Source organism: Bacteriovorax sp. BAL6_X, from assembly GCF_000443995.1.
In the GTDB taxonomy this organism is placed as follows: domain Bacteria; phylum Bdellovibrionota; class Bacteriovoracia; order Bacteriovoracales; family Bacteriovoracaceae; genus Halobacteriovorax_A.
The window spans coordinates 863,883-921,553 of sequence record NZ_AUMC01000010.1 but is presented as its reverse complement, the minus strand read 5'-3'; the positions used below and the strand labels follow the sequence as shown (position 1 = coordinate 921,553).

Sequence of the window (57,671 nt, the reverse complement as noted above, 5' to 3'; positions counted from 1 at the left end):
TACAAATGCGTTCAACTTTTATTTTTAAGTCGATAGAACTCCCCCATTGGAAACGATCTGGGAGGATTCGATGAGAAAGTTATTAGTTTTTATTTGTACATTTTTAGCACTTTCGGCAAACGCTGAAGTTAGCAAGTGGTGTAAAGACACGAGTTTTATTTTAGAGAACGCAATTGTATCAGGTTTTGAAAGCGTGACATACGAAGAGGAATTAGAAATCCTTTTAGATGCTTCACACTTTGTTCTAGATAGCACTCCAAAAAAGAACTTCTTCTACTTCTACACAACTCTTGCAAGTGCAATTGAGGGGACAGAAATTTACGATTCACCAGAGCGCAAAGTTCTCTTTCTAAGAAGACATTTAAGAGACGCGATTGGTGACCTGAACAAGTTTCACGATAGACTCTCACGAAAACTATGTCTTTGGTGCTATGGAAACCATAGAGAATATGTTCAAGACATCCTTTCAAGAGGTTTAACAGAAGGTGAAAGATCAAAGAATGATGAAACAGAAATTGCAGTTTTAAATCGTGTTGCAAGTCTGGCCATCGAATTGATCGAAGAAAGTACATTTTCTAGAAGCTATGAGTGTGCAAAAAAGAGCTTAACTTTTGTTCTTATCATAAACGATGTCGTGACTAAGAGAAAGAATGTTTTAAGCGCATATAGAATTATGAGAAACGGAAGTTGTGGATATTAATATTTAAATCGAAGAAGAAGTTGGAGCAATTTATGAAAAAGCTAATTTCAATGTTGTCACTAGTGGCACTACTTAGTTCAAATACATACGCACTATTTGGAAAAAAAGATAATGGCATTGCTGGAGTGTATAAAGGGAAAGAAAGCATTTCTTTAAACTACGATGGAGTAAAAATACTTAACAAGTGTTCTTTTGACGGAAAGCTTGGTTTCAACGCTCTATCTGTTGGTGCCGCTGCTGCAGCTTGGTCACTTGGACCACTGGGAATTATTGGAACATTCTTTCTCGTTCAAGGATGGAAACAAGGTGTATGTTTTGACAACAGCTACACTCGCGAAAATATTTTCAAAGTAAAACTAGAAGCAAAAGTTGTTCAGACAAGTTCAGAAAGAATCACTCTCATGATTACATCTAAAGACAAGAAGAAATGTGCTGGATTTTCAGTAAAGCTAATTGGTGAACCAGATGGATTTGGAGGTTATGATCTTTTCAAAAATAAAGAGTCATACCTGAATAATGAAATATTTGGAACAGCTACTTACGCAGCAAATGAATTGGATATCGCAGTATCAGAAAGTTTAACACTACTAACGAAAGGTCGCCATGGACATAAATGTGTATGGGACCTCAAGCACGGTCTTAACGTAAACCTAAAGAAATAATATTATAAGGATAAAGAATGAAAAAATTAATTGCAGCAATAATCCTACTAACACTCTCTTTAAGTAGTCAGGCACTTGGAAAGAAATCTATTGAAGGCGAATATAGTGGAAAGAAAAAGATCTCTTTAACTTACACTGGTTATTTTGAGGTTGATTGTAGCAAGTTTCTTTGTTTTGATTACGAAGACTACTATGCAAAAAGTAAGACTCTAAATATTAAATTAGACGTTCAGATTACAAAATCAAGTACAGGCAGAATCACTGTTTTAATAAAGTCACAAGACAGAAAGAAATGTGCAGGTTTTGCAATGAGTTTCATCGGTGAAGAAGACGGTTTCGGAGGATACGATTTATATCGTAACAAGAAAGACTATTTACAAAACCTAAACATCGGAACTCTTACATATCAAAAAGGCAAAGTGAATATTTCAATCCCTGAGAATATGACGCAAAAAACAAAAGGGACAAATAATTACACTTGTTCTTGGAATTTAGATTACGGACTTGATTTAAAAGTAAAATAGATTGGATATTCAAACAACTTCCCCATATTTATCAGAAAGGCATTCCGTAGATATTTACAACTACGTGAATGCTTCTCTTTATCTAAGAGATACGTGGCTTAAGAAGAAAGAACTAAATCCCAATTTCTCAATTAGATCATGGGCCCAAAAGCTAGGAATAACTTCTCATTCTCAGCTTCACCAAGTTCTAAATGGAAAGCGTAACCTTCCAAGTAAGTATATTATGACTCTTGCGAAGGACTTAAAACTTACACAAGAAGAAGCTGACTACTTTGAAAAACTTGTTAAACTTCAAGCCGCGAAGTCTGAAGAAGAAAAGATTTTCTATTTAAAATCGATTCAAAGAAATAATGAAACTCTTGAAGTTTATGAAGTTGATAGTTACGAGTTAATTCGTAACCCTCTTAACTTCTTTATCCTTGAATTATTTTGCTTGATAGATACTAAGCTTACACCAATTAAAATTCAAAAATTATTAATTCATAACTACCCTCTTACAGAGATAAGAAAGAGTGTCGAGTTATTAACAAAGCTTGAAATGCTCACTCTTATTGATGGGAGCTACCGCAAGGCCCATGGGACAGTCTTTACAGCAAATGATATCCCAAATCTTGCTAAGCAAGAGTACCACAAGAATATCGCTGATCTTGCAAAAGAAGCCGTTGAAAAACAAGATGTACAAGACAGAGAATTCGCTGGCTTTACATTTGGAATTCGCGCTGAAAACCTTCCAAAGGCCAAGGAAGAGTTAAGAAAATTCAGAGAAGAGTTTTCTCAAAAATTTATCGAAAAGGACTTTGAAGGAAATCAATTATATCACTTAGCAATTAACTTTTTTGCTATTTCAAATAAGGTTGACCAATGAAAGTACTTTTAATTTTAGCACTATCTTTTTTAACTCTTTCTACACATGCAGGAGAACGTCCACTTCTACGAGAAGGTGGATCAGGAGTCGGTAATGGTGGCGATACTGTTAGACTTCGTTTTATCAGTACAGGTAATGGCATTTTGGAATATTATAAAGAAGGTTTTAAGTCGATAAGTAACGTACTCATATCACCTCTGTTTCTGAAGCCCCATTTAAATATCAAAACAATTAGCACATCGAAGGAAATCTTAATTGATAACCTTGGAAACCCAGTTAGTGCTATTGGAGAGCCTGGAAAAATCATACTCTATGTTGGAGAGGACATTCCAGAGCTTCACTGGAATAATATTTTTAAGAACTCACGTCTCGCTAATATCATGGTTCTTCATGAGCTTCTTAGGGCCCAGGGTATCAATGATGATAATTATGTCTACTCAACAAAGGTATTGGTAAAACAAGATATTTTAAGTTTTGGAGACTTCAAAATGAAATGGGCCAAGCAGTCATTTGACATCGTGGAAAACACTCAGCTGCGCTCATTTAATTCACGCTCAATTAAAGAAGAACTTTCATACTTTATACGAGCAAATACTGCTCTTGATAGCTATAACACTATCGATCTTGCGCCACTCATTACTTTAAATCTGAAGTTATCAAAAGAGCTATATGCAAAATCTAATGATCTAAATCGATTAAAGAACCTAAGAGCAGATTATAAACTTCTTAGAGAGATAATCCCAATGGTGGACCAATTATCTTTTGCTCAAATTAAGAACAATCCGAACTACGCTTTATTAAATCGCCTAACACTTATCCTTTTACGCGACTTCTTCTTTAAAATTAGAATGACTAATTTTAAACTAACTAAAGAAAATAGTTATATTATTTCAAACTATACGAATGATCTTTTAAGTGCAATTAGCTTTGCCTCTGAAGATTGGATGATATGTACGGGAATTGAGCAAAGTCTCTCGGCGCTATCAAATAGCTCACTGGTATTTGATAGCAGCGATCTTAAAATGATGACCTCCGCGACGATTACTTTACTAAACGATAGTAAATGCTATTAAGTTTCAATAACTTAGTATCTGTAAATATTGCAGATACTAAGTTCTTTTCTTGAACGCGACCATGACTTCTGCGAATATACGGCATAAAAGTTTATAGAGAGACAACATGGTTTTTACTCGTAAGAAAAAAACGCCAAAGAATAAGGAGCAGCTTGAGTTTAACTTTGAGCTTCCTCGCGAAAATGATCGCAACTTCCACCTAGGTGGAAAGTCTTTCTATTTCTTCGACTTTGACGACAATGTCGTTTTCCTTTCAACTCCAATTATCATCTTTCACAATGAGACAGGTGAAGAAAAACTTCTTTCTTCTCACGAATTTGCTGCTCATAACAAGATCATTGGAAAAGAAGGGCCATACGCAAATTATCACATGGATTTCGATGATGAGACGGGAACTTTCAGAAATTTCCGCGATTCAGATCTTTCGCTTACTCAACGACTAACCGGAAGAAAGCAATCACTTATCACAGATATCCAGGATGCACTTGAAAGAAGTGATTCGACTTGGAAAGCTCCAAGCTGGAATCACTTCTTCCATGCAACTTATAATCAAAGACCTGTATCAATCATTACAGCTCGTGGTCACAGAGAAGACACTATTAAGCAAGGAATTGAAGTTATTTATAACGAAGGTCACCTGCCTAATATGCCAAACTTCCACACTGTTTATGCCGTTTCAAACCCTGAGACACGTGTACGCCTTGGCGGACGCGATGAAGACTATAATGTCCCAGAGCTTAAGTATAAGGCAATAATCGAGTCTGTTGAGCTTGCCATCCAAAAATATGGCTACTCTGATTATCACCGTTTTGGTATGAGCGATGATGATGCAGGAAATATTGATCTGATTACAGATGCGATGAAAGAGCTTAAAGCGAAGTTTCCTCGTATGTCTTTCTTTGTTATTCAAACTTATGACAATGGTTTTGAGAAACGCGAAGTTCATGAGCATTCAGTTGAAACAATCTTCTCTAAGCATGAGTCACGTCTTGATCAGCTTAACCTTTTTGCACAATAGTCCAGTAAAGAACTGAACACTGCCTAGGCAATTTTCAAAAAAGTATTTTCAATTATTAAAATCCAGTAAGATTTCTCCATGGAAAAGAAATTTATCAAACAAGTCATGGCAACATTCTTCATCTTCTTATTCTCGGCACTGATGTCTAATGCTTTTAGCAAAGATATTTTAAAGTTAATTCAGTAACAATATTTAATACTTACAAAGTGTTAGCATTACTTCCTAAAGATGCTAATTTTAGTCAGTTATTTTATTTATAAATATTTATTATGATAATCCGATAATGCAAATATGTTCAAAATAAAACAGTTTGTAATATTAATAACTTCCGTCGCTTTCCTCTTAGTAACATTAACGTCATGTTCTGCTGGAGCAGACGAAGAGGCCCTAAAAAAAGTAAATATTGGCAATGAACAACTTCCTCAGGGAGAACTCTTTATTGACCAGATTACGATCTTATCCCCTGGTAACTATACTTTGGGAGAGACTATATCGATCTCGGTTAACTTTAATAAGGCCGCAACACTAATAACAGGTGCCCCTAGACTCGAATTAGAAATTGGATCAAGTTCTGTATTTGCAGACTATATCTCAGGTAGTGGTACAGATGAATTTATTTTTGAATATGTCGTAAGTGCATCAGATAACGACAGCGATGGAATTTCCACGCTTTCACCTCTAGATATTTCAAGTGCGACAATTCAAGACGATCAAGCTAATGATTTAACAAGTATTTTCAATACTAGTAACTTTCCTTCTGTCTTGGTCGACACTCAAGCACCAAGCTTCTCTTCTATTACACTTCCTAATAATAACAACTATATCACTGATGACACTCTAAGCTTTGCGGTTACCTTTGACGAAAATATAGTGATTACTGGGACACCAAGAATAGAGCTACAACTTGATAGTGGTAACGTCTTTCTCGATTACAAGAGTGGATCTGGAACAAACACACTTATCTTTGAATATACAATCACAAGTTCAGACAACGACCCAACAGACGGAGTTCTTCTCTCGTCTACAATTGCACTTAATGGTGGAACAATTAAGGACGGAGCTGGCCATGATGCAAATCTGGCGATCACTTCTGGAGATACTAGTGGAATTAAGATTACAAATGATATTCCACACACAATAACTTTCTCAATCAATAGTGGCGCAAGCGCAACCAATCAAACAAGTACAACCTTAAGTATAACAGCATCAAATGCGAACGAAATGTATATTACAACAGATGCGAGCTGCTCTTCGGGAGGAAGTTGGCAAGCCTATGCAACATCTCACCCTTGGACTCTTTCTTCATTAAATAGTGTCAACAATGTCTATATTAAGTTTAGAACTGTAACGCTTTATGAATCAGAATGCCTTAGTGACGACATCATTCACGATGATATCGCTCCAACGGCCCCTACAATAAGCTTAAATTCGGATGCAACAACAAGCGCCTCAGATTCATTTACATTAGCAAGTGCTGACGGAACTGGAAGCTCTATTGCAGGTTATGAAGTGGCAATTTCAACATCTCCGGCAGAAGCAGATATATTACCTGGAGCAAATTATACTCCCTTTATGTCAGCTTCATACCAGTACACTGGTGTCACATTAACAGAGGGCGAACAGTACTACCTCATCCTAAAAACAATTGATGCTGCAGGAAATGAAACAATTACTTCATCTAATTCATGGTACGTTCTAGCACCGCCAAATAAGATTAATAACCTCTCTCTAGTAGAGAGAACAACAGACTCAATTAAGATTGCTTGGACAACTCCAGATCCTAATGGCCCAGCAATTACAGGGTATCAAATTGATTACAAAGAAGGAGTTGGGAATTGGCAAACAATCACGGCTTCACATACCCTGACTGATTTTACACACACAGGACTAACACCAGATACTGAGTATAGCTACCGCGTCTATGCAACAAATGGCGCCTACAATTCTGAATCTTCGAATATTCTAATTTCACAAACGCTTCCGGATATTCCAATTTTTCAATCCAACTATTTGGCCGTTAACGTAGGAGGGGCCACTTCTTGTCGACTAGTTTCACTTGAAGATGGAAATTCATTTGAACACAATGGAGTACCAATAGCTGGAACTTTCAATAAGACAGATACTCATAGTTTTACATGTGCTCAATTCGACACTATTGAGGCAACAGGAAAATTCTTTGTTGCAGGAAGAAGAAGTGACAGTAATAGCACTTCAGCAAGTAAGAATGCTAATATCGTTTGGAGCCCTACAAGCTGGGTAGGAAAAAGCTTTCTCTTTAATCACACAAGACAAAGTGTCAGCAATATTTCAGTATACGCCTACACTGACTCTGATATTGAAATCACAAGAAATGGAACAGTTGTTACTTCTGCTAGTTTAGTTGCAGGGACTTCTACAACCCTAACTGTTTCAACATATGCTTCTTACGAGCTTAACTCAACAGGATATATTCTGGCCTACATGATGGCAGGAACAGGTAGTGATCATGTGGATCCCAAACCGCTCCTACCAACTGCAACAGACATAATTGGCTTCCCTTCCACAACAGGAAATATCACAACTGCGGCCAGCAGCAATAGTGTAACGATATACAATTCAGAGTCCACAACTCAAGCTACAACTCTTACGGCAGGTACAACATATGCACACAAAGTAAGTGGAAATAAAAATCTTTATGACACACAAGCAACACGTATTATTTCAGACGTATCTATTCCAATGATTGGAAACTCAACAGCTGACTCAAACGGATACTGTGCAGCACCATTTGTACCAACAGCGCTAATGAAGAACTCATTTGGAATTAATACTAATGCAGACTATGTTGCCTTTACTTCCCTCTCTCCAGCTATTATCACAGTAATAGATGGAAGCGATGGTTCAACATCAACAATAACATTGACGCGCACCACCAACGAGGACAACGTCCCTTATCGAGCCTATCTAAGCTCTAATATTGCCTCAGGTACAGTATTCGAGTCCCCTGATAAGTTTCAGGCTTGGTATCAGCCTAATAATAACAGCGCAAGTGGTGACGAGGATGAAACCGTGTTATTTGGCTGGTAGCGTAATCAAATCTAACACTTTCTAACTATTATGCTTCATCTTTTGCTTTGATGTTTCTTTTTCACTAGAATTTCATATCTCATAAATCAGGATAAGGAGTTCAAATGACAAAGATCGCAAAAATTACATTAACACTACTTCTAGCGTCTTCGGCCTTATCTATGGACTGTACTGCTTCTAAGAGATATTTAGATGACAGAGGCCAATCTCAACTTAAAGAAATCAAACTTGAACGAGCATTTGATTATACAGATGCAAAAATTCACGCAGATATCGATGAAGCATACTTCGTTTTCACAAAGTACGACGAAGAGCAATTTGTCGCTAAAATCACATTTGGTCCGGACTATACTCAAGGGATCGTTTCAACTGCAACATTTGATCAAAACGGGCGATTTGAACTAGTAAGCGTCGATGGCGCAACTGTTTATAAACTGGTTTGTACTAAGTAAGGCTACCGCTTAATTAATCACTTCGTGATTAATTTTCGCTAGTTGGGTGGTACTATAATTCGTTAGTTTTCCCATTGCGCCTGAGGCACATCCTGTGGCAAAAGTACCCTAAAGGGTAGTTTTGATGCAGAGATGGATGTGATTCAAGAAAGCAAACCGTAGGTGCGGCTTTCGGTCAAATGCGACAACTTTCCCATTGCTCCTGAGGCAACAAGGCCGACATAAACGTCGGCCTGTTGAATAAGTATTGAAATTCAAGCATGGGGCGCTGTAGATGCGTCCAATAGTTTGCCGTCAGGCAAACAATGACGCATCTACTCCCATTCAATAGTACCAGGAGGTTTCGACGTAATGTCATAAACCACACGAGTGATGCCCTTAACTTCGTTAGTGATGCGATTTGAAACACGAGATAAGAAAGCGTGTGGCATATCAGTCCACGTCGCAGTCATCCCATCACTTGAGTTAACCATACGAAGACAAATAACTTCTTCATATGCACGGCCATCACCTTTTACTCCAACTGTTTTTACTGGAAGTAAAACAGTTAGTGCCTGCCAAGTTGATTCGTAGAGACTATTCTTATGTAATTCTTCAAAAAGGATTTGATCACTTTGCTGAACCTGAGCGATGCGAGTTTCTGTAAGTTCACCTAGAACGCGAATACCAATTCCCGGTCCAGGGAATGGATGACGATGAACCCAGCCATGCTCAAGTCCTAGCTCCTCACCCATCTTTCTAACTTCATCTTTAAAGAGGTAGCGAAGTGGTTCAAGAAGTTTTAAATTCATTCTCTCAGGAAGACCACCAACATTGTGGTGAGACTTAATCGTTACAGATTTCCCATCTTCTTCATGGGGAGAGATTGATTCAATAACGTCTGGATACAAAGTTCCCTGAAGTAAGTACTCAAAGTTAATTCCATGGTTTTCTTGATATTCTTTCACCTTCATTTCAAAAATATCAATAAAGGTTTTACCTATGGCCTTACGCTTATCCTCAGGATCAGACTTCCCTTTGAGGTTTGCCATGAACTCTGCTTTTACATCAATTACTTCGATATTTAATTGAGTCTTCTCTTTTAATGTTTCAATATGCTGATAATCTTGTGGACGAAGAAGTCCATGATCAACAAAGAAGCAATATAGATTATCACCGATTACTTCATGTGAGAGCTGAGCAGCTACGAGAGAATCTACTCCACCAGAAAATGCACAAAGAACTTTTGATTTCTCAATTCCACGAACAAGCTCTTTTGCTTCTTCAAGCATTTCTGTTGCATCCCAATCTTTTTCAAGCTTGGCGATATCTTTAAAGAAGTGATTAAGAATATCTTTTCCATGTTCACTATGTTCAACTTCTGGGTGAAATTGCAGTCCCATCATTGGACGCGTATTGTGTTCAATTGCAGAGACAAGTCCATTTGCAGATTCCATGACGAGTGAAAAGTCATTTGGAAGTTTTGAAATATGATCTGAGTGAGACATCCAGACATTAACTTCTTCTGGGACGCCGTCCATCTTAAAGCCATTTAAAAGGTGAATCTTAGCGTGTCCATATTCTCCAATAGTTCCCTTCTCAACAACACCACCGAAGTACTTGCCCATAAGTTGCATTCCGTAGCATACACCGAGAATTGGCAGGTCTTCATTCTCAAAGACAAAGTCATAATTTGTTTCATCTTCAAAAACTGATTGTGGGCCACCAGAAAGAACAAGAGCATTCGGCTTCTTTCCCTCTTTAAATAATTCACGGGCCTTTTTTACAGTGATAATCTCACTTGAATAACCTAGCTCACGTGATTTTCTTGTAATTAATTGTGTGTACTGTGAACCAAAGTCCACGATCCAAATTTGTCTTGCACTCATATATTTAATTCCTATTTTTCGATTTGATAATTTGGTGCTTCTTTCGTAATCATAATGTCATGAGGGTGACTTTCTTTAAGAGATGCTGCCGTAATTTTTACAAACTGTGCCTTCTCTTGCATTTCAACAATTGTTGAAGCTCCGACATACCCCATACCACTTCTAATCCCACCATTTAGTTGATAGATATTTGAAGCAAGACTTCCTCTATAAGGCACTTGCCCTTCAATTCCTTCTGGAACAAGTTTTTGATCATCGACATCACCTTGGCCATAACGATCTTTTGAACCAAGCTTCATTGCCCCAAGAGAGCCCATTCCACGGTAAACCTTATAAGTACGCCCCTGATAAAGAACCATTTCACCTGGTGTTTCATCACAACCAGCAAACATTGAACCTAGCATGACACAACTTGCACCGGCCGCTAGCGCCTTAACAATATCTCCAGAGTACTTTATTCCGCCATCTGCAATGAATGGAATTCCCGCTTTGGAGCAAACATCTGCACAATCCATAACGGCAGAAAGTTGAGGAACCCCAATCCCTGCAACAACACGAGTTGTACAAATTGAGCCAGGCCCAATACCAACTTTTACACCATCAACTCCAGCATCAATAAGTGCTAAGCAAGCTTCAGGAGTTGCAATATTTCCAGCGATTATATCAACGCTTTGATCTTTAGGAATTAGGCCACGAACAGTTTTCACCATTCCGATGACTCCTTTAGAATGGCCGTGAGCTGTATCAATAATAATACAATCGACACCTGCTGCAATAAGGTGTTTAGCTCGCGTAACTTCCTTGTCCCCAACTCCTATAGCAGCAGCAACTCTAAGGCGTCCAAGAGCATCTTTATTTGAATTTGGAAAGTTAATACGCTTTAGAATATCTTTGATGGTAATTAGACCCTTAAGCTTTCCGTTCTTACAAACAATTGGAAGCTTCTCAATTCTGTTCTTATGAAGAATTTTTTGGGCCTCATCTAATTCAATTCCCTCAAGAGCAGAAACTAACTTCTCTTTTGGCGTCATGATATCTTTTACTTTCTGATTTAAGTTTTGTTCAAAACGAATATCACGACTTGTAAGAATACCGACAAGATAATTATCTGAATCAACAACTAAAACGCCAGTGATCTTATTCTTACTAGTAAGCCTAATTACCTCTTCTAATTGCATTTCTGGCCTTACTGTAATTGGGTTGAGTACGACTCCTGATTCAAACTTCTTTACCTTCTCAACTTCCCAGGCCTGATCCTCTGGTGTCATATTCTTATGAATAACACCAATGCCACCTTGTTGGGCCATAACTATTGCTGTCTTGGATTCAGTTACTGTATCCATAGCAGCTGAAACGATTGGAATATTTAAAGAAATATTACGTGAAAACTTTGTTTTTAGTGAAACATCTCCTGGCAAAACTTCTGAGTAGCCTGGCTTTATTAAGACATCATCATAAGTAAGGGCCTGAGGAATTTGTGAAATAGACATGCAATTGATCCCATCTAAATAGTTAAAATATAAGCAAAATAATTGCTTATATTTTAACTGAGATCATTTTATTATCATACCGGGATTTTTTTCTTAGTAGGCTTCTTTATAATCCTGACTGTAACTCTCAAGATCATTTATGAGGCTGTTTACAGCATCACTATGCTTTTGTTGACTTAAATACTCTCTTCTTAGTGAAGACTCGAATACATCATTCTTAATCTCATCATCAACTGGTGATGGTACCGATGCAGGATTACGTAATGATTGAGGTTTCTCAGGTCTAAACTTACGTTCAGGACGAACTCCTTCTTGTGGAGCTTCCCTCTCATATTCATGCTCTTTATGCATTTGAGTCGGTGCCTTCTCTTGTGATGCTGGAACTCTTGTATTCGGTCCATAAACATTAACTTCAACATCAGATTTTGTTTTATAATTTGGCTTAAATTTCTTAACAACTTTCTTTTTAGGAGCTTCTTTGGCCATTTCCTTAAGCTTCTCTTCATAGAATTGCTCAAGACGAGTCGCTCTCGCTCCTCCTTCAACTCCAACAGAAGCAATATCACGACGAGTTTTTACCGTATGTGATTGCCTAACAACAATTTCACCAGGTTTATTTGAGACTCTCATATCTTCTCTAAGAGTAACTGAAGCTGTTGATCTTTTTGGATTTTTCTTATAAAGCTCTTGCGAGATTTTATTATCCTTATGTCTTGGTGCTCTAGCAACTAGAGTGCGTTCATTCATCGGCTTAACAGCAGGAAATAAAGAAGTTACTGCCTCATAAGCACTTGAAGAAATAGGGGTTGGAACTCTTGGCGCTCCATTCTCATAATCTTCTTTGATAAATGAAAAACGGCCAGGCCCAACTTGCTCTTTCATAAACTCGTAAACATTATTATTGATCGTATGAGTTCCAGTAATACTTAGGATTTGTGTCTTTCCATTTTCTGGATCATAAGAAGCAATATACTCTCCACTATCGTAAGAGATTGTGGCATTTACTGTTTGAAGCTGAAATTTATCATCTGTTTCTTCAATTGACTTAACCCAGACATATCCTGATTTAAGCTCAACAATTTTATTAAGCATTGAAATATAACTTGAACCTGAAACATGATATTCGTGATCGAAATAGTCTCTAAAAACAAGTTCAGCTCCTACCTCAGTAAAGATATCATCAAAGTCATAAATGAAGCTGCCAGCATCCAATTTCTTAGTTTGTTGATTACTAGTAACAAAAACATTTCCCTGCACTCTCGCAACGACGGCCCTTGGTGTTTTTGCCGCTTCGGCACCAAGAGCGAGACTTGAGATAAATGCTAAGATTAGAAAACTAGTTCTTTTTATATTTCTGTACGATTTTCTCATAGTGCCCACTTAGGATATTCCATTCAGGAGTGTTTCTATATTTCTTTCTAAACTCTTCCACTACTGCGAAGAATTCGTCTTTACGATTTTGTTTTAAATAGCTCATCCCTAGCCATAGTTTTGCACCAAGGTAGTACTTTGAAGTAGGATACTTCTTTGTTAAATATGTAAAGTACTTCTCACTCCAGTCATAATGCTTACCTGATTCATAGCTTGCAACACCGGCCTGAAATAAGAAATCAGCATCCACCTCTTTTGAATTAGGGAAGTTCTTTGTATATGCATTGAAGAATTGCGCACTCTTTTCAAAATTCTTTGAATCAAATTCTTTTTGAGCAATAGAGACCATCTCCTTTGCGTCCCACTTGTATACGTCATATTTAACGAGATCATTACTGTCGACACGAGCAACGCTTGCAATTGTTCTCTTTGTATAACTCTCCTTCATAGGAGCTTTATCTTTCAATTGCGTTTCGAGATAGTAATTCTTACTTTCAAGAGTTTTGATTTTATAATTAGCTTGCATAAGCTTATTATTCATCTCTTGATTCTCTTTTGATAAAACTAGAATCTTATCCTCTAACTCGTTAATGGCCTGGGCGCGTTTTTCAAAATGCTCCACATAGCTACATGATGTTAGCGACATCAATGCAAGTCCAAAGAATAAAGAATTAACGGTTTTCACTTTTTTTTCCTCGTTATTAGTACCTCTTCGCTCTTCTTTTCGGATAATGGACTAAAATATTTAGCAAAATCTGCAACTACGTATTTTCAAGGATTTACCAACGGGAATGTCAAGATCTATTCACAATGTTAAGGAAACAGCTTTTATCGTCAAATCTTTGTCAATTCCTAGATTTAGCGTCATGCTTTAGCGTATAATACCGCTAAGGTATGAAATTAATTAAGAAATTTTAAGGAAAAAATAATGTATAGAATCCTACTGGCCCTTGCCATCACTCTCTTTGCCTACGCCGATAAAAAAGATTACTCAGACCTGCTCAAGGCCCAGGTAACAACAATTGAAAGGGACAGTAATAAGTACTTAACCATCAATTTAAGAAATAAAGACGGTTGGCATACATATTGGCAAAACCCTGGGGACTCAGGACTTGCAACAGAAGTTGAGTTTAAACAAGGTGGCGATAAAATCGTTCTTGATTTAGTTGAATGGCCAACTCCTCATAAATTTATTGAAAAAGGTGATATTCAAACTTTCGGTCATAAAGGAGACTATACTTACTTTTATTATTTAGGTAATTCATTCGATAACGCAAAGAATTTTGAAGTTCATTTAAAGTATTTAATTTGCCACGATATTTGTATTCCTCAGGAAAAGATTATTAAGGGTGACTTTGACGGCGGAGTCTTTAACTCGAAAGACAATCAGATTCAGGTTGCAAATTCAGAAATGGAAAAAAGATTTAATAATCTTCCAACACTAAGAGAAACTCCGACATACCTAAACCTTCAATTAACAAAGTATGAAGGTGGACTAGCTCTCGTTTACAATATTACAGGGGACAATCAAAAGCTTACTGTCGGACAAAATGTATTAACACCTTACACGACAAGTCCAATTAGTTTTAAAAGAGAAGCTCTCTACAAGGACACAAAGGGAAATCACTATGGCCTCTATCAACTAGATTGGGATGGTGAATACCTAGAACCAGAATATCCGCTACCAACAGATGGACGCTTTAACGAACCTCTATCTTTTAAATTTGTTTTTAATGACCCTGTTAATGGTGAGACATATCGAGTAGATTTCGATATCAGTTCATTTGGAACTAATGAAGAATCTTTTAAAACATTCTATTCAAGACTTACAAAAGTTAATAATGATCGAACTCTTCAGGAGACAAATATTGTAAGCAATGAAGAAGGCTCTTCTTCCCTACCTTACTTTTTACTAATGGCATTTATTGGTGGTTTAATCTTAAATATTATGCCTTGTGTTCTACCTGTTATTTCTTTAAAACTATTTGGTCTTATTAAGCATTCAAATGAAAGTCGTTCGAAAGTTCTAAAACATAACCTATTCTACTCTCTAGGTGTTCTCGCAACTTTTGCAGCACTTGCTTTTACTGTTGTAGGACTAAAGGCATCAGGAGAACAAATTGGTTGGGGTTTTCAGCTTCAATCGCCGATGTTTGTTGCCATCATGGTATTTGTTATCTTTACAATGGCACTTAACCTCTTTGGACTATTTGAGTTTAAAACACCAGGAGGAACTAAGCTTGGAAATGTAGAAGTTAGAAATACTTTCTACGGAGACTTTATAAGTGGTGTTCTGGCCACAATTCTTTCTACTCCATGCTCAGCTCCATTTCTTGGAACAGCTCTGACATTTGCATTTTCTGAATCAAGTACAAATATCGTGATGATCTTTCTTGCTATTGGACTAGGTTTAAGTGCGCCTTTCATATTAACTGGAATCTTTCCGGCCCTTATTCGCTTTCTTCCAAGGCCAGGCATGTGGATGGATCACGTTAAAAAGCTTTTAGGGCTTACTCTTATCCTTACAGCTGTGTGGTTACTAGATGTTTACTCAGCACTTGTAGGCTCTCCTGTTGCAATGATGTATATAAACTCGGCCCTCGTTTTTACTTTCTTCCTTTTCTATATGAGAAAACATATGACGAAGAAAGTAATTGCGACATTGCTTATGATTGTGCCTGTTTTTTACTTAGGATACTCGGCCATTACAACACCTCTAAATACAGGTGGAAATGGAAACTCTCTTATTGAAGACAAAAAGCGAGAGGGACTTAACTGGACGAAGTGGACAGAAGCCGAAATGAATACGCGTATTGACCAAAGAAAACTTACATTCATCGACTTTACTGCACGCTGGTGTATCACTTGTAAAGTGAATGAAAAACTTGTGATTAACACTGATTCATTTAAAGACATGGTTGCTGAGAATCAAGTCGACCTTCTGCTTGGAGACTGGACACGTAAAGATGAGGCCATTGGAAAATGGCTAGAATCTCAAGGAATGGTTGGAGTTCCAGCTTATTTTGTGATCAATGAAAGTGGTGAATTAATTAAGCTTGGTGAAACTATTACTCTTGGAAAGGTAAAGAAAGCGCTTGGAGTAAACTAGCCAATAAGTTTTGCAATTGCTCCTGGCGCGGTATTAGCTTGCGCTAGGAATGCTGTTGCAGACTCCATTTTAATCGAATCGAGTGCTTTTGCCGCTGTTGCCTTTGCGATATCTGTATCTTCAATTTTTGATCTTGCCGCTTCTGAGTTCTCATAATTATGCTGAAGATTTGTTGTTGTACTTTCAACTCTCTTCATTGTTGAGCCTACTTTAGAGCGTGAGTGTGAAATTTTATCGATTAAGGCATCGGCCGCCCCCATTGCGGACCTGGCCCCTTCCTTAGTAAGTACATTTTGATTGAGTAACTTGCGATTAGAACTCATGACATCATTAATATTATATTTTATACGATCATTTTGTTCAGAGTTACGAATCCCAATTTGCATCTCTAAATCACGGCCACCATTTAAAAGCTTGGTTCCGTTATATTCAGCATTCTCTTGAATACGAATAATTTCACGCGCAAGTTGCTTAAACTCACGATTTGTATTGATTCGATCATTATCATTATAGGTATCAGTGGCCATTTGAATCGAAAGTTCTTTTAAGCGAATGGCTATGTCTTGCATGCTCCCCATCGTTGAGTCTGCAACTTCAAGCATTGAAAAGCTATCATTAGAGTTTCGCTGTGCCTGTAGATTGGAACGATTCTGGGCCGTCATCTTTAGAGATATAGCTGCACCGGCCGGATCAATTGCGGCCTTGTAAATACGCTTAGAACCTGCTAGCTTGCGAACCTCACTCGTTTGGTGATCGTTCACTTCACCTAGCATTCTTTGCGCCAGCTGTGATGTGACATTAGTCCCTACTCTCATCCCTGAAGACTATCCTTTAAATATTAAGATCCCTTTCCACCATGAAAGAGTCTGTTACTTAAAGTTTATCGGAAAAAAATGCCCAAAGTTTATACGTTTCAGTAAAAAAACTTTGGGCACATACTTAGTTAGAATTGAGAGTTTAAATAATAAATTACTGTAGTATCGTACTTAACTAGCTAGCAATCTTTTGATCGCGATACCAATTTTTAAAAGCAACTAAGACATCTGAAGCTGCCTGGTATACATTATCTCCTTTGGCTTTTTTGTGGAACTGATGTTTGTGACCATTCACATTGGCCGAGAATACATATTCTGGACCTTTTTTATCGGCCACGAACTGAATATGCCCCACATTCCTAAAATCGTTTGAAATCCCCTTTAACTTTTTGGCAACATAGTTCTCAAAAGCAGATGAGTGATCAACGTTATGAAAGCTTAATTCGTAGTTCATAGGACCTCCAATATTTTCCTGTGTTCCTCTATGAATATATAATATCAGGCACGCACAATTAATTATCTGAGGTATGTTAGATTTCTGTAAAATTCTCTAAAAGTAATAAATTGTTTGATATGAGCATATCTGATCAAAATATTTTAGTGTTCTCATGGCCCCATTTTTATAATAAAATTAAAATGTTTTATAATAAAGGAGACGCAATGCGCTTATATGAATACATCCAACAGGGTGGAATAATTATGTATATTCTACTATTTATCAACGTAGTAGGATGGGCAATCATGTTATCAAAAGCTTATTTTCTTTCTGTAGAAATGAAAATGACGGCACAAACATCAAATGATATTAAAAAGAAAATTAAAGATAATGGTGAACATATGGATACTTCATCAACGATCGAAATAGCAAAGCAATATCTGGCCGGACATATTATGAATGTTGAGAAAGGTCTAAACACAGTAAAAATTATTGCTACGATCTCACCACTTCTAGGCCTTCTTGGTACAGTTGTTGGTGTACTCACAGCATTCCATGTTATGTCAGAAACAGGACTCTCTAATCCTGCATCATTTGCTCAAGGTATTTCAATGGCACTAATTACAACTGTTGGTGGAATGATCGTTGCTATTCCTCACTTTGTTGGTCACAACTACCTACTAGGTTCAGTAGATAAACTAGAGACAAAGCTTGAGAAAGAAATTATGGAAAAAGTTCTATGAGTTCTCGTACAAAAAGAACAAGACAAGAAGCAAATGCTGATATCACTCCGTTAATTGACGTTGTCTTTTTACTTTTAATTTTCTTTATGACTTCAACTGTATTTAAGAAGTCTGAGCTTGCTCTGCTCTTAAGTCTGCCAAAAACAGAATCTGGAGAACAGGCATCTACAGACTCCAAAGTATTAACAATTGAATTGTCTAAAGAGGAAGTTGCTATCGCTGGAAAGAAGTATACAGTCGAACAACTAGATGCACAGCTTGCCGCAATAAAAGATAAGAATAAGGCGATTGACCTAAGGGTTGATCAAGAAGTTCAGTATTCGAGGCTAGTACGTATTTTAGATGTATTAAAAAAATACAGCTTAACTAACCTCTCACTAATTACTGAAAAGTAAATTTTTAAAAATTTACATAGAAGAATACAAATCAATTAAATTCTGGGCCGTCTTACGACGATGAAATTTTTCAACGAAGTTACGGCCCTCTTCAACCATCTCAAAAGCAAGATCCTCATTCGTTAAAACATTGACTATTTGCTCACTCATTTCATGTTTATCTTTAGGGTCAATATAAATTGTATTTGGACCGCCTGCCTCTGGAAATACAGAGCCCTTAGAAGTGATAACAGGTGTCTTTGAAAATAGAGCTTCAATAATTGGAATACCAAAACCTTCAAAAAAGGAAGGAAAAACAAATAAGTCGCTTCTTTGATAGAAAGCAGGAAGATCATCGTTTGTCACATTTGAAAGGATTATGATGCGATCTTCAAGACCCTTTGAGTGAATATAGCTTTCAATTTCTTTCTTGTAACTACCACCATTTCCAATAATAACGAGTTTATGATTTATTGATTTCTTGATATCGGCATAGGCTTTAACAAGCGTTAAAACATTCTTATTTGGCTCTATCGCGCCAACATAGAGAATGAACTTATCATTAACACCATAACGCTCAATAGTTGCAACTTGTTTTTCTACAGGAATAGGTGAATAAAAACGAGGGTTACATGTTTGATATACCACCTTAATTTTACTAGGGTCACAACCAAGATAATTTATTAAATCACTCTTGGTTTGCTCACAAATAGCTAAAACAACATCTGCAACTTCAGTCGCATATTTTATTTTTCTAAGATAAACCTGACGATCAAGCCATTTGAAGTTCTCTGGAAAACGCAGAAAGAGAAGATCATGAATTGTCACAACGCTCTTAATTCCTGTTTTCTCAATTCCATGTGGAAGTTCATGAGATAGGCCATGAAAAATATCAATTTCTAAACTCTTAGCTTCGTCTGCAACCTTGAATGATCGCCATGCAGCTGGAAACTTCTTTGACCAAAAGTCACTAGGTTTAACAATATTTAGGTTATCATATTGATCTAACCAGTGAGTGGCCCTTGGGTCATCAAATGTTGGAGTAAAAAGATAATATGAGTTCTGTGTGTGATAGCGACTTAAACTTGCGATGAGGTCTCTAGAATAATTTCCAAGACCTCTGAAGTTATGAAATGCTCTCTTTGCGTCAAATCCAATTTTCATTTGGCTAGTATAAGGGAAAGGCCTCTATTTGCCTATCCCTCACTTGGAACTTTTATTACTTGTCCTGCATATAAGGCAGATCCTGAGATATCATTCACTTTTTTAATCGTACCGATTGAAGTCTTAAACCTTCTAGCAATGGCCGTTAAGTTATCACCACGACGAACACGGTATCTCTTATAGGCCACACTTGACGGTACTCTTGTTGTAGAAATCTTTAATCTTTGACCAATGAAGATACGACTAGATCGTAAATTATTTAAAGATTTAATCATTGAAACGCTTACACCGTACTTACGTGCAATATCAGAAAGGTTATCTCCTCTTCTTACTTTATGAGTAACGATATCCCCTTTAGTGCTATACTTTAGTCTTTGTCCCACAAGAATCTTTGATCCTCTAATACCATTAATTCTCTTTAGATCAGTAACTCTGACACCAAGACGATTAGCAATAATAGATAAATTATCACCGCGTCTTACTTTATAAACACCATTCGAGTTTTTTCCATTTGAAGTATTTGCAACTTTAATATATTTGCGAGTTTCATACTCTGCTAAAGAAGCATAGTCCGTAAAATCTTTAGAAGGTAGGAAGATACTCTGAGTATGTCTTCTATTTACCTTAACCCACTTTCTTTTTAAATCTGGGTTTAAAACTTTTAATGTTTTAACGTTTACACCTTGAGCACGAGCTAATTTATAAAGGTCAAAAGATCCTCTAACATTTAGCTGCTTTACTTTTTCAAAAGGACTATCTTTTGACTCAGTGATTTTCATCCCATACTTGGCCGCATTATTATAAATCTCACGAACAGCGGCAACTTTTGGAACATAGTAAATTGTTTCTGTAGGAATAAGTTTTCGAGAAACAAGCTTCATATAATCACGAGTCTTACCTTTTCTTATAGCTCTAATAATTCCATACTCACCTTTATTGTAAGCAACAAGAGCAAGTTCCCAAGATCCAAAGATATTATAAAGATCTTTAAAGTACTGAGCAGCGGCCTCTGTTGATTTAATGATATGAGTTCTTTCATCAACATAACTATCAACTCTTAGCTTATATCTCTTTCCTGTCGCCTTGATAAACTGCCATGGGCCAACTGCTGCGGCCTTCGACTTAATAAAAGTGTTATAACCTGATTCAATCAGACCAACGAAAAATAAATCTTCAGGAATTCCATGAGAGCGCATAATCTTTTCAATCACGTTACGATAACGGGCACCATTATTAACATAACGAAGAAAGAGATCACGCTCTTTTTCAGTAAAATACTTCACCCAAAAGTCGAAGTGCTTTTGATGATAATGTAGTTCAAGCTTATCCATATTATTAATGGTATAGGCCTTAACGCTCCCTACATCCTTTGATTTATACTTTACGACTTCCTTTACAATCACTTTTGGATTTTGTCCTGGTGCTTCACCTACATAGGTAGGCTTAACATTCGCACATGATACAAGAATAAATAAAGGTATTAAGATATTGATTTTTTTCATTGGGCTCCCAAAAAGCTTCCATACAGGTTTACTGTAATTCTACCAATTTACATATCTTACTATTTTAAATGAACACCACGATTTTTCGAGGGGGGGAATTTAATTCATATTAGACAAAATCACTTTTCCTTTTTCCCAAATGACATGAGGTTCTGAATCATCTTTTAATTTTGTAAAACCATCAAAATCAAAATAATCAAATCCGTATGCAATATTAAAAAGTGACGCGATCCCTACTGTTGATTCAACCATACAGCCAAGCATTGTCTTTAGTCCAAGCTTCTTCGCCTGCTGTAATTGAGCAAATGTCTTCATAAGGCCATTTGCCTTTGATGTTTTTAGTACAACGCCATGACAAAGGTCTTTAAACGGATCGAGGAATCTGTGATCTTCAATACCTTCATCGAGAAAGATATCAATTGGCGATTTATCTTTTAATTCTTTATATAAATCGAATTCATTGCGATAGAGAGGCTGCTCAATAAAGAGAACATTCTCATCTTTAATAAGAGATAAATGCTCAAGTAATAAGTCGAGATTATTTGTATAAGACTCATTAGCATCAAGAACAAATACACGATTTGATTTATTAATCAATTCAACTTGAACTGGAAAAGTTTCATGAGTAATCTTAAGTTTAATAACTCCATTAGTATCAGCTTCTTCAAGAAGCTTTTTTCCCTCCTCCAAAGAATCAAAGACAGGAAATGAATCAAGTGACTCAACACTTTTAACTGTATTTGTTCCAAGGATTTTCCAAGGACTAAGTTCTGTGGCCCTAACGAGATAATCGAGGAAGGCCGTTTCAACCCCTAATCTTAGACGAGGAATATGGAAATCATATTGGTCAAGATATTGAGTTAACTCATTATATTGAACGATCCCTGCCGATTCATAATCTGATGCAAATCTCTCAAGTTCTAATTTTAAATCGTCAACGCTAATATCTTCTTTTGAGCCATAGCTAATTTCTCCATAACCTTTATAATCACCATTCTTGAGTGTTACGTAGATAATCTCCTTGGCCAAAACCTTTGCTCCAGAGATCTTCCAAGGTTTATTTAAGTTTACTAGTCGTGTATCTATTGCCCATTCCATATTATGCCTTAAAGCGTTAAAATAATTATTAAAAAGACAAAATTATGTTACCAAAAATAATTTCAAATATCACACTAGCATTTATTGCCATTATCTTGGCCTATATGCTTGCGCCTCTATTCAAAGAGTTCTTTGATGGAATATTTAATCCTCACAAGAAAACCAATAAGTCACATTCCAAAGAGGAATTTGATGAAATGGTTAGAAGAAAGATAGAGAGAATGTCTATTTCTGGAAGCTCGGCCCCTGCTGAGTCTCAATCATCTAAGTCGACAAAGAGTGGTCATCGTACTTTATTATCATACTTTGAAGAGAAGCAAATGTTTGCCTCAGAAGAAGATTTAAAATTCTTTCAAGGTCTTCTCTCTTCCCTTCAGTGGGGTGACTTCAAGGAAGGGGAAGAAATTTTAAATCGATTACGTAAAGATTATAAATTCGATAAAGAAGAATTAAATGCTTTAATTAATCCTTTTATAAAGCAATTCTTCACTAAGGATGAACTGCTAAAGTTAGGAAAAATTAATCAGTCCAAGCTTACTAAAGAAGCATTTATCTCTTATGCAACAACAATGTTCTTATTTCAAAACTTAGATCGTATTGAACATAAACGCTACGAAAACAATGTCCATATATTCTTAATTAACTACTCTACGAAATCGACAAATCACGTGGGGGTATTAGAAAGTTTCATAAAAGATGAGTTAATTACATTACCAAAAAGATATGAAGCTTTATTCGAAAGTTTTACTAAAAAGATAAATGCTTCATACGATGAACTCTTCGCAATTCTCCCTATTGATGAAAGTAAGTTAACGGTTGAATTTAGTTCACTTAAAGACGAAAGTGACCGAAAGAAGAAGTATAAAAAACTAGTACAGACTTACCACCCAGATAAGTGGAGTACAAAGTTTAAGTCGAAGATTATTGATGATCGTTTAAATGAAAACTTTAATAAAATACAAAATATCTATAATAAGACCAAATAATAAAGATAGAGAGAGTTAGAAAAATGCAAAAAAGAAAAGAACAAATCATCAACAGTATTGAATGTGAGCTGATTAGAACTGTCAGTGAAACCAATGGTATCTCATTGAATGACACTCTAGAATTACTTGTTCACTCTCCTAGTATTCGTGATAACCAACTACTGGAAAAGCCCGTTCTTGAATTCATGAAGCTACTTTCTTCTTTTCAAATTGATGAAGTTGATATTGAAACTCTTCTAAATCACCCTGTATCAGATGCGGTCTTTAATTTCTTTCAAAAATTTCCAATTCCATACTATGAAGAACATATCCACCTAACAGGCTCACTTAATGCAGAGTTTATCTATCCAAGACTTAAGAAACTGCTAAGTGGTAAGAACAAGAAAATCTATGAGAAGAGAATTGTAGAAGTATATGGTGAGGATGCCCTTCCTATAACTTGTGTCGAAGATGTAGATAACCTAATCCGTCTAAAAGAAGGAGAACAATTTGCGACTTACCTTCGTATTCTATTTCTAGCGAAGCTAATCCTAACTTCAAAGAAAGCTCACCAAGATGCTGCCTATCACATGGCAAAAGAATTATACGAAAATTATAATGTTGGAAGTATTAGACTAAAATTTACACTTTCTCGTGCTTCAAAAATGGATGCCGAGCAAATCCCTGGTATTGGAGAAGTAACAGAGGAAGATGTTGTCTTAGGTCTTTATGAAGGTTTTAAAAAGTTTGAAAAAGAAGTGCCAAGCTTCAAGTTTATCCTCTCACCTTCATTTAGAAAGGAACTGAACTTCTTTGATGATACAAATTTTGAAACAAAAAAAGAACACTTTGAACATCAAGTTGATGCACTTTTAGAAATTTTAGAAAAGTACCCATACTTAAAAGAAAACCTAGTTGAAGTCGATACAGTTGGAGATGAGAAGGCCCTTTACCGTAAAGCGCATTTTAAAGAGCTTAAAAGTGGCCTACGTAAGCTACAGTATCGTGGATTAAAGATTCGCTCTCACCACGGAGAAACTTGGCTTACGCTCAAAAAAGGAATCCAATCAGTCGATAATGCTATGAATATTTGGCATATCGATACCCTAGAGCACGGACTTAGCCTTGGTATTAACCCAAATTATTATTACCACCGCCTTTTTCAAAGAATTATTGAATTAAATGCTAAACACCAAGCAATTGATAAGAAGTCCACAGAAGGATATGAGTTGGAAGAAATGGAATGGGAATCATATTCAATTGGCGTGAAAAAGAAACTCTTTAAAGGAGAGCCTCTGAATGCTGACGAAGTCACTTTATTCTTAAAAACAAAGTTTCACAATGCCCGTGAAGTCGAACACTATCAACACGATATTTTAAATCGTATTATTCAAAAGAGTGTTTCTCTAGTGGCACTTCCTTCTTCAAACCTTAAGCTAACAGGAGTCTTCCCAGATTTTAAGGATCATCCATTTTCTTGGTGGGAGAAAAAAGGTGTAAGACTAGGTGTTGGAACAGATAATTACATTACTCTCTCAACAAACTTCATTCGCGAAATGCTAATCCTCCTCTACTCAGATCCTAAAAATCTTAAGATTACAAAACTCCTGATGTTAACAACGAAGGAGTCAAGAAGGCCATATATCAGTAATCTCCTTTGGGAAATGCGCAAGAGATACGCTAAGTAAGGTATTAAAAACACATAATACTAAACTTTTTCACACGGTCTTCCGACAAGTATTTAACTATACGATGAAGGATGACATAAATGGCGTTTGAGTATACTCATTTCAAATCACTAATCAATGTCGCAATTGATAATAATGCTAGTGACATACATATAAGGGCGGATGAGACTCCTTGTTTTAGAATTAGTGGCGATATGGTCGCAGTAAAATCAAATAAGCTACTCTCACAAGAAAGTATCTACGATATTCTTCGTCTACTTATCGGCGATAAAGATCAGCAAGAACTTGAGGCAATCAAAGACCTTGATGGATCTTTTGACTTTGAAGATAAGTGCCGACTAAGGTTCAATTATTTTAAATTTAATAATAAGAACGGTCTTGTTTTTAGAGTCATAAAAAAGGACATTCCAAGCTATAGGCAACTAGGCTTAAGTGACTCTCTTAAACAAATTATTCGTGCAAAACGTGGACTTATTCTAGTTACAGGGGCAACAGGATCTGGAAAGTCAACAACCCTTGCCAGTATGATTAATTATATAAATGAGCGCAGAGCAAAGCATATTATTACGATTGAAGACCCAATTGAATTCATCCATGAACAAAAGAAATCTCGTATTACTCAAAGAGAGCTTGGGGTTGATACAGATAATTTTGAAGACGCTCTAAAATTTGCGCTAAGACAAGATCCAGATATTATATTACTAGGAGAACTTAGAGACCAGAAATCAATTGAGATAGCTCTAAAAGCAGCAGAAACAGGACACCTAGTACTGGCAACAATTCATACGACAGATGCTATTTCGACAATAAGTCGTATAATTTCAATGTTCCCAGCAGAGGAGCAAGCAGATACGAGGAAGCGTCTTTCAGACTCACTCTATGCGACAATCTCACAACGTATGATTCGTTCAAAGAAGTCATCCAATGGAGTTCGTGTTGCACAAGAGATCATGGTAACAGGTCCAGGAGTTAAAGAATGTATTCGTGGCGATGAGCCACTAGATCGTATTATTCCTATTATTGAAAACGGTGGAACAAACTCAGCAGATATTCCTTGCCAAAGCTTTGATCAAGCAATTCTAAATCTTCTTGAAGGTAATTACATTACAGAAGAAGATGCTGCTAAAGAAGTTCGCAGTGCAAGTGACTTCATGAGAAAACTAATGCTTACAAAGTAGAGATCTCAAATAGTGCCTCTAGAATAGAAAAGGCCCTGGTGGGGGCCAGGGCCAATCCGTCTAACGCGAATTAGACTAACTTGATGTGAGGATAGTAAGAAAAGACTTACATAGTATTTATTATTCGCCATTTTTCTCTTTTTATTAAGGGGAACAATTTTCAGAAAATAAAAAGTAAAAGGCCAAGTACTTATGACTTGGCCTTACTTAATTTTAAATATATAAAAAAACTGAAACTTTTACTCTTCTTTACCTTAAAAAATTATTTTTGATGTGACAGTATTTCTTTTACGACTTTATCGACAAGCTTTTTAGCATCGTCACACTGCGCTTTCCAATGCGCGTGATTCAACTCAGGATCCTTATTCATAAGTAACTCACCTAGCTCTTTCGTACTATCATTAAATTTTCTAAGTAACTCAACTGATAATTGCTCATCATCCATTTCTTCAAGAACTGTCATCACACGATCAATATCTGAATTATCAATTAATTTGTTAAAGTCCATTTTTTATCCTTATTATTTCTTAGCTTGTTGAGCAATCATATCACGCATAATATAGATTGCCTCTTCTAAACCTGCATCTTTACGTAGTGAAGAAACCCACTCTTCTTTACGTTGTTTAAAGTCTTCCTTCCACTGCTTCTCTTCGCCTTTCTTTACAGTTTCATGTGACTTTAGAGACTCTTCAAAGTGAGTAACAACTAGGTTCATATTTTCTTGATCTAGTTTTAGATCTTCTAACTTCTTCTTATTTGCTTCCTCTTCTTTCATCCAAGAGTCAATATTAAGCTTAAGTTCAGTTTCTTTGCGTCTCTTCTTTAAATAAGCAACACTTTCCTGAATCTTCTTCATACGATCATCTTTAGCAACACGCTTTTCAGAAGCTTTAATTAGCTTCTTCATATTGTATTCATCACCTGACCATTTCTGATATTTCTTAGGCTTAATTTGATCCCACTTAAGTGAGTAAGTTAAATCTTGTTCACGATTTTCAGCATATGACATTGGATCAGGAATTACAATATCAGGTGTTACACCTTTATATTGAGTTGAACCACCATTAACTCTGTAGAATTTTTGAATTGTAAGCTTTAGCGCCCCAAACTCTTGTCCCATCATTTTGTTTAAACCTTGATCTAGGCTATAAACAACTTGAACTGTACCTTTACCGTGAGTAACTGCACCACCAACAATAACAGCTCTCTTATAGTCTTGCATTGCCGCCGCTAGAATTTCTGAAGCAGATGCCGAGTAACGATTTACCATAACAATTAACGGGCCACTATATTCAACACCTGGATCAGTATCAGCGAGTGTCTCAACTTGGTTTAAGTAGTTTCTAGTTTGCACAATTGGCCCTTCCTTAATGAAAAGTCCAGACATAAGTTGTGCGTCTGTTAAAGCACCTCCACCATTATTTCTAAGATCGAGTATAACACCATTAACTTTTTGCTTCTTTAATCTTTTAAGTTCTGCTCTAACATCATCAGTACAGTTAATAGTTCCATTAAACTCACGATAGAATTTTGGAACATTGATATAACCAAACTTCCCTTTTACACCCTTAAGTTCAAGAACAGATGACTTTGCAAATGAAGCACCAATCTTAACAACGTCTCTTGTAATACCAATTGTTTTTCTTGATCCATCGGCCTTCTTAACGTGAAGTTTTACAACAGTTCCTTTCTTACCACGAATATATCTAACGGCATCATCAACTCTCATCCCAACTAGATCAACAGGCTCCTTCTCAGAGCTTCCTTCACTAACAGCAAGAATTAAATCATCAACTTCAAGTTCTTTTTGTCTCCATGCGGCCCCACCAGGAACTATTTCAACAACTTTAATATAACCTTCGTCTTCAGATAAAACGGCACCAATACCTTCTAATTGGCCAGACATATCAATATCAAAATCTTCTTTTCTCTTTGGAGCAAGGTAAGCTGTGTGCGGATCAAAAACAGCACCAACTGAATTATAGAAAAGTTCCATATAGTCTTCTCTAGTGTCCTTAAGAAGTCTTTCGAAGTATAAACGATATTTCTTATCAATCGCTTCATGGGCCTTAGCAACGATTTCCTTTTCAGTTAGGATTTTTTCAGTGCTAAGTTTCTTCTCTTTTTTCCCATTCTTTTTCTTATTATTTTTTTTAGGATTCTTTAGATCTTCTTGATCTTCTTTCATCGAAATATAACGGGCCATTACAGATTGCTTATAAGTTAGACGCCAGTTCTTTTCGAATTCACTCTTATTCTTAGCAAAGCTTCTCTTTTCAGGATCAAGCTCAACAACTTCATTCCCGTAAAAATTAAACTTCTCTTTGAACATTTTCTTTCTCAGAGCATCCGCTTCTTTAATTCTTTGTGTTTTAATCTTCATTGCATCAAGAACTAATTTATAATTCCCCGATCGCATTTCATCATCCATTAAAGACTCGTACTTCTTGAGTTCCTTAACATCAGTGTCATATAGGAATTGCTTTGAATAATCGATTTTTTGAACGAATTCTTTGAATGCATTCTTAGAAAGATCATCATTAATTTTTAATTTCTTATAATGAAGTTTTTCGAGAACTTCGATTAATAAGTTTCCTAAAACTTGATCTTTATTGATGCTAAAAATTCCATTTTCAGCTCTTAAGACAAATGGCGTTGATAAAAGAATGAGACCTAAAAATAGTCCCAACGACTTTCGAAATTTCTTGTGCATTGAAGCTCCAATTCTAATAATATTAGGTAGTTCCTAATTTATATTTTAAAGCCTCTTTAACATTAATCAAAGATTAATTATTCAGGAAGAAATTACTTGCAACGCACAAAAAACTCTACTCCTGCTCGTTATTTCTCTTTTCTTTCTTTTCAAAGTTCCCCTGAATATCATACTGATATACTTCAGCATTATTCACGCATTCTTTAATTAACTCTGAAAGATCATGCTCTTCACAGAATTCCATAAAATACTTCGTGTCGGCCTTAATTACTGGATGCTTTGGTGCAAACATCGAACAGGCATCATCGTGTGGAATAATAGAAGTTTCAAAAGTATCAATCTTCTTGGCCTCAGTGATAATATCTAATTTGTTCATACCAATAAGAGGTCTCATAACAAGCATCGGACAAGAACGATCAAGTACACTCATATTCTGAAGAGTCTGACTAGAAACTTGTGCTAGAGCATCGCCCATAATTAGTGCACTGGCCTTGGCCCTTCTTGCAAGATATGCAGAAGTATCCATCATATACTTTCTGAAAAATAAAGTACGGTAGTCTTCCTTGCAATTTTTAGCAATATAGTTTTGGATATCACCATAAGGAAGAACATATAATTTAAAACTGTCTTGAAACTTAGATAGAATTTTTCCAAGTTCTAAAATTTTCTCTTTAACTTCTTCGCCAACATATGGGTAGGCATAGAAAAAGGCAAAGGACTGCCTCACGCCTCTTCTTGCCATAAGATAACTAGCAACTGGCGAGTCAATTCCACCTGAAAGTAGTGTTACTGCATGGCCACTTGTTCCTACAGGAAGTCCTCCAATACATGGAATTTTTTCCCATGATAAGTAGATCTCTTCATTCATAACTTTTACATCAACCATAAGATCTGGATTTCTAACATCTACCTTAAGGTCTGTATTCTTAAGAATAGCTGTTGCAATATAGCGATTAATTTCATCACTGTTTTTTGGGAATTGCTTTAAGGCCCTCTTTGTTTGAACTTTAAATGTCTTAACATTCGTTAATTGACTTAATTCCTTAACGGCAAGTTCACACACATAATCAAGATCTAGTGGACATGATCTCATAGGAGTAACTGAGCTCAATCCTGCAACTGAAGTGAGCCTGTGAATTAATTCTTCACTAAACTCTTCTTCACTTTCAGCAACTAAACGTTGTTGATTATTTTTTAACTTCCAAGACGTATGATGGTACTTGCTAAAGATTCGACTTAGGTTTGTTTGTAACTTCTTATAGTAGGACTTTCTGTTCTTACCTTTAAGCCATAATTCATCAACAGTTAAAATTAAACTCTTATACATCTTTCTTATTCCTATTTAATTAAAAAACCAATTTCTTCGATTACTTCACCAAAGCCTTGCAACATACCCTGAACTTCTTCTTGTGTCGTAGACTTTCCAATTGAGATTCTCAAAATATTCTTATGAAATTTCTCTTCAATTCCAAGGCCCGCAAAAAGTGGATTTAATCCCTTAATCTTAGAAGAGCAGGCAGTTGATGATGAGATCATGATTCCCTTCGTTTCAAGGTGTCTCATAATAATATCACTCGCAATTCCCTCAAAGAGAACACACAGAATAAATGGTGAAGTGTTTTGATCCTCAAATGGATAACTAATATTCTTATGCAGGCCACTTAGCCCAGCTTTAATTTCTTCTTTTAATGTCTTTGCTTTCTCAAATGAATCATCCAAATCTGTGAAAGCGAGCTCACAAGCTTTTGCCAGAGCGAGTACTAGTGAAGTAGAGGGAGTTGAGGCCCTAAGACCTTTTTCATGCGCTCCACCTCTTAGATAGCGTTTAAGAAAATGTACCTTACTCTCTTTAAAGATAAGACCGCCAATACCTCTTGGTCCTCCCATTTTATGGGCACCGAAAGTAACAAAGTCAATTTCCGAATCTTTGAGAGTAAAAGCAACCTTCCCAAAACCTTGGGTAGCGTCGACATGCACGAGGCACTTACTATTCTTTGCCTTTACAGCTTGTGCGATTTTTTCAACTTCAAAATACTCTCCAGACTGAGAGTTTACAAGGCTGATGCAAACAAGTTGTGTTTCACTTGTTACTGCATCCACAATCTCTTCAATACGCTTAAAACCTTCTCCGTTATCAATAACTTTTGTAACCGAAGGGTGATCTCCACTTAAAAAGATAATCCCTTCCTCAATAGAGCGAATAATTTGGTTATTAGCTTCTGTTGCAGAAGAAGTGAAAATCAGGCCATAATTCTTTGCCTGAATAAGCTTTAAAATATTATCTCTGGCAAACTCAATCTTCTTGGCGCATTCCTTTCCAGCTAAATGCTTAGCAGCTGGATTTGAATAGTCCGATTCAAAGCTTTTCGATAAAACTTCAATAACTTCAGGATAGAGCTTAGTAGAGGCCGCGTGATCAAAATAGTACATAAATTGCCTTATACCATGTTTTAAACAGTAAGTACCTTAAATAACGATATTTTTAGACACTGTCCATATCATAAACACTGTAAACAATTGAAATCTCGTATTACAGTGCCCTATTTCTTGGCACTTTTCTTGCTCCTATAAATACATATGAAACTAAGATACTTTATCTTTATATTATTCGGGGTCTACTGGCTTTCAAACACTGTCCACGCAGCTGGACTAAGGGCCAATGACTACCTCTTTCGTTCTCAAGTAAAGATTGAGGAATTCAATAATTTCTCAAAGAAAGGACTTGGACATCTTGCGGCCAGAAGCTTAAATGAATCAAAAGACTACCTAACGAGATTAGGAGAAATTAGTCACGAACTCTCCCAAGATCAGCTCAATCTTATGAAAGTACTTCAAAATGAAGTCACTCAAAAACAGAAAATTCAGGCAGAAACCATTAGCACTTGTGATTATCGCAATATTGAGCATTATAAAGAAATCGAAAGACTCAAGGACCTCAAGGATAAAGGCAGTATCTTAACCTTTAGATCACACAAGAATCTCTATCTTCTCAAGGCCAAAGAGGTCAAAAAATGCAAACAATTCAGCACTTGGATGGAAAACTTTAACGAAATCTCTGTATAATGTTCATACTAACGCGATACATGGTGAAATCTATGAATTCATTCAATATGATTTCTTCATGAAAACAAGAAACTTCAAATCTGTAATCCTAGTACTTACATTAAACCTATTAGCATCAGCAACGCTGGCCTTTTCTAAAGATAGTGGAAAAACACTTCTAATCTCAGATATCGATGACACAATCAAAGTCGGACATATCAGATCAAAAGTTGATGCTGTTTCGAATGCATACCGCACAAATAATATCTTCCTTGGTATGGCCGATCTTTACCGTATTATAAAGAATCGCCTTGATGCAGATGTATTCTACCTAACAAATGCACCAGAAGAAGTGATGGCATGGTCACACACAGAATTACTTAAGAATGGAAATTTCCCAGAAGGTAGCCTTGAAATTAGACCCATAAAAGTTTCCAGCAAGGTCTTTAAGGCCCAAAGACTTGAAGAGCTAATCTCTGAGCACAGGCCAGACACTGTTATTCTTGTTGGTGATAATGGAGAGCACGATAACTCTTTTTACAATGGTATAAAACAAACTTACCCAGGTATCAAATTCCACACTTTCATTAGAGCAGCATATAATTTTGATGAATCAAATAAGCTTTATAAGGGTCAAGCAAGTTTTATAACACCATTTGAAATTGCCGACACGCTCTATCAGAGAAAAGTATTAGAAAGATCTGATTCAAAAGATCTTCAAGACTTACATTTAAAAAGCTATATGGAAGAATACCTATTAAGAGATAAAGGTCAGCTTTATACTCCACATTGGCAAAGATGCTATGGTCATAAAGTAAATAGCTGGTCAAACCTATTTTCTACTCTGCCTAAAGAGCTAACAAAGAAAATTTCAATACTTTGTCAAAATTACGAAAACTAAAACACATAATCCAGCACATATTATTTGTGCTGGATACCTTCTCTTATGGCATTGCGATCAACGCGTGAAAAATGTCTCGAATCAACAGGAACTCTTCCAAACTCAATAATTGCATTCGCTAAATTCCAATCTTTTAAAATTTCACTAATATGATCTTTAATCTTTACCTCGCCTTCGATAAGACATTTAATCTTATTTCCAACTTGCACAAGTGCAGCTCGTTCAATGCCATCGATTCGCGTTAATTCATTTTCATAATGAAATGTAGGAACTAGCTTTCCATCAACACTCAAACAATCCTTTAATCTTCCTAGTAAATAAATCTGTCCATCACTGATATAACCAACATCACCAGTTAAGTGCCATAACTTTCCATGCTCATCCCATCTCTTAGTTGTCTTATTGGCCGGATGGTTATCGATATATTCCTTAATGACATGAGGGCCACTTAAACAAATTTCCCCCCAGCTAAGACCTTCTTGAAAGTCAAAACCACTAGTAACTTTATCAACTTTAACGTCTAAGACTTCAATCACATGGCCTAGCTTAAGTCCTGTTTTTTTATTTGAGATATATTCATCAATTGGTACAAAACTTATTGGTTCAACTTCAGTTGAACCGTAGATAATATGAATTTCAACACCTTCACTTACTTTTTCAAATTGTTCCTTTACAAAACTTGCATGCTTCGTTGAAATTTCAGCACCACCAATAATGATACTTCTCAGGCTTGAAATCTTGATATTATTTTTAGCAAGATAATTTGCAAGTCTCTTAATAATCATAGGATTGGCACTAAAGCGCGTCACACCATATTTACTCATTTGATCAATTACTTTTGCAGCATCAAACTCTGACAGTTTTCGGTAATCGATATCTGGAAAGATTGTCGTAATCCCAAGTCCCAAATTTTGTAGAACAAGAGTTGGAAAGAATGGCATATCAACTTCATTTTCTCGATGTAGCCAGAAGTATTCTGAAACAATCTTTTGGGCAAGAAAGATATCAAGGCTTCTATTTGCCGCTTTTGGCTTTCCTGTTGAGCCAGTCGTAAAGGAGATAAGAGTTTGTGCATCTTGCTCAATTGGTACTTGCGAGAAATTAAGATTATCTTTGGCCCTGATATTTGTTAGAGACTTGGCAAAGATACAATCTTGATTGTACGTAAAACGCTTCATTTTCCAAAGAGCAGGAACTAGTGGAGTCCACTTTAAAAGCTCTTTAACAGAGATAATCCCCTGAGCATTTGCATCTTCAATAACCTGCTTAAGTTTCTCCTTAGGCATAGTCGAGTCAATCGAGACAACAACTGCTCCCATATAAAATAAGGCAACCATAATCTGATAGAGTTCAAGACGAAGAGGGATAAGAACAATGATTCGATCACCCCTCTTAATTCCAGCATCTGATAAAGTCGAAATCCAGGCCCCAACCTGTGACATAAACTCACCGTAAGTCAGATCTTTATCTTGGTATATTAAGCATCGCTTTTCTAAATTATTTCTAAAATGAGAGTCGAGGTAATGGCAGCCATTTATTGGTACGCCGATATAACCCAGTTCTTGCCTTATATCTTCAATTTTTTTCATATGATAATATTAAATGAAAATAATATAATTTGTAATATTAGGTAGTAAATGTATCTATTAAGTAAATTTGATTCTCTTCTTACAACAAAAACACAAGTTGGAGGTAAGGCCTATAACCTTGCTAAGCTTGAAAAATGTCGTGTTAATACACCTGATTGGTTTTGCATTACTAGTGATTACTTTCAAACATTAGTTGACCAAAACGAAGTATTAAAACAACTAATTTCTCAGTACACGCAACTTGAGTACATCGATGATCTCAAAGAGCTCATTGAAAAAATTCACAATGAGATTAATAAATGTGAAATTGTAATTATTGATGAAGTGATGAATAGAATCAATCCAGATATTCATTATGCCATTAGAAGTTCTGCTGCTGATGAAGATGGTAGCCAATTTTCATTTGCTGGACAACTTGAATCCTTCCTCTATGTTCAAGGGAGGGAAAGAATAGAAGCTGCTATAAGAAATTGCTTCAAAAGCAATTTTTCCCTTACCGCTCTTACTTATCGATTTAAGAATCAAATTCACCAATCAACACCTAAGATGGCCGTCATCATACAAGAGATGATCGATCCAGATAAATCAGGGGTTCTCTTTACGGCCAACCCAATTAATGGCCATAGAGACGAAATGCTAATTTCAGCAAATTATGGACAAGGCGAAGGCGTCGTTAGTGGTGAGTGTAATACTGACGAATACACGATCAATGATAGCGGAATTATTAGAGACGAAATTAGAGAAAAAGATTTTAAAATAGTCGCAGACTACGAAAATAAGACAACTAAGAAAGTCGAAGTAACTGGTCGTGATATAAACTCAAGCGTTTTAACTCATGCTGAAATTATCCAGTTAAATGAGATCGCTCTTGGTATCCTTGCACTAAAGAAGAAACCACAAGACATTGAGTTTTGCTTCAAAGGTGGGAAAATCTATATAGTTCAAACAAGAGATATCACTTCTCTTCCAATGGATAAAAGAGAAGAGTTTGCCAATGTCTTTGATAATTCAAATATACAGGAATCATTCAATGGTGTAACGACTCCCCTAACTTTCTCTTATGCCTCTAAGATGTACTACAAAGTCTATCACCAACTTCTGGGCTTAACAGGATTAAGTGAAGAAGAATTAAAGAAGCATGAAAAAAGACATAAGAATATGATTGCTCTTATCGAGGGACGAGTCTTCTACAATATCCAATCATGGTATAAAGGACTTCTGCTACTTCCCTCTTTTAAACAATCAAAAGGTGATATGGAAAAAATGATGGGAATTACAGACCCTGTCGATTTCATAGAAGATAAGGATCTTTCTCTTTGCGAAAGACTAAAGATGTTACCTGGAATGATTAAAACATTTGGCAGCCTAATGTGGTACTTCTCTAAGATTGATAAAGTTGTTGCAGACTTTATGTCAGATTTTTATAAGGTCTATGATGACATTGATTTTTCAAAACTTAATAGGCTAAATCTCACACAGCTCTATGACCTAACAGAAGAGCTTGATCAAAAAATCACAAGTAAGTGGCATGCTCCACTAATTAATGACTTCTACGTTATGATGATGAATGGAAAGATGTATCGTTGGATGGAGAAACTTGCGGTTGAAAATGCCGATATCACGCTTGGTAACTTATTATCTGGAGAGCACGATATAGCCAGTACCCAGCCAACAAAAGAACTTCTAAAGATTAGTGATGAAATCAAGAAGTGTGATCAGGGCTTTCAAGATCAATTCTTAAAACTAGAAAACTTAAAAGTCATGGACTTCTTCTATATTAACAATAAGGCCATCTTTGAGCTATGTCAGAAATATATTGATAATTATGGTGACCGTACAATTGGTGAACTTAAGTTAGAAAGTTTAACTCTACGTGAAAACCCAGACTTTCTTATTAATATTCTAAAAAACTACGTCATTAAAGAAAGTCTAAGCTATGAAAGCTTTATTGCAAATGAGCTTGAACTTAGAGAGTCAGAAGAAGCTAAAATAGCTCCTCTCGTTAAAAAGAAGCTTTCATCATTTGCAAGAAAACGTTTTTATAAAGACCTTAGAAAACTCAGAAAGGCAATTCGCTACAGAGAAAACACAAGGCTTCTACGAACTAAGTCTTTTGGAATTTCACGCCAAATATACCGTGAGATGGGAAATCAGCTAGCAAGCTTCAACTTAATCAATTTACCTGAAGATATCTTCTTTCTAACTCTAGGCGAGATCGAAGAATTGAAAGATGGGCGCATTGTACAGACAAGTCTAAAAGAGCTAATTAGCTTAAGAAAGTCTGAGTATGAATCATATGAAGATGAAGAGCCTGGTCATCACTTTAAGACTTTTGGCTTTGTTCATGCGGGAAATAAATTTATCTATGAAGGTAATACAAATCTCGATCACGATGGTGCACTTAAGGGTATTGGATGTTATCCAGGACATATCACAGGAGAAGTCGCCCTACTCTTTAAACCAGATGATGGAATCGATGTTAATGATAAGATTCTTTGTACGGTAAGAACTGACCCAGGCTGGGCCCCTTTATTTCCATCAATTAAGGGACTTCTCGTAGAAAAAGGATCGACACTATCGCACTCTGCGGTTATCGCAAGAGAACTTAAAATACCAACGATTGTTGGTGTTCCAGGAATTACAAAAATTGTTGAAAATGGGCAAGAGATCGAGATGGATTGTGAAAAAGGTTTAATTAACCTACTTCAAGAAAACCAAGAATAAAAAAGGCTTCCGAGGAAGCCTTTATTTATGAGACTCTTTTATAAAATTTTATATCGTACACCCCAACTTTTTCTTTCTTAATAAGATCAGAGAAGTCAGCTGTGATATCTTCAAAACTCTCTAAGTTTGGCGAATGAACACGTAGATAATAACGAACACAGATCACACCACCAATAGAAATTGAAGACTTGGCCTTTTGAAGAAAGTCCCGACCTAGTTCATCATTAAAGTAACTAGGAACATCTGAGTAAGAAAAATAATCAAATTGGTGCTTTCCACTGGCAAGTTCAGCAACCACATCACCAATATGATAATTCACTTGAGTTGATCCAATACTCTCTTTAAGCTCTGAGAAGTTTCGACAACGAAGAGGCGTATTTGTCAAAGTAACTTCTCCAAAAAAGCATAAGCTTAAGAAGAAATTATCTTTAATAAGGTTATTCTTAAATAAACGAGCAAAACGATTTCGATAAAATTTCACATAGCTTTCAGGAATATTCTTTCTTATAAAATCACCTCGATATAAGAGAGAATTCATAAGAGCTTTATTTCCTACAATCGATAATACGACAGTCCACTTTATCTTAAAGCTCACTGTATCCATAATATTGAGTTGTTCTTGAATCGTTTTACAATTTTTAAGGGCATCAATAATTCGGTGACCAAGAATCTTGCGACATAGCTTTGAAAACGTAATAAACGTTTTCTCCCACGAACCAGCAAGGGCCGCAATTTCATTGGCCTCAAAGTATTCATTAAGTCCGACATTTGCTCCAACAGTTTTTAAGATTGCGCAATCATCGTGATAAGCTCTTAAGAAATCAACCTCATCTAGGGCAATGATGGCCTTCTCATACGCTCGGGCCCACTCTATCTGAAGACCAGATACATCAAAGAGGTCAAGTCTTGAGTTATCTTGTGTTACAAGATATAGGCCTCTAGGCCCCGCACCACAGATTGAACCAATACTTTTTGGAGAAAGTTTTCTACAAACCTTAGACTCCATCTCAATATCTTCATTTGCTAGTGAGTAATTTAATTTGTCAGTAAAATATTTTGCCATGTCACAATTATAGTTGTTTTCATTATATAATGGTACAAAGAAATTAAATTCAAATGAGGATGTATGAGCAAAGATATAAGTCATATTACAATGGAAGATTCATTTATTAAGAGATATTTAGCATGGTCAAACGAGCGTTTTCCAATGGCCAATGTCATCTCTGGCCTTATTACTTTCTTTGTCATGAGTCGCCTAGCGCTTTTCTTACAAGATAAAGCACTAGACTTCACTCCTTTGGACTTCCTCGGAGCTATTGCTGTCGTTGGTCATTACTTTGTTCTAAGAGTATTCGATGAACATAAAGACTTTAAAGTTGACTGTATTAATCACCCAGAGCGTGCTCTTCAAAGAGGTCTCATTAAACTTTGGCACCTCGATATTATTGCAGCAATTTTTACGGTTATTGGACTAAGTTATTCATTCTTAATTTCAAATAACTATCTTAGTCTCATTTGTTATGGAGCCGTTTACTTATGGTCAGTTCTTATGGCCAAGGAGTTCTTTATTGGCACTTGGCTAGAAAAGCGCTTAACACTCTACTCGATTAGCCATATGTTAGTCTCTCCCTTAATCATTATTTGGATTATGTCAGCAAAATGGCAAGTTCCAACATTTGAATTCTACGTATATCTAATTCTCGCCATGGCATTTGCTTCAGGCTTTTCATATGAGTTCACAAGAAAGACGAGAGGGCCAGAAGAGGAAACTGAAACTCTTGATTCATATACAAAAATTTATGGAGCTGGTGGCAGTGTTCTAATTATCACGCTTATGAATATGATAACTCTAGGCTGCTTCCTCTATCTAATTCCACTTATGCCAAACTTACGCTCAATCTTAGCGGCCATGGGAATTGCTGGTTTTGCAGCGGCACAATCAACTCTTTTTAAATACCTTAAAAAACCAAGCCTAGATGGACGCAAGAAGAACGAAAAATCATTTGGACTCTTTGCTCTCCTACTTTATATCGCTCTTATAGTAGGTGTTTATGCAAATTAATTTAGACCTACTTACACAGGAACAGAAACAAGAGTTTCTTCTTTTTAAAGATAACGAAGCAATCTCATGTATTGAGCAATTTGTTGATGGCAAAGCTTCGGCAATTTTCTTTCTTATAGGTATTGAAGCCTACTTTGGCTTCTGCTCTGGAGATTTATCAGATAGCTTTATAAAAGCAGCAAAAGCATATCGCTGTGAACATGGTATCGATAAAATAGTCGGTCCCCTTAATTTTTCAACTTATAATACCTATCGACTTAAACAAAACGAAGACCTTCCTCATCACTTAATGGAGCCGCCATATGATAAGGGCCTCTACGATCTACTAAATGCTAACGGAGAAGTCTTTGAGAGATATGTAACTTATGAGATTAATGACTTTGATAAGCTCTTAAAATGGTCTGAGCAATTTGCTGAAATCGATGACTCGGCCATGACTCATAATTATGAACTTAAAGTGATCAACGGCCAATTTTGGTTAGATAATCTTGAACGATTTTATAAAAGTGCAGATCAAGTCTTTGGAGAGAATATCGCCTACTCATCAATTTCTTTTGAGACATTCAAGCTTAAGTATGGCGCCCAGGCCGCTACTTTAATTTGCCCTCACACCTCTCGTGCTCTAATTTCAAAAGAAGATAATTCAATAATTGGTATCATCTTAAACTTTGTGGACCCCACAGCGCTCAATACAAAGAGGCTGCTTATTAAGACCATGGGAGTCCATCCAGATCATCGCCATATGGGCCTAAGCTTTATCTACCTACTTAAGCAGATCATCCCACAGGTTCGATCTCAATATGACCAGGCCTACCTATGCCTAATGCGAGATGGGAACCTTCCTTCACTATTTGCGAAAGACATTTCTCAGAAGACTCGATACTATCACCTTTTCAACATCTAAGTACCTGATTTCACAGTAATTTATATGCCGTCTACACAGTAGACGGCCATAGTACAATTTTCAATAAAACGTTCTCGTTCATCTTTATAAGCTATATTTGAACTATGAAGATCAATGAAACACACACAGATTCAGCTTCTGAGCAGGAAGCAAAAGTCGTCAAGCAGAAGCTTTCGGCCCCATCTCGTTTTGACTACTCTGAGGCAGCAAGACTAAATCGTATTGCGATTCTAGAGGCCCAGTGCGGAGAGAACCTCGATTCAATTCAAGAAACGGACTTAGATGGATTAAACCTCAAGGGTAATATCGAATCTTATGCTGGAAGTATTTCCATTCCAATGGGAATTTGTGGACCTTTAAAAATTAATGAAAAAGGTGAAAAAGAAGATCTTTATATTCCAATTGCAACATCTGAAGGAGCACTAGTATCCTCTATCACTCGTGGTGCACTTGCTGTTTCACTATGTGGTGGATTTAAGGCAAAAGTATTAAGAAAGAGAATGTACCGTGCCCCTGTATTTACATTTGATGATATTGACCATGCTGATGAATTTATCTCATGGCTAGAAGATAATTTCGATACGATTAAGAGTATAACTAAGAAGTATTCAAACTTTGCTGATCTTAAAAAGATTAAACCAGTTCTTATTGGCCGTAACGTTCATGCTAAATTTATTTATGAGTGCGCGGATGCCTCTGGTCAAAATATGACAACTGTTTGTACATGGCAGTCATGTTTGTGGATCAAAGAAGAACTATTAACATCCAAAATTAAACTAGTGGAATTCTTTCTTGAAGGAAATGGTTCAAGTGATAAGAAAGTTTCAGTTGGATCTGCCATGCAGACTCGTGGAACTTATGTAACTGCAGAGTGTGTAATTACTGAGAAAGTTTTAAAACGTATCTTAAAAACTTCAAGTACAGACCTAGTCAATTTATACCTTAGATCTCTTCCTATCACACGCCTTGAAGGTATGACAGGATATAACGTAAACGTGGCCAATGCTGTTGCTGCCATTTTTGCTTCAACTGGACAGGACCTTGCCTGTATTCATGAATCTTCAACAGCAGTTTTAAATTTTGAAAAACATGAAAAAGGTTTATATGTAAGCTTAACCCTACCTTCACTAGTAATTGGAACAGTTGGTGGAGGAACAGGCCTTGGCCATTATAAAGATTGCCTAAAATCGATTGGTTGTTCTGGTGCCGGAAAAGTTGAGAGGTTCGCAAAAATTATAGCTGGAGCCGCCCTTTCACTAGAGCTTTCTACAATGTCGGCCATCTGTGGAGGACAATTTGCTTATGCTCACGATAAGCTAGGAAGAAATAATCCAAAAGATCAACTTAAGACAAAAGACATTACTAAAGAGTTTATCAATGAAAACTTCACTGATCAGTCGGCGCTTGTAAAGGAAAGTACATCAATAGAGCACGATCATAAGATCAATATCGAAAATGGTATTATCACAGAAGCAACATCTCGAGTGGTCAATAAATCACTAGGATTTACTTCATTAGAAATAAATAAAGAAGACAAGATTATACTTAAGTCTAAGCCTCTAGATACTGATGTAATAGCAGGTTTTGCAGCTATCGCAGGTTTTGCCGATAGTGATATCAGAAGAAAATTTATCAAAACAATTCATAATAATGAATTTACAAAATGTCATATTAGAGAAATTGAAGCATACCGTATGGTTTCAAAGAACTACGCACGCTATATGCCAGAGCTTCATGGTACATATGTAAATGTTCAAAAAGAAGCATATTTACTTCTTCTTGAAAATCTAAACTTCTCACAAATTGAACTCATGAATACTCAAGGAAGCTTAGAGCTTTGGATTAGTTCAACGCGTGAGTTAATCTACGATGCAATATCAAAAATACACAAGGGCTTTGCAAATTCACAAGAAGTAGCTGAATCTTCACTAAACCTAGGTAAAGTAAATATTGATAAGGATTTATCTAAATCGATTATCACTTATATTCGTGCACAAAACTATATTAGTGCAAAAACAGAAGAGAAATTAGAAGAAGTTCTAGATAACGTAGAACAATGGGCAAAAGTCATCAATGAGGGCCCTAAAACGCTAACTCACAATGACTTTAATCCAAGGAATATTTGCTTCAAGAATGGGCGTCCATGCTTCTATGATTGGGAGTTATCACGCTTTAACTCTCCATACAGAGACTTAGTTGAGTTCATGAGTTTCACAACGCCAAGCGGAGAGATCGCAAGTGATATCGAATACTACTTCGCAAAAGATGGCCTAGAACTAACTAGAGAAGAAAAATTAGAAAATATGCTTTCATGTGCAAATGAATATCTTCTTAACCGTGTTCTATTCTACTATGTAGGTCATAGTGTAAATGAATATGAATTCATGCCACATATCTTTAATAAGACACTTGAGATAATTGCTTACTTAGAAGGTCAACTGAATGACTAACCTAATTGACAAGCTACTTTCAAATAAAGATCTAGAAAAGAAGGTTCTCTTCTTTTACAAGAACTTTAAGCTTGTTAGCACTCTTTCTATCAATGAGCTTATGGAGAAGGCCCGCCTAATTGCTTCAAAAATTAAAGCAAATGAGATCACGGATAGTAATATAATTCTTTCATTTGAAAATGAAGAAAACTTTGTGACATATTTCTTTGGTATTATTCTTTCAGGAAATGTACCAGTACCAATGGCTTCAAATGCCCTAATGCTAAAAGATGATTATCAAGAGTTACTATTCCAATTCTCTTCAGCAGCACAAACGAAGTATATCGCAGCAAAGAACTCTCCAGAGGGATTTACAAATATAGCAAAGTTTAACGACGTTGAAATGGCAGCACAATTTGCTAATCCAGAAAGCAGAGAAACTTGTTTTATCCAATTTTCTTCAGGTTCAACTTCGTCCCCTAAAGGGGTTGTTATCAGTCATAGCAACCTACTAGCAAATAATGATCAAATTAATCAAGGGATCAAACTTAGAGAATCTGATTCAATATGTACTTGGCTTCCACTTCATCATGACATGGGGCTAATTGGAAGTCTTCTAACTGCTCTCTTAAAGAATTTAGAATGTCATATTATTCGTACTCAGGATTACGTGATAGCACCTCACAAATGGCTTCACTTAGTATCTGAAACAAAGTGTAGTGCCCTTTGTATTCCTAATTCGGCCTACTATGTTTGTGCGACTAAAATCCCTGAAAAGAAATTACAAGGACTCGACCTTTCACATATTCGTTTCGCTCAATGTGGGGCCGAGCCAATTAAGGCCAACGTTTTAAAAGCGTTTAGTAAACGTTTTGAAAAATACGGTTTCAGTGCAAACGCTATTATGCCTGTTTATGGATTAGCAGAAGCAACTCTTGCTGTTACATTTCATGAAGTAGGAACTAAGTTTGAAACATTAACGCTTAAGAATGAAGAATTTATTTCATGTGGGAAGGTCCTTTCTCCTACTCAGCTAGAGATAAGAAATCAAGACCAAGGTATTGGAGAAATCTATATAAAAGGGCCATCAATTTCAACTCACTACTTTGGAAGAAAATCACATCTTGAAAATGGATGGCTAAACACAGGAGACCTAGGCTTCCTCGATAAAGAAGGTAAGCTCTACGTAACAGGAAGAAGCAAAGATCTGATCATTTGTAACGGTGTAAATATCTTTGCCAATGACCTCGAATTTTTGGCCGCCAAAGTTCCAGCGGTAAAGCTTGGCCGCATGGTTGCCTTCTCTATCCAAACGGATAAGAGCGAGCTACCACATCTCATCATTGAGCTTAATGAGAAGTCAAAAGAGGCCCGTAAGAGAGTTAAACAAGACGTCGTTAATGCACTTAAGTCAAAGATTTCCCTATCAGAAGACAATATCTCGATCGTGCCAGAATTAACCCTTAAGAAAACGACAAGTGGGAAGGTAAAGCGTCAAAGTGCTCAAAAAAGATACATGGCCGGAGAAATTACAAAAATCGAGAAAAATTATCGATTTAATCTTATAGTATCTCGATACATAAAAAATAAATTTAAGTTTAATTTCTTAATTAAAGAGAAATTGGGATAACTTGGATACTGCTATGAATGAGAGAATTTTAAAATATCTAAATGAAATAATTGCAGAAATCAGTGATGAAAAAGAAATCACACTGAATCTTGAAACAAGCTTTATTACACTTGGCCTTGACTCATATGATGCCATGTCTTTTGTTGGCCGTTTAAAAGAAGACTTCGAAGAGCTGCCTGTTACAATCTTTTTACAATGCCAAACAACGCAGGATTTAATTAATTACTTAGAAAAAAATTTTAATGAAGAACTAAAGAAAGTAATTTCATAATTGGAGCTAAGATGGAATCGAGACTTATTAGCAAATTAGAGAAACTTAATAAACAATCTGTCGATCGCGCCTTCACTGTTGAAGCACTCGATTGGTCAAAACCAATAGATAAGAAGCTTAAGTGGACACCAGATGAAATGGTGACTATCTCTTACCTTCCAAGTTATGACTTACTTACAGAGGCCCAAAAACTTAGATTCAACCAATTGATTGGACTTTCTATTTGCGAGCAATTCATTTGGTTTGAAAACGTTCTTCTAAATCCGGCCCTAAGAAGCTGTAAAAGAATTTATAAGCTAAATCCTCAAATGACAGAGGCCATTGATCACTTTATGGAAGAAGAGGATAAGCACGGTGAAATTTTTCTAAGAATGCTTATGAAGGCCGAACCAGAAAATTATTCAAAAGAGAACCCTTTACGAATTTTTAAACTAAGTCCTGTGCAAAACTTCATTATGAAAGTTGTCACAACATTTCCAAATATCTTTTTATGGTGGATTTGGATTGCCCTATTCTTTGAAGAGAGGACATTAGATATCTCTAAAAAATATAATAAGGCACTTAAGGCCGGTGATGTAGACTGGAACTTTTGGCAATGTCACTACTATCATATGCTTGATGAAGTTAGACACCAACAAATTGACGAATGCTTCCTTGCGTCTTTCTACGACAAGGCCAATCCAATCCTTAGAAAGATTAATGCCAGCGTCTTTGTTAAGTTCATTTCATCATACTTTGGACCTAAGAGACTTGCTGGAAGAATTTTAGAACTAATGCAAGAAGAGTTCAGTGATCTTTCACAGGAAACTGTTAATCAATTAAAAAGCGAATTTGAATCACTTCGTACGAATGTAGAATTCCAACGAAGTGCCTTTTCGAGGCAGGGGCTTGGCCGTACATATGAGCTACTGGCCAAATATAATGAGATGGATGGTTTCTGGGATCTGTTGCTTGAAGAAAGCAAGGAAGATCACCTAGGAAAAAATCGATACGTACGAGGTACGCATTCGACAATCCTAAACTAGCCAAATTAAAAAGGGACCTTATAAGGTCCCTTTTTTTTATTGTAGATCTTTTTTTAAACTTGTCAGTAATTCATCTAGATCAAAAGGCTTGTAAAAGAAACGAGTCACCCCTTCCTTCATTGCCTCTTTCAGAGAAATATCTGCTTGTCCTGAAACAAAGTAGAATACTTTCTCCTTCTGGTTGTCATTACTATTTGTACAATCAAGAACAACCTTTCCATTTCCATCTGGCATCTTGTAATCGGAAATTATGGCATCAAAAGTTTGGCCACTATTGATTAGCTTAACAGCACTATTTCCAGAGCTCGCACACTCCGTCTTATAGCCTTCAAACTGAAGCTCCTCGGCCAGTAACTCTAGAATATCTGGTTCGTCATCGACGATTAAAACTTTGTAAGGCATAGATAACTTCTCTTCTAAACGTTAAAAACGTAACTATAGTCATGAATCCTAATATAAATAGGATATTTTGTAAAACAAAATAGATTGAGAAACTATACCTTTTAATCATTGAGGCCAAGGCCTCGTTATTTAAGATTGTTTCCACAAAAAATGGCGCAGTGCTATAGTAAAGTTTTACAAATGCAGCTCCAAGAGCTGTCTTCATCAGATAGTCATCTCTAATAACGCGAAAGTATTCTAAGACATAGTGGTTTCTTTGAAAGCCAGCAGTTACAAGATAGCACTGGTTTTCAGAAAGTAGTTTCTCTATTGGTTCAGGTTGATAATCTGCCGTCTGTACATCAAGGTCAGCATTACTTGTACTACCTGGCCCTATAAACCCAAAGTGATCCAAATACGCAATGGCGGAGCTATAAGTTGAGTTATTGGCCAAATTTGTAACCTTAACATTACCTTCATTTGATTGGTCTTCGATAACTCGAATATCATCAACGGCCCTAGTGACGAGTCCCCCTCCATTTTTAACATAGAGAGCAATTCGGGAAATGTAAGCACTATTTCCACCATGATCACCAAAGTAATCGAGAACCGCAGTCTGGTCCCCTGCATAGGTCCCAGTGATATTTAGGCTTGCACGTGTTCTTAAATCTGTTACAGCAGCACTAATGATAAGTTTAAAATAAATCGCTCTTCCTACAGTATCAGGAATTTCCACTTCTTCGTTTGAACTATAATCCGTATCTTTAGGCATGTAGAATAGAACCAACTCGATATTGTCTTTAATTGAGGCAATTGAATCAGTAATTCCAGCACAATTTAATTCGCTTGTTGAGCAGATATCAAGAAAGCTTACAAATGGTGCTTCAACCTGCGAGCTTGGGATTTCACTAACAATACGATAAGCCGGACTTGAGTTATCATTATCTTTTAATGCTACATATAGCTCTTCGTTTGTATAAGCTAGAGAGTCAACATCTCGTAAAAAGAGCCCTCCGACATCAGACGTAGCATCGGCCAAATTAGGAGATGTTCCACTTGAGTCAGCAAGATAATATGCAAAATCTTGTACACCAGTACCAAGGCTAAGAGGTACATAGAGAGTGATAGCGGCCTCGGCAGTAGAGCCGTCTCCACCTAAATTATAAAAAAGCTCATTTAAGTTTTCACCTGTTGAATTTCTGAGGTAAAAAATAGGCTCTTTAGTGTCATCTAATCCAAGACTGGCACCGTAGGCACTTGTGATTGTAAGGTAAAGAAAAATGAAGATTTTAAATAATTTCTGCATAGTAAAATTATGGGTTAAGTTTTATTCATGGTCAAATAATTAAAGATTTGGCATGATAAATTGAAATAGTTAAGTAGTTTAAATGACAAAGGTTTGGATCAAATTATGAAATATATCGTACTCTCAATGCTTCTATTAAGTTCATGTATTGGAACGGATGGAATTAAGGATCAGAGAAAAGTTATTGGCAGTATGGCCTCGGCCCTTTCTAAAAAATACCCAAGTGTTGAGAATGTGGACTGCGACTACTTAACAAGGCGCCTTAGGCTTAAGGATAACCGCCTTGTTGTCGTCGACGCACGAAATATTTATCAATTCGAGGTCTCTCAAATTGAGAGAGCTATTCCTTTGTCAAAGCTTCACGAAGTCTACCCTCAACTGCAAGGTAAGGAAGTCGTTGTCTATTCTACGATTGGAACGCGTTCAACTAAAGCTATACTCGAGCTTACAAAAACTAATCCAAATACAAAGTTTTCGAATCTATTTGGTGGAATTCTTGATTGGCTACAATGTGGTCAAAAGATTTATCTAAAGGGTAAAGAAACAAAAGAGATTCGTTTTGAAAATGATGCGTGGAATATTATCCCAGAAGGATACAAAGCAATTCTCCCATGAAAGTAATTAGCATTAATGGCCAAATTTTAGATCTCGAAAAGGATGCAAAAATCTCAGTACTTGATCGTGGTTTTCTTTACGGAGACTCTGTTTACGAAGTAACAGAGGTTCGAAATGGAAAAGTTGGTTTTTTAAAAGCACACCTCGATCGTCTTCAAAACTCAGCTTTAAAGATGCACATGCACCTGCAATTAAGTTTCAAAGAGTATGAAAGACGTATTATTGAAGTTGCAACTAGACTTCATGAAGCTGGTCATGACAGGTGCTACATTCGATTAGTGGTCACACGTGGAGAAGGTGAAATCACTCTAGACCCACAAGCGGCCAGCAACCAAAATGTTATCATTATAGGAAAAGAGCTTCCAGAAAACCCTACGTCTTGGTATGACGACGGCGTTGAAGTCATCATTGCTTCAACTCTTAGAAATCCTGTAAAGTCCATGGACCCTAATATTAAGTCAGGAAATTATCTTAACAATATCCTCGCCTATAACGAGGCCAAGGAAGCAGGATATTTTGATGCCATCATGTTAAATCAGGACGGCAACGTTACGGAATGTACAACCAGTAATATCTGGATTGTAAAAGATGGCATTTTCAAAACCCCGCCTATTGCAGCAGGACTTCTAAAAGGTATCACCAGAGAAAATGTTATTCGCATACTTGGTAAGCATGGCATTGCTTTCGAAGAGGTAAATTTCACAGGAAGTGAGCTGAAAGATGCAGATGAATGTTTTTTGACGTCATCAACAAAATACCTTGTCCCCATCGTTAAAGTTGACGACACAATAATAGGAAATGGAAAACCTGGATGCAAAACTCTGCAAGTACTTGATATCTTTAAATCCGAACTCTAAAACTTCTATAATATCTAATATTTACATCCTTTCCCATTGACAACAGTGGCCATTGTTCGCTATAAAGCTTCAGTTACATCCGAAATTATTAAGTAAGATTGATGGGCCTAAGGCACTAGCCTTTGAGATGTGATGTAACTTTTCCTTGTCCCTAAAGTCTTTTTTATTCAAAAGGAGCCAACAATGGCAAAGAGTACTACAGCGAGATCACGCTTTAAAATCCAAAGAGCACTAGGTATCGAACTTCCAGGTCTTGGAAAAGCAGGTGCACTAGCACGTCGTCCATACGGACCAGGTGTACACGGTAACAAAAGAAAGAAAATTTCTGACTATGCCGTACGTCTTAAAGAAAAACAAAAACTAGTATTCCACTACGGTCTAAGAGAAAAGCAACTTGTTACTTACGTAAAGCAAGCTAAGAAGAACACTGCTGGTAAGCCATGGATGGAAGTACTTCTAACTAACCTAGAGTCAAGACTGAACAACGTTGTTTTCAGACTTGGATTTGCACCATCAATGATGGCAGCTTCTCAAATGGTTTCTCACGGACAAATCCTAGTTAATGGTAAGAAAGTTGACCGTTCATCTTTCATCGTTAGTCAAGGTGACGTTATCTCTCTAACAGAGAAAGGTTATAACAACCAACTTTACAAGCAAACTCAAGAAACTCCACGTTTCGCAGCAGTTCCTGCTTGTTACAATGTTGAAGGTACAGATAAGAAGAAAGCAACTATGGTTGCAGCTCCTCTTGAATCAGATGTACCATTTGAATTCAACTCTCAGCTAGTTATTGAGTACTACTGGAAGGTAAAATAGAACCTAACCAAATTAGGACTATATATAAGGGCTTCATTTTTGAAGCCCTTTTTTTTTACTTATTTATTTGATCTTATTTTCGTCGAACTTAAATTTTGATAATCATGAGGCCTTAGATAAATCACCTCAATTTTAGAATTATAATTTTTTATCTTCTTTTCCACTTCTCTATACTCATCCATTTTCTCGTCACGTGGGACAACATAGATTTTTGTTAGAAACTGACAGACCTTTTCAACCTCAAACCATTTAAGAAATGATCCGAAGGTATCATCACCCATTAGCCAATTCACCTCAGGATATTTCACCTCTTGTAGCCACTCATATGTAGGCCTTCTTAGCTTTTGGGCCCAAAACCCCGTATAAATAGGAAAACGCTCTCCTGTTGCCTCTTTAATCTTTAGGTACTCACCGTAGGGGTCTTCCTGCTCATTTGACTTCCAAGGACTATAGTCTAGGACAATGATAATATTGTCTTCATATTCACTACACTGATTAAGACACTCGAGATGGCCATCGTGAAATGGATGAAAGCTACCACCGAATAATGTGACAGATGATTTAGACTTGGAAGAATAGAGCTCTACTCGACTAGCAATCTCTTCTAATTTACTCATTCGTTAGAAATCTTTGCTTTGTAGTGTCTTTCGCCCATCTTGCTTAGCTCGCTGTGCTGCAGAGTCACATTTTACTCGGACAATATCAGATAGGATCTCCATCACATTGGCCGATGTATTGAGATTATGCTTGTCCTTAATATATTTCTTAAGTTTTGAGGCCACAATTAAGATATCTTTATCTGTAAGATTAAGAGTTTTTTTATCACTTGATACTAGAATGCGACGAGGCTCTTTCCTCTCTTTCGAGTTATTTTCTTCGCTCACGTTGTCTCCATTTGAGTTCTTTAAATAATCAACTTTCACATATATCTCCAAGTCTAGTATAATAATAGTGTAACTTAAATTTAAATCTAATAAACCAACGAGCAAAATATGAAGTTCTCTTGCGAATTTAATGATATTGAGTATTTTTTCACTACAGAAATTGGTCCAGACACCAATGATAAATACCATTTATTTCTATCAGGGCCAAAGCTTACCAAGTACCAAAATGATGAAATGAAATTTCATACATTAACGATAAGCGCTAAGTACCAAGGTACTGAGCTAAATTATTTTATAACGGGAATTCCACTCTCTCTAGATGAAGAAGAGCAAACGCAGGAGCTAGAAGATTTTTTTGAGGCCAAAGAAATCTTTGAAAAGATCGAAGATGCGTTTGAGCTACTACTAAGTGATCGTCAGGCACCTCCATGGGGCCTAAAGGAGTATAAGTAATGAATCAACAACAAGGTATTCTCCCAAATAACTCACACAGTAAGGTCATGGGCTATCTATTATGGCTCCTTGGCTTCATGGGTGCACACCGCTTCTATTACGGTAAACCAGTATCGGGTACAATTTGGATGTTTACACTAGGGCTTCTAGGAATCGGTTGGCTAGTTGATCTTTTTCTTATACCTACAATGGATGAGGAATGTGATAATCGCTACCTTGAAGGTGTTCTTGATTATAATATTGCGTGGGTTCTTCTAACTTTCCTTGGAGTCTTTGGCTTTCACAAATTCTATCAAGGAAAAATAGTGATGGGGATACTCTACCTTCTAACAGGAGGCTTCCTTCTCTTTGGAGTTCTTTACGACTTCTGGACACTCAATGAACAAATTGATGATATCAACAAAGGTATTGCATAAAAAAAGGCCCTCACTAAGAGGGCCCTTTTATTTGCTTCATTTAGATTAAATTAAAAACCACAACGTCCATGATAAAGGTATACACGATCGTAGTCTCTAGAAGTTGCATCGAAAGTCGAGTAAGTTTGACCAGCATCTGCAACGTCAATTTTGAAAACCTTAGAAATGATATCGTCACGGTATTCTACAAAACGACGTCCAGGGTAGCGACGATAAACAGTCGTACAATGACCTCTTCTTCTGCTGCAAATAACTTCTGGAATAGTAATTTCACAGAACTCGTCACGGTGGCGAATAGGCCCTCGTTCAACATCTGTTGTAATCGTTCCATGAAGATCATAATTAAGACTTGTATCGGCCTTATCTAGTGTAAACTCTCCGTTTCTTGGAAGTTTAAACTTTTCATCAAACTTAACTGTTAACTTTTCACCAGCAACTAAAATCTTAAGTTTTCTTTTTCCAATGAACTTAAGCTTTGCATTGTACTCACCTTTAGCAAGTGAAATATTATCGTCTTTTGACTTAAGCTCTACTTCTGAATCAACAGAAAGTGTCCCCTTGAATTCAGTCTTACAACCAACTAGTAGCCCTAGTAACAAGGCAAATGTAAAAAATCTCATATCCCCTCCATATGACGAACATTAAAATAAATTGTATTTAAAACACAAAAAATGGATTGTCCATACTTGCATAATTGACATGAAATTTATACTTATTTCGGGACTAAACAAAAAGCTGATAGAGAACATGTTTTATATTTCATATTTGTAGTAAGTTAAAACTGGACAATTTTCTAAAATTGTTTAATATTGACGCAATATCGACTACTTAAACGGAGACCCCATGGAAAACACTAAAGTTTACGAGACGTCTATTGTTCCTAAAGGTGAAATGCTAGAGCCAGTTAGAGATACTGCATATGTTGCATCTTCTCTAACGATTGAAGTTCTTCACGTTATGACTTTCTTTGTGATCTTTGCCTTTATCTTTGCTGGAATTTGGAAAACAGCTGTCAGGATGGAAAGAAGAGAAAAAGAAGGATCTAAGTCAAAAGTTACTGCTTAATTAGAATTCAATATGAAAAGTCACTGGCCCGTCGTTATGTATTTCGACGGCCATGCTTTCTCCAAAGACTCCCTTCTCTACAGGGACAGTGCTTTGTAGTATCTCAATAAATTCATTAAACATCTTATTTGCTATATCTGGTTTTGCACTTCCATCAAAGCTTGGACGATTACCTTTTTTACCATTCCAAGAAAGAGTAAACTGTGAAACAGCAAGAATGCTTCCTTGGATATCAACAACAGAACGATTCATCCGTCCTTGCTCATCCGCAAATATTCTTAAGGCCAAAATCTTATCTGCTGCTTTCTTGAGTGTTTGCTGACTGTCTTCATGTTCAATACAAACAAGTAAATGAAGTCCTCTCTCAATCTGAGCAACTACATCATTATTAACTTTTACATTGGAACTTGAGACTCGTTGGATAACTATTTTCATTAACTCTGCTTATACTCTTCAATTTGTTTCAATTCATATTGCTTTTTTAAATTCTTAATCTTCTCTTCATAGCTTGAAACAAGTTGATCTCTGAGTCTTTGAGAGTCGCTCATTTGTCTCTCTAGTTTCTTTTGGGCAAGATTAAGCTTTCTTCTCATATCTGTATTGTGATCAGCTGTCATCTTCTGCTTTTCAAGATTATGATTATGAGTCATGCGAGATGATTTAACTTCATTTTCTCTTTTAACCATTTTTAAACGTGTATTGAAGTCATCACGAAGCGCCTGAAACCTTTTTTCATATTGATCTTTAATATGATCAAGGCTTTCTTTCATTTCTGTTCTTTGCATACGAGACTGTTCTTGAAAGAACTCACTTTCAGATTGCTGTTTTCTCTTAGAAGAAGTCCTCAGCATATAGAGCTTTTCTTCTGCATCAGCGATAGACTTTTTTAACTGCTCTTCTTGTAATTGAAACTTACCTTCATATGAAGCTTGAATATCAGAAATTCTCTTATCCATTTCCTGACGGTGCGACTTAAGAGTCTCCGCATACATCTCATGATTACGAGCATTGATCTCTTCTTTTTCTTCTCTAAAAGAGTCTTGAAGTGACTTAACTGTTTCAATATTTTTTTCTTCTGTGCGAACCAAATTATCTCTAAAGTGATCCCTTTGGTTATCCATTAACTCACGAAATTGATTTTCTTTCTGAACAACACTATCTTCAGCAACTTTCTTTTCGTGAGTGATATTTCTATTATATTGAGACTTTTTTATTTCGTGCTGTCTTTGAGAGCGAGCTTGAATAGCATCAGCATTTGCTCTTGTTTCATTCTTAAACTCGGCCATACGGGTCTGCTGCTCTCGAGACTGATCCTTTACTCTTTTTGTTACAGCATTATCTTTTTCAACAAGTTTATTTTCAAAGTCTTTAATGATTTCTGAGTTAAGTTGTTTTAGGCGATCAATTTTTTGTTGAAACTTATCTTCAACACCTCTTTGCTCCATTTGGTTCATTGACTGAGAGCTCTTAAAGCGAGCAATATCAAGGTCATGATCACCTTTGATGTCTTCTCTCTTGCTGACCTGATCTCTTAGAAGTTGCGATACTTCCTTTTCGTGATTAAGCCTTTGGTCTTGCAATGACTTTTGAGTCTTTATATGTAGATCACGGGCAAGTTGATCAACACCTGCTTGCTTCTCATTTACTTGACGTAGATAAGACTGATTTGCTTCTTCCAAGGCATTCTTTTTAGAAGCGACTAGAAAATCCTCTCGCCTCTTTCCTTCATCAGCAACCTTTCTTAGATTCTTATCCGCAGTGTTTTTAAGATCACGGTTTTCAAGAGAAAATTCTGACTTAAGCTCATTTAATTGCTCACGATTCCTTCTCACTTGTGCTTTTTCACGTGCTGCGAAGTCGGCATTTAATTTCTGATTTGATTCTGTCGTGTGCTCACTAAGTTGTTTAATTGTAGCCTGGAAGCGGTCTTGATTTAAGTCAATACGCTCTTGTGATCTCTTATTTTGTGCTTCGAGATTACTTTGATAAGTGGTATCTCTTTGTTCAATCGTATCAGCATAGGCTTGCTTTAGATTGGCAAGCTTCTCATCGAATTTTGATTTTTGTTGCGTTGAAGTTTTGTGGAAATCTTCTCTAATCTCTTCGTTCTTTTCACGAAAAAAATCTTTAGACTTGGCCATTGCAAGCTTGGCCTTTTTTGCGGCCTCATCAAGCTTTTCTTGATTATCTTCGATAAGGGCCTGCTGCTTCTTAGCATGCTCATGTTTGATATTATCAATCTTATGAGCATTCTTATTTTGAATATTTTGAAGATTGGACTGGTAGCCTTCACGAATATGGTTGAGCTGCTTTCGCTGCTCTTGATTCATTTGAGTAATTTTCTTTGAATAATCTTCGACTTTCATAAATTTACGCTACCGCCCGTCCATAAAATTATACCTTCTTTATAGACTCTCGTTCACTAGGCAAAGAGTATCATACCTAAACACCTGATTTTGCAGCTATGATAAAATTATTCAATGAATAACCTAAGCGATGAAAAAAAATACGAAAGTTTTCTAAATATGTGGAGAACATTAGTTTCTCTGACACACCTCGACAATATTGTCTCACAACAGGAAAAAGCTCTGATACAAGACTTCATCCTCAATGCAAAGCTTGAAGAGGAAGATAGGGCGTTATTAAATGATGATCTTGATCAAAGGCACCGCCCCGATGAGTTCATTCATAAAGTAAATTATCCTGCTCACCTAAGCCAACTTCACCACTTGGCAAACGTTCTGTTTCGATCTGATGAACTTGACCCAAAAGAAGAGGTATTCTTAAAGAAAATTCTTGATGATATCGAAGCAAAAATCGGTATTCTCAACGCAACGACTCAAAGTGCTCACACTATTAGTGAGCTCAACAAAAACCATGTAAATGATCAGGAAAAAGGCCCAAGAAGTGTATTTTCAGAGATCATCCGCTTCTTTTCAAAATAGCCACTCGATAGCTTTCTATTGGGCCTGATAAAACTTCCTAGACGATCCACTTTGTGCTAAGTTATTGCCAAAATATTCACAAAAAGGATTAATAATGACTAACTCAGAACTTAATGATTTCTTAGAGAAATATGGAAAAATGTTTAGGCCAAATCCATGGCATGGTATCAAGACTTGGGACGATGAAGACAAGAAAGTTCTAAACGCTTATATCGAAATTACTCCAAATGATCGTGTGAAATATGAAGTTCATAAAGAAAGCGGTTATCTAATGGTCGATCGCCCACAGAAGTTCTCAAATATTATTCCACAGCTATATGGATTAATCCCACGTACATACTCAGATGAAAAATCTGCAAACTTTGCTCAAGCAGAAACAGGACGCACAGGAATTGTTGGTGATCTTGATCCAATCGATATTTGCGTACTTGCTGAAAAGAATATTGTTCAAGGTGACATCCTAGTAAACTGTATTCCAGTTGGTGGTTTCAGAATGCTTGATGGCGGAGAGATTGATGATAAGATTATTGCTGTTCTAAAAGACGATGCAATGTTTGGTCACATCACTGATATCGATCAAGTTCCAGCACCAGTTTTAGCAGAGCTTAAGCACTACTTCTTAACTTATAAGGAAATCCCTGTAAAAGAAGGCGAAGCTAAAGTTGAAATCACAGAAACTTACAATGCAGAAACTGCGATGAAAGTTATCAACCTCGGAATAGAAGACTATAATGAGAAATTTGTTAAATAATTACAAATGGTGCCTGATTGGGCACCTTTTTATTACCCTATTAATTTCCCTTAATACTTTTGGTTCAACTTCTTATATTGTAAATAAAGAGCACTCTAAGCTTAAGTTTAGCATCAAGTATATGGCACTGACTGACGTTGAAGGCCAATTTGATGACTACACAATCTACTTTAAGAAGGATGAGAATAAGATCAGTGAGATTCAGGGTGAGATTATTGTTAAAAGTATCAACACTTTTGATAAGAAGAGAGATCAGCATTTAAAAAAGAATGATTTCTTCAATGCAGAGAACTTTCCAATTATAAAATTTAAAAATACTGAAGCTATTGTTTTAAAAGATAATAAAGCTAATACAAAGCTTACTCTTACGGTAAAAGATAAAACAAAGACTGTACCTATTAGCTTTAAGTACTTAGGTAAGCGTACAGACCCTTGGACAAATAAAGATGGTATTTACTTTGAAGGAAGTTTTAAAATCAACCGTTTTGACTTCGGTATCAACTGGAGCAAGAACTTTGATGGCGGACTTGTTGTAGGTGAAGAAGTAATCATTAAGTTTACGATTGAGGCCTATCAGTCAAATGACAAACCGGCCTTCTCTCGCTTCTATCTTCCTACAGATACAGTAAAAAGAAACGTCTCTCTGGATGCTAAGACATCCGGAGGGCCGCTCATTCTACCAAATGGTAAAATTACAAAGAACACAACGGCCAATATTGCACCAGATAGTGATTATACAGAGATTTCAAACATTGCCCTAACACTGGTTTCAACAGGGATTCTCTTTGTAATCACGATCGTTTTTGGTATCTGGGGACAGGCAAGACTCGTAGATTATTTAGAAGAGAAAGGAATGTCAGAAAATGTTACACTCCTACTATCAACTATAATCGTAACATCATTTATTGTGGCATCTATCTACATCACTAGTGAATACACGGGTGTCGGAACTCACCCACTTTTCCAACGCTAACAAACCTTAAGATAACCTTAAGAAACGGGGCTTTAGAGCTTTTCTTAAGAAAATCTTTACTTGTTCACCTTTACTAAATTGTCTTAAAATTTCTCTATGAAGAAGGAGAAAAGTGTTATGACAATTGAAGCTGTTGAATACAGAGTTGAAGAAGGAATTATTTTTACAAAAGATTTAGATGGTCTTTTTCGTCAAGAATACGACATTCCACTTGAGCACATTAGAACATTAAAATTTAGATTTTCGGAAATCGATTTTGATGATTATAACTGTTATTAATTCCTAATATACAAGAACACGGTTAATCCCTTACAATTTAAGTAAATATTGATTTACAAGGGATTAACCAATGAAAAAGCTACTCGTACCATTAGCATTAATAACACTATTCGCATACACGTCCTGTACAAAGAACAGTTCGACATACAAGAATAGTTACCATATTGAACAATCAAGTCAGAACACCGCTTCTGTTGAAGAATTACAAAATATTAATCCTGTACTTCTTATCTCCTTAGATGGCTACCGCTACGATTACACAAAGAAATATCAACCAAAGTTCTTATCAAAATTTTCAAATGAAGGGGCCCAGTTAAAAAGTCTTATTCCTTCGTACCCTACTAAAACATTTCCAAATCACCTATCAATTGCAACAGGCCGCTATCCGATGAACCATGGGATTGTAGCAAATCACTTCTACGCCCCAGACCTTGAACAGAGCTATTCTCTAAAAGATCGTAAGGCAATTAAAAATAAAA

56 protein-coding genes (1 of these 56 only partly in view) are annotated in these 57,671 nt (G+C 36.4%); 34 read left to right on the top strand and 22 right to left on the bottom strand.

Annotation, left to right across the window (positions count from 1 at the left end; genetic code table 11):
* The first annotated feature begins 70 nt into the window (after positions 1 to 70).
* The 8 genes from M902_RS15130 to M902_RS15095 all read left to right on the top strand — a co-directional run bounded on the left by M902_RS15130 (position 71) and on the right by M902_RS15095 (position 8,360).
* Positions 71 to 700, top strand: coding sequence for a hypothetical protein (locus M902_RS15130; protein ID WP_021268515.1), 630 nt, complete (start codon positions 71 to 73; stop codon positions 698 to 700).
* A 32-nt stretch (positions 701 to 732) separates the two neighbouring features.
* Complete coding sequence (locus tag M902_RS15125; protein WP_021268709.1) at positions 733 to 1,362, top strand: hypothetical protein; 630 nt, start codon at positions 733 to 735, stop codon at positions 1,360 to 1,362.
* Positions 1,363 to 1,379: 17 nt separating this feature from the next.
* Entirely contained in the window at positions 1,380 to 1,886 is a 507-nt protein-coding gene (locus tag M902_RS15120; protein WP_021268255.1) for a hypothetical protein, read from the top strand.
* A gap of 1 nt (position 1,887) precedes the next feature.
* A complete protein-coding gene (locus M902_RS15115) occupies positions 1,888 to 2,751 on the top strand; it encodes a TIGR02147 family protein (protein ID WP_084710561.1) in 864 nt (287 codons plus the stop codon).
* On the top strand, positions 2,748 to 3,824 hold the full coding sequence (locus tag M902_RS15110) for a hypothetical protein (RefSeq protein ID WP_021268167.1): 1,077 nt from the start codon (positions 2,748 to 2,750) through the stop codon (positions 3,822 to 3,824). Before M902_RS15115 ends, M902_RS15110 begins: the two co-directional genes overlap by 4 nt.
* A 106-nt stretch (positions 3,825 to 3,930) precedes the next feature.
* A complete protein-coding gene (locus tag M902_RS16730) occupies positions 3,931 to 4,842 on the top strand; it encodes a hypothetical protein (protein ID WP_021268301.1) in 912 nt (303 codons plus the stop codon).
* 291 nt (positions 4,843 to 5,133) lie between these two features.
* Positions 5,134 to 7,908: a fibronectin type III domain-containing protein gene (locus M902_RS16250; RefSeq protein WP_021267975.1), complete on the top strand. Its 2,775-nt coding sequence runs from the start codon at positions 5,134 to 5,136 to the stop codon at positions 7,906 to 7,908.
* A 104-nt stretch (positions 7,909 to 8,012) separates the two neighbouring features.
* Positions 8,013 to 8,360 (top strand): hypothetical protein, encoded by a 348-nt coding sequence (locus M902_RS15095; RefSeq protein ID WP_021268435.1) that lies wholly within the window; start codon positions 8,013 to 8,015, stop codon positions 8,358 to 8,360.
* 314 nt (positions 8,361 to 8,674) lie between these two features.
* Here M902_RS15095 and guaA read toward each other — a convergent pair whose 3' ends face one another.
* From guaA to M902_RS15075, 4 genes are all read right to left on the bottom strand, one after another.
* On the bottom strand, positions 8,675 to 10,228 hold the full coding sequence (gene guaA / locus M902_RS15090) for a glutamine-hydrolyzing GMP synthase (RefSeq protein ID WP_021268354.1): 1,554 nt from the start codon (positions 10,226 to 10,228) through the stop codon (positions 8,675 to 8,677).
* An 11-nt stretch (positions 10,229 to 10,239) separates the two neighbouring features.
* The gene (guaB, locus tag M902_RS15085) at positions 10,240 to 11,718 is read right to left on the bottom strand and encodes an IMP dehydrogenase (RefSeq protein ID WP_021268713.1); all 1,479 of its coding nucleotides are present in this window, start codon (positions 11,716 to 11,718) and stop codon (positions 10,240 to 10,242) included.
* Between the two features lie 93 nt (positions 11,719 to 11,811).
* Positions 11,812 to 13,089, bottom strand: coding sequence for a hypothetical protein (locus M902_RS15080; protein WP_040314906.1), 1,278 nt, complete (start codon positions 13,087 to 13,089; stop codon positions 11,812 to 11,814).
* Positions 13,055 to 13,774: a tol-pal system YbgF family protein gene (locus tag M902_RS15075; RefSeq protein ID WP_021267771.1), complete on the bottom strand. Its 720-nt coding sequence runs from the start codon at positions 13,772 to 13,774 to the stop codon at positions 13,055 to 13,057. The genes M902_RS15080 and M902_RS15075 overlap by 35 nt, the downstream gene beginning before the upstream one ends.
* Positions 13,775 to 14,017: 243 nt before the next feature.
* Between M902_RS15075 and M902_RS16245 the strand changes: the two genes are divergently transcribed.
* The gene (locus tag M902_RS16245; RefSeq protein ID WP_021268023.1) at positions 14,018 to 16,198 is read left to right on the top strand and encodes a protein-disulfide reductase DsbD; all 2,181 of its coding nucleotides are present in this window, start codon (positions 14,018 to 14,020) and stop codon (positions 16,196 to 16,198) included.
* Here the strand turns inward: M902_RS16245 and M902_RS15065 are convergent.
* Positions 16,195 to 17,013: a flagellin gene (locus M902_RS15065; protein ID WP_021267977.1), complete on the bottom strand. Its 819-nt coding sequence runs from the start codon at positions 17,011 to 17,013 to the stop codon at positions 16,195 to 16,197. The two genes, M902_RS16245 and M902_RS15065, sit on opposite strands and share 4 nt — an antisense overlap.
* Before the next feature lie 175 nt (positions 17,014 to 17,188).
* On the bottom strand, positions 17,189 to 17,467 hold the full coding sequence (locus M902_RS15060) for an HPF/RaiA family ribosome-associated protein (RefSeq protein ID WP_021268133.1): 279 nt from the start codon (positions 17,465 to 17,467) through the stop codon (positions 17,189 to 17,191).
* Between the two features lie 206 nt (positions 17,468 to 17,673).
* On the opposite strand from M902_RS15060, the gene M902_RS15055 reads away from it, so the two are divergent.
* A complete protein-coding gene (locus M902_RS15055; protein ID WP_040314905.1) occupies positions 17,674 to 18,192 on the top strand; it encodes a MotA/TolQ/ExbB proton channel family protein in 519 nt (172 codons plus the stop codon).
* The gene (locus tag M902_RS15050) at positions 18,189 to 18,587 is read left to right on the top strand and encodes a biopolymer transporter ExbD (RefSeq protein WP_021267988.1); all 399 of its coding nucleotides are present in this window, start codon (positions 18,189 to 18,191) and stop codon (positions 18,585 to 18,587) included. The genes M902_RS15055 and M902_RS15050 overlap by 4 nt, the downstream gene beginning before the upstream one ends.
* Before the next feature lie 12 nt (positions 18,588 to 18,599).
* Here the strand turns inward: M902_RS15050 and M902_RS15045 are convergent, their stop codons facing one another.
* The 3 genes from M902_RS15045 to M902_RS15035 form a co-directional block, all read right to left on the bottom strand.
* Positions 18,600 to 19,730 carry a glycosyltransferase family 1 protein gene (locus M902_RS15045; RefSeq protein WP_021268099.1) on the bottom strand — a complete coding sequence of 377 codons (1,131 nt, stop codon included), beginning with the start codon at positions 19,728 to 19,730 and terminating at the stop codon, positions 18,600 to 18,602.
* Between the two features lie 32 nt (positions 19,731 to 19,762).
* Entirely contained in the window at positions 19,763 to 21,232 is a 1,470-nt protein-coding gene (locus M902_RS15040; RefSeq protein ID WP_021268119.1) for a LysM peptidoglycan-binding domain-containing protein, read from the bottom strand.
* Between the two features lie 99 nt (positions 21,233 to 21,331).
* Entirely contained in the window at positions 21,332 to 22,330 is a 999-nt protein-coding gene (locus M902_RS15035) for an enolase C-terminal domain-like protein (RefSeq protein ID WP_021268357.1), read from the bottom strand.
* Between the two features lie 44 nt (positions 22,331 to 22,374).
* Between M902_RS15035 and M902_RS15030 the strand changes: the two genes are divergently transcribed.
* From M902_RS15030 to M902_RS15020, 3 genes are all read left to right on the top strand, one after another.
* Positions 22,375 to 23,316 (top strand): molecular chaperone DnaJ, encoded by a 942-nt coding sequence (locus tag M902_RS15030; RefSeq protein WP_021268442.1) that lies wholly within the window; start codon positions 22,375 to 22,377, stop codon positions 23,314 to 23,316.
* A 23-nt stretch (positions 23,317 to 23,339) separates the two neighbouring features.
* On the top strand, positions 23,340 to 24,983 hold the full coding sequence (locus M902_RS15025) for an adenosine/AMP deaminase (RefSeq protein WP_021268532.1): 1,644 nt from the start codon (positions 23,340 to 23,342) through the stop codon (positions 24,981 to 24,983).
* Positions 24,984 to 25,063: 80 nt separating this feature from the next.
* Positions 25,064 to 26,161: a type IV pilus twitching motility protein PilT gene (locus tag M902_RS15020; protein ID WP_021268260.1), complete on the top strand. Its 1,098-nt coding sequence runs from the start codon at positions 25,064 to 25,066 to the stop codon at positions 26,159 to 26,161.
* 262 nt (positions 26,162 to 26,423) lie between these two features.
* Here M902_RS15020 and M902_RS15015 read toward each other — a convergent pair whose 3' ends face one another.
* From M902_RS15015 to M902_RS15000, 4 genes are all read right to left on the bottom strand, one after another.
* A complete protein-coding gene (locus M902_RS15015; protein ID WP_021268343.1) occupies positions 26,424 to 26,669 on the bottom strand; it encodes a hypothetical protein in 246 nt (81 codons plus the stop codon).
* 12 nt (positions 26,670 to 26,681) lie between these two features.
* Positions 26,682 to 28,874 (bottom strand): carboxy terminal-processing peptidase, encoded by a 2,193-nt coding sequence (locus tag M902_RS15010; protein ID WP_021268404.1) that lies wholly within the window; start codon positions 28,872 to 28,874, stop codon positions 26,682 to 26,684.
* Positions 28,875 to 28,989: 115 nt separating this feature from the next.
* Entirely contained in the window at positions 28,990 to 30,201 is a 1,212-nt protein-coding gene (gene thiI / locus M902_RS15005; protein WP_021268016.1) for a tRNA uracil 4-sulfurtransferase ThiI, read from the bottom strand.
* Between the two features lie 11 nt (positions 30,202 to 30,212).
* Positions 30,213 to 31,304, bottom strand: a complete 1,092-nt coding sequence (locus M902_RS15000; RefSeq protein WP_021267970.1) for a cysteine desulfurase family protein — start codon at positions 31,302 to 31,304, stop codon at positions 30,213 to 30,215.
* A gap of 147 nt (positions 31,305 to 31,451) precedes the next feature.
* On the opposite strand from M902_RS15000, the gene M902_RS14995 reads away from it, so the two are divergent.
* Positions 31,452 to 31,937: a hypothetical protein gene (locus M902_RS14995; RefSeq protein WP_040314903.1), complete on the top strand. Its 486-nt coding sequence runs from the start codon at positions 31,452 to 31,454 to the stop codon at positions 31,935 to 31,937.
* Between the two features lie 58 nt (positions 31,938 to 31,995).
* The gene (locus tag M902_RS14990) at positions 31,996 to 32,817 is read left to right on the top strand and encodes a phosphatase domain-containing protein (protein ID WP_021268185.1); all 822 of its coding nucleotides are present in this window, start codon (positions 31,996 to 31,998) and stop codon (positions 32,815 to 32,817) included.
* A 20-nt stretch (positions 32,818 to 32,837) separates the two neighbouring features.
* Here the strand turns inward: M902_RS14990 and M902_RS14985 are convergent, their stop codons facing one another.
* On the bottom strand, positions 32,838 to 34,406 hold the full coding sequence (locus tag M902_RS14985) for an AMP-binding protein (protein WP_021268031.1): 1,569 nt from the start codon (positions 34,404 to 34,406) through the stop codon (positions 32,838 to 32,840).
* 48 nt (positions 34,407 to 34,454) lie between these two features.
* Here M902_RS14985 and M902_RS14980 point away from each other — a divergent pair, with 48 nt between their 5' ends.
* On the top strand, positions 34,455 to 37,130 hold the full coding sequence (locus M902_RS14980; protein ID WP_021268059.1) for a PEP/pyruvate-binding domain-containing protein: 2,676 nt from the start codon (positions 34,455 to 34,457) through the stop codon (positions 37,128 to 37,130).
* Positions 37,131 to 37,155: 25 nt separating this feature from the next.
* On the opposite strand, the gene M902_RS14975 is transcribed toward M902_RS14980, so the two are convergent.
* Positions 37,156 to 38,193, bottom strand: a complete 1,038-nt coding sequence (locus M902_RS14975) for a DUF3419 family protein (protein ID WP_021268726.1) — start codon at positions 38,191 to 38,193, stop codon at positions 37,156 to 37,158.
* Positions 38,194 to 38,256: 63 nt separating this feature from the next.
* Between M902_RS14975 and M902_RS14970 the strand changes: the two genes are divergently transcribed.
* From M902_RS14970 to M902_RS14945, 6 genes are all read left to right on the top strand, one after another.
* A complete protein-coding gene (locus tag M902_RS14970; RefSeq protein WP_021268588.1) occupies positions 38,257 to 39,192 on the top strand; it encodes a prenyltransferase, UbiA family in 936 nt (311 codons plus the stop codon).
* The gene (locus M902_RS14965; protein ID WP_021268372.1) at positions 39,182 to 40,096 is read left to right on the top strand and encodes a hypothetical protein; all 915 of its coding nucleotides are present in this window, start codon (positions 39,182 to 39,184) and stop codon (positions 40,094 to 40,096) included. Before M902_RS14970 ends, M902_RS14965 begins: the two co-directional genes overlap by 11 nt.
* A 104-nt stretch (positions 40,097 to 40,200) precedes the next feature.
* Positions 40,201 to 42,546, top strand: coding sequence for a phosphotransferase (locus M902_RS16240; protein ID WP_021268477.1), 2,346 nt, complete (start codon positions 40,201 to 40,203; stop codon positions 42,544 to 42,546).
* Positions 42,539 to 44,155 carry an AMP-binding protein gene (locus M902_RS14955; protein WP_021267876.1) on the top strand — a complete coding sequence of 539 codons (1,617 nt, stop codon included), beginning with the start codon at positions 42,539 to 42,541 and terminating at the stop codon, positions 44,153 to 44,155. Before M902_RS16240 ends, M902_RS14955 begins: the two co-directional genes overlap by 8 nt.
* A 13-nt stretch (positions 44,156 to 44,168) precedes the next feature.
* The gene (locus M902_RS14950) at positions 44,169 to 44,426 is read left to right on the top strand and encodes an acyl carrier protein (RefSeq protein ID WP_021267857.1); all 258 of its coding nucleotides are present in this window, start codon (positions 44,169 to 44,171) and stop codon (positions 44,424 to 44,426) included.
* 11 nt (positions 44,427 to 44,437) lie between these two features.
* Positions 44,438 to 45,451, top strand: a complete 1,014-nt coding sequence (locus M902_RS14945; RefSeq protein ID WP_021268233.1) for a diiron oxygenase — start codon at positions 44,438 to 44,440, stop codon at positions 45,449 to 45,451.
* 36 nt (positions 45,452 to 45,487) lie between these two features.
* Here the strand turns inward: M902_RS14945 and M902_RS14940 are convergent, their stop codons facing one another.
* A complete protein-coding gene (locus tag M902_RS14940; protein WP_021268014.1) occupies positions 45,488 to 45,853 on the bottom strand; it encodes a response regulator in 366 nt (121 codons plus the stop codon).
* Positions 45,825 to 47,138, bottom strand: coding sequence for a CFI-box-CTERM domain-containing protein (locus M902_RS14935; protein WP_021268429.1), 1,314 nt, complete (start codon positions 47,136 to 47,138; stop codon positions 45,825 to 45,827). Before M902_RS14935 ends, M902_RS14940 begins: the two co-directional genes overlap by 29 nt.
* A gap of 105 nt (positions 47,139 to 47,243) precedes the next feature.
* Here M902_RS14935 and M902_RS14930 point away from each other — a divergent pair, with 105 nt between their 5' ends.
* The 3 genes from M902_RS14930 to rpsD all read left to right on the top strand — a co-directional run bounded on the left by M902_RS14930 (position 47,244) and on the right by rpsD (position 49,426).
* Positions 47,244 to 47,753: a rhodanese-like domain-containing protein gene (locus M902_RS14930; protein ID WP_021268253.1), complete on the top strand. Its 510-nt coding sequence runs from the start codon at positions 47,244 to 47,246 to the stop codon at positions 47,751 to 47,753.
* A complete protein-coding gene (locus M902_RS14925) occupies positions 47,750 to 48,610 on the top strand; it encodes an aminotransferase class IV (protein WP_021267961.1) in 861 nt (286 codons plus the stop codon). The genes M902_RS14930 and M902_RS14925 overlap by 4 nt, the downstream gene beginning before the upstream one ends.
* A gap of 183 nt (positions 48,611 to 48,793) precedes the next feature.
* A complete protein-coding gene (gene rpsD, locus M902_RS14920) occupies positions 48,794 to 49,426 on the top strand; it encodes a 30S ribosomal protein S4 (protein ID WP_021268645.1) in 633 nt (210 codons plus the stop codon).
* A 59-nt stretch (positions 49,427 to 49,485) separates the two neighbouring features.
* On the opposite strand, the gene M902_RS14915 is transcribed toward rpsD, so the two are convergent.
* A complete protein-coding gene (locus tag M902_RS14915) occupies positions 49,486 to 50,043 on the bottom strand; it encodes a cytidylyltransferase (protein WP_021268036.1) in 558 nt (185 codons plus the stop codon).
* Between the two features lie 3 nt (positions 50,044 to 50,046).
* A complete protein-coding gene (locus tag M902_RS14910) occupies positions 50,047 to 50,349 on the bottom strand; it encodes a hypothetical protein (RefSeq protein ID WP_021268476.1) in 303 nt (100 codons plus the stop codon).
* Between the two features lie 69 nt (positions 50,350 to 50,418).
* Here M902_RS14910 and M902_RS14905 point away from each other — a divergent pair, with 69 nt between their 5' ends.
* Both M902_RS14905 and M902_RS14900 read left to right on the top strand, forming a co-directional pair.
* A complete protein-coding gene (locus M902_RS14905) occupies positions 50,419 to 50,763 on the top strand; it encodes a hypothetical protein (protein WP_021267886.1) in 345 nt (114 codons plus the stop codon).
* On the top strand, positions 50,763 to 51,179 hold the full coding sequence (locus tag M902_RS14900; RefSeq protein ID WP_021268236.1) for a TM2 domain-containing protein: 417 nt from the start codon (positions 50,763 to 50,765) through the stop codon (positions 51,177 to 51,179). The genes M902_RS14905 and M902_RS14900 overlap by 1 nt, the downstream gene beginning before the upstream one ends.
* A gap of 50 nt (positions 51,180 to 51,229) precedes the next feature.
* Here M902_RS14900 and M902_RS14895 read toward each other — a convergent pair whose 3' ends face one another.
* Positions 51,230 to 51,799, bottom strand: a complete 570-nt coding sequence (locus M902_RS14895) for a hypothetical protein (RefSeq protein WP_021267942.1) — start codon at positions 51,797 to 51,799, stop codon at positions 51,230 to 51,232.
* 223 nt (positions 51,800 to 52,022) lie between these two features.
* Here M902_RS14895 and M902_RS14890 point away from each other — a divergent pair, with 223 nt between their 5' ends.
* On the top strand, positions 52,023 to 52,244 hold the full coding sequence (locus tag M902_RS14890; protein WP_021267780.1) for a hypothetical protein: 222 nt from the start codon (positions 52,023 to 52,025) through the stop codon (positions 52,242 to 52,244).
* On the opposite strand, the gene dtd is transcribed toward M902_RS14890, so the two are convergent.
* Both dtd and M902_RS14880 read right to left on the bottom strand, forming a co-directional pair.
* The gene (gene dtd, locus M902_RS14885) at positions 52,245 to 52,679 is read right to left on the bottom strand and encodes a D-aminoacyl-tRNA deacylase (protein WP_021268636.1); all 435 of its coding nucleotides are present in this window, start codon (positions 52,677 to 52,679) and stop codon (positions 52,245 to 52,247) included.
* A complete protein-coding gene (locus tag M902_RS14880) occupies positions 52,679 to 54,610 on the bottom strand; it encodes a hypothetical protein (protein WP_021268556.1) in 1,932 nt (643 codons plus the stop codon). The genes dtd and M902_RS14880 overlap by 1 nt, the downstream gene beginning before the upstream one ends.
* A 114-nt stretch (positions 54,611 to 54,724) precedes the next feature.
* Between M902_RS14880 and M902_RS14875 the strand changes: the two genes are divergently transcribed.
* The 5 genes from M902_RS14875 to M902_RS14860 all read left to right on the top strand — a co-directional run.
* Positions 54,725 to 55,189, top strand: coding sequence for a hypothetical protein (locus M902_RS14875; protein WP_021268153.1), 465 nt, complete (start codon positions 54,725 to 54,727; stop codon positions 55,187 to 55,189).
* A gap of 94 nt (positions 55,190 to 55,283) precedes the next feature.
* A complete protein-coding gene (locus M902_RS14870) occupies positions 55,284 to 55,940 on the top strand; it encodes an inorganic pyrophosphatase (RefSeq protein WP_021268088.1) in 657 nt (218 codons plus the stop codon).
* Positions 55,921 to 56,913, top strand: a complete 993-nt coding sequence (locus M902_RS14865) for a YceI family protein (RefSeq protein ID WP_040314896.1) — start codon at positions 55,921 to 55,923, stop codon at positions 56,911 to 56,913. The genes M902_RS14870 and M902_RS14865 overlap by 20 nt, the downstream gene beginning before the upstream one ends.
* Before the next feature lie 96 nt (positions 56,914 to 57,009).
* Positions 57,010 to 57,192 (top strand): hypothetical protein, encoded by a 183-nt coding sequence (locus tag M902_RS16570; RefSeq protein WP_156979911.1) that lies wholly within the window; start codon positions 57,010 to 57,012, stop codon positions 57,190 to 57,192.
* Between the two features lie 70 nt (positions 57,193 to 57,262).
* Positions 57,263 to 57,671 carry the 5' end (the start) of an ectonucleotide pyrophosphatase/phosphodiesterase gene (locus M902_RS14860; protein ID WP_021268554.1) on the top strand. The gene runs 881 nt beyond the window's last position, so only the first 409 of its 1,290 coding nucleotides appear in the window; its start codon is at positions 57,263 to 57,265; its stop codon lies off the right edge, out of view.

Bases quoted from the DNA above. Each gene is read 5' to 3' on its own strand.
- M902_RS14895 (WP_021267942.1), bottom strand. From the start codon at position 51,799: ATGAGATTTTTTACATTTGCCTTGTTACTAGGGCTACTAGTTGGTTGT.
- M902_RS15080 (WP_040314906.1), bottom strand. From the start codon at position 13,089: ATGAGAAAATCGTACAGAAATATAAAAAGAACTAGTTTTCTAATCTTA.
- M902_RS14890 (WP_021267780.1), top strand. From the start codon at position 52,023: ATGGAAAACACTAAAGTTTACGAGACGTCTATTGTTCCTAAAGGTGAA.
- dtd (WP_021268636.1), bottom strand. From the start codon at position 52,679: ATGAAAATAGTTATCCAACGAGTCTCAAGTTCCAATGTAAAAGTTAAT.
- M902_RS15010 (WP_021268404.1), bottom strand. From the start codon at position 28,874: ATGCACAAGAAATTTCGAAAGTCGTTGGGACTATTTTTAGGTCTCATT.
- M902_RS14935 (WP_021268429.1), bottom strand. From the start codon at position 47,138: ATGCAGAAATTATTTAAAATCTTCATTTTTCTTTACCTTACAATCACA.
- M902_RS14980 (WP_021268059.1), top strand. From the start codon at position 34,455: ATGTATCTATTAAGTAAATTTGATTCTCTTCTTACAACAAAAACACAA.
- M902_RS15000 (WP_021267970.1), bottom strand. From the start codon at position 31,304: ATGTACTATTTTGATCACGCGGCCTCTACTAAGCTCTATCCTGAAGTT.
- M902_RS14945 (WP_021268233.1), top strand. From the start codon at position 44,438: ATGGAATCGAGACTTATTAGCAAATTAGAGAAACTTAATAAACAATCT.
- M902_RS15025 (WP_021268532.1), top strand. From the start codon at position 23,340: ATGCAAAAAAGAAAAGAACAAATCATCAACAGTATTGAATGTGAGCTG.
- M902_RS14970 (WP_021268588.1), top strand. From the start codon at position 38,257: ATGAGCAAAGATATAAGTCATATTACAATGGAAGATTCATTTATTAAG.
- M902_RS15055 (WP_040314905.1), top strand. From the start codon at position 17,674: ATGCGCTTATATGAATACATCCAACAGGGTGGAATAATTATGTATATT.
- M902_RS14900 (WP_021268236.1), top strand. From the start codon at position 50,763: ATGAATCAACAACAAGGTATTCTCCCAAATAACTCACACAGTAAGGTC.
- M902_RS16730 (WP_021268301.1), top strand. From the start codon at position 3,931: ATGGTTTTTACTCGTAAGAAAAAAACGCCAAAGAATAAGGAGCAGCTT.
- M902_RS14880 (WP_021268556.1), bottom strand. From the start codon at position 54,610: ATGAAAGTCGAAGATTATTCAAAGAAAATTACTCAAATGAATCAAGAG.
- thiI (WP_021268016.1), bottom strand. From the start codon at position 30,201: ATGTATAAGAGTTTAATTTTAACTGTTGATGAATTATGGCTTAAAGGT.
- M902_RS14985 (WP_021268031.1), bottom strand. From the start codon at position 34,406: ATGAAAAAAATTGAAGATATAAGGCAAGAACTGGGTTATATCGGCGTA.
- M902_RS15125 (WP_021268709.1), top strand. From the start codon at position 733: ATGAAAAAGCTAATTTCAATGTTGTCACTAGTGGCACTACTTAGTTCA.
- M902_RS15045 (WP_021268099.1), bottom strand. From the start codon at position 19,730: ATGAAAATTGGATTTGACGCAAAGAGAGCATTTCATAACTTCAGAGGT.
- M902_RS15065 (WP_021267977.1), bottom strand. From the start codon at position 17,013: ATGAGAGTAGGGACTAATGTCACATCACAGCTGGCGCAAAGAATGCTA.
- M902_RS14950 (WP_021267857.1), top strand. From the start codon at position 44,169: ATGAATGAGAGAATTTTAAAATATCTAAATGAAATAATTGCAGAAATC.
- M902_RS16570 (WP_156979911.1), top strand. From the start codon at position 57,010: ATGAAGAAGGAGAAAAGTGTTATGACAATTGAAGCTGTTGAATACAGA.
- M902_RS14915 (WP_021268036.1), bottom strand. From the start codon at position 50,043: ATGAGTAAATTAGAAGAGATTGCTAGTCGAGTAGAGCTCTATTCTTCC.
- guaB (WP_021268713.1), bottom strand. From the start codon at position 11,718: ATGTCTATTTCACAAATTCCTCAGGCCCTTACTTATGATGATGTCTTA.
- M902_RS14875 (WP_021268153.1), top strand. From the start codon at position 54,725: ATGAATAACCTAAGCGATGAAAAAAAATACGAAAGTTTTCTAAATATG.
- M902_RS14930 (WP_021268253.1), top strand. From the start codon at position 47,244: ATGAAATATATCGTACTCTCAATGCTTCTATTAAGTTCATGTATTGGA.
- guaA (WP_021268354.1), bottom strand. From the start codon at position 10,228: ATGAGTGCAAGACAAATTTGGATCGTGGACTTTGGTTCACAGTACACA.
- M902_RS16250 (WP_021267975.1), top strand. From the start codon at position 5,134: ATGTTCAAAATAAAACAGTTTGTAATATTAATAACTTCCGTCGCTTTC.
- M902_RS15015 (WP_021268343.1), bottom strand. From the start codon at position 26,669: ATGGACTTTAACAAATTAATTGATAATTCAGATATTGATCGTGTGATG.
- M902_RS14975 (WP_021268726.1), bottom strand. From the start codon at position 38,193: ATGGCAAAATATTTTACTGACAAATTAAATTACTCACTAGCAAATGAA.
- M902_RS15120 (WP_021268255.1), top strand. From the start codon at position 1,380: ATGAAAAAATTAATTGCAGCAATAATCCTACTAACACTCTCTTTAAGT.
- M902_RS14995 (WP_040314903.1), top strand. From the start codon at position 31,452: ATGAAACTAAGATACTTTATCTTTATATTATTCGGGGTCTACTGGCTT.
- M902_RS15110 (WP_021268167.1), top strand. From the start codon at position 2,748: ATGAAAGTACTTTTAATTTTAGCACTATCTTTTTTAACTCTTTCTACA.
- M902_RS15035 (WP_021268357.1), bottom strand. From the start codon at position 22,330: ATGGAATGGGCAATAGATACACGACTAGTAAACTTAAATAAACCTTGG.
- M902_RS15130 (WP_021268515.1), top strand. From the start codon at position 71: ATGAGAAAGTTATTAGTTTTTATTTGTACATTTTTAGCACTTTCGGCA.
- M902_RS14905 (WP_021267886.1), top strand. From the start codon at position 50,419: ATGAAGTTCTCTTGCGAATTTAATGATATTGAGTATTTTTTCACTACA.
- M902_RS15030 (WP_021268442.1), top strand. From the start codon at position 22,375: ATGTTACCAAAAATAATTTCAAATATCACACTAGCATTTATTGCCATT.
- M902_RS14870 (WP_021268088.1), top strand. From the start codon at position 55,284: ATGACTAACTCAGAACTTAATGATTTCTTAGAGAAATATGGAAAAATG.
- M902_RS14965 (WP_021268372.1), top strand. From the start codon at position 39,182: ATGCAAATTAATTTAGACCTACTTACACAGGAACAGAAACAAGAGTTT.
- M902_RS16240 (WP_021268477.1), top strand. From the start codon at position 40,201: ATGAAGATCAATGAAACACACACAGATTCAGCTTCTGAGCAGGAAGCA.
- M902_RS14865 (WP_040314896.1), top strand. From the start codon at position 55,921: ATGAGAAATTTGTTAAATAATTACAAATGGTGCCTGATTGGGCACCTT.
- M902_RS16245 (WP_021268023.1), top strand. From the start codon at position 14,018: ATGTATAGAATCCTACTGGCCCTTGCCATCACTCTCTTTGCCTACGCC.
- M902_RS15060 (WP_021268133.1), bottom strand. From the start codon at position 17,467: ATGAACTACGAATTAAGCTTTCATAACGTTGATCACTCATCTGCTTTT.
- M902_RS15020 (WP_021268260.1), top strand. From the start codon at position 25,064: ATGGCGTTTGAGTATACTCATTTCAAATCACTAATCAATGTCGCAATT.
- M902_RS15050 (WP_021267988.1), top strand. From the start codon at position 18,189: ATGAGTTCTCGTACAAAAAGAACAAGACAAGAAGCAAATGCTGATATC.
- M902_RS14925 (WP_021267961.1), top strand. From the start codon at position 47,750: ATGAAAGTAATTAGCATTAATGGCCAAATTTTAGATCTCGAAAAGGAT.
- M902_RS14955 (WP_021267876.1), top strand. From the start codon at position 42,539: ATGACTAACCTAATTGACAAGCTACTTTCAAATAAAGATCTAGAAAAG.
- M902_RS14990 (WP_021268185.1), top strand. From the start codon at position 31,996: ATGAAAACAAGAAACTTCAAATCTGTAATCCTAGTACTTACATTAAAC.
- M902_RS15095 (WP_021268435.1), top strand. From the start codon at position 8,013: ATGACAAAGATCGCAAAAATTACATTAACACTACTTCTAGCGTCTTCG.
- rpsD (WP_021268645.1), top strand. From the start codon at position 48,794: ATGGCAAAGAGTACTACAGCGAGATCACGCTTTAAAATCCAAAGAGCA.
- M902_RS15040 (WP_021268119.1), bottom strand. From the start codon at position 21,232: ATGAAAAAAATCAATATCTTAATACCTTTATTTATTCTTGTATCATGT.
- M902_RS14940 (WP_021268014.1), bottom strand. From the start codon at position 45,853: ATGCCTTACAAAGTTTTAATCGTCGATGACGAACCAGATATTCTAGAG.